General features: G+C 47.2%; 50 protein-coding genes (1 of these 50 running past the window's edge). 12 read left to right on the top strand and 38 right to left on the bottom strand.

Going from position 1 to position 57,671, the window contains the following annotated elements; genetic code table 11:
• The 9 genes from BP95_RS0105925 to BP95_RS0105885 all read right to left on the bottom strand — a co-directional run.
• A protein-coding gene (locus BP95_RS0105925; RefSeq protein ID WP_021254361.1) for a PIG-L deacetylase family protein crosses the window boundary here: on the bottom strand, positions 1 to 328 show its 5' portion. It extends 326 nt beyond the left edge of the window; only the first 328 of its 654 coding nucleotides appear in the window; the start codon lies at positions 326 to 328; the stop codon falls past the left edge of the window.
• Position 329: 1 nt separating this feature from the next.
• Entirely contained in the window at positions 330 to 1,625 is a 1,296-nt protein-coding gene (locus tag BP95_RS29710; RefSeq protein WP_021254362.1) for a glycosyltransferase family 4 protein, read from the bottom strand.
• Positions 1,612 to 2,763 (bottom strand): O-antigen ligase family protein, encoded by a 1,152-nt coding sequence (locus BP95_RS0105915; RefSeq protein ID WP_142545709.1) that lies wholly within the window; start codon positions 2,761 to 2,763, stop codon positions 1,612 to 1,614. Before BP95_RS0105915 ends, BP95_RS29710 begins: the two co-directional genes overlap by 14 nt.
• A gap of 142 nt (positions 2,764 to 2,905) precedes the next feature.
• Positions 2,906 to 4,219: a nucleotide sugar dehydrogenase gene (locus tag BP95_RS0105910; RefSeq protein ID WP_028531639.1), complete on the bottom strand. Its 1,314-nt coding sequence runs from the start codon at positions 4,217 to 4,219 to the stop codon at positions 2,906 to 2,908.
• Between the two features lie 27 nt (positions 4,220 to 4,246).
• Positions 4,247 to 5,386: a DegT/DnrJ/EryC1/StrS family aminotransferase gene (locus BP95_RS0105905; protein ID WP_231515052.1), complete on the bottom strand. Its 1,140-nt coding sequence runs from the start codon at positions 5,384 to 5,386 to the stop codon at positions 4,247 to 4,249.
• A 39-nt stretch (positions 5,387 to 5,425) separates the two neighbouring features.
• Positions 5,426 to 6,451, bottom strand: coding sequence for a Gfo/Idh/MocA family protein (locus BP95_RS0105900; protein WP_021254366.1), 1,026 nt, complete (start codon positions 6,449 to 6,451; stop codon positions 5,426 to 5,428).
• On the bottom strand, positions 6,448 to 8,283 hold the full coding sequence (locus BP95_RS0105895) for a polysaccharide biosynthesis protein (protein ID WP_231515051.1): 1,836 nt from the start codon (positions 8,281 to 8,283) through the stop codon (positions 6,448 to 6,450). The genes BP95_RS0105900 and BP95_RS0105895 overlap by 4 nt, the downstream gene beginning before the upstream one ends.
• A 41-nt stretch (positions 8,284 to 8,324) precedes the next feature.
• Positions 8,325 to 9,005, bottom strand: a complete 681-nt coding sequence (locus BP95_RS29705) for a CpsD/CapB family tyrosine-protein kinase (RefSeq protein ID WP_021254368.1) — start codon at positions 9,003 to 9,005, stop codon at positions 8,325 to 8,327.
• Positions 8,986 to 9,723, bottom strand: coding sequence for a YveK family protein (locus BP95_RS0105885; protein ID WP_081676968.1), 738 nt, complete (start codon positions 9,721 to 9,723; stop codon positions 8,986 to 8,988). The genes BP95_RS29705 and BP95_RS0105885 overlap by 20 nt, the downstream gene beginning before the upstream one ends.
• Positions 9,724 to 9,994: 271 nt before the next feature.
• Between BP95_RS0105885 and BP95_RS0105880 the strand changes: the two genes are divergently transcribed.
• On the top strand, positions 9,995 to 10,384 hold the full coding sequence (locus tag BP95_RS0105880; RefSeq protein ID WP_021254370.1) for a helix-turn-helix domain-containing protein: 390 nt from the start codon (positions 9,995 to 9,997) through the stop codon (positions 10,382 to 10,384).
• Positions 10,385 to 10,785: 401 nt separating this feature from the next.
• Here BP95_RS0105880 and BP95_RS29700 read toward each other — a convergent pair whose 3' ends face one another.
• Positions 10,786 to 12,096: an MFS transporter gene (locus BP95_RS29700; RefSeq protein WP_021254371.1), complete on the bottom strand. Its 1,311-nt coding sequence runs from the start codon at positions 12,094 to 12,096 to the stop codon at positions 10,786 to 10,788.
• Positions 12,097 to 12,208: 112 nt separating this feature from the next.
• Entirely contained in the window at positions 12,209 to 16,810 is a 4,602-nt protein-coding gene (gene gltB / locus BP95_RS0105865; protein ID WP_028531636.1) for a glutamate synthase large subunit, read from the bottom strand.
• Between the two features lie 437 nt (positions 16,811 to 17,247).
• On the opposite strand from gltB, the gene BP95_RS0105860 reads away from it, so the two are divergent.
• Complete coding sequence (locus BP95_RS0105860) at positions 17,248 to 17,559, top strand: ArsR/SmtB family transcription factor (protein ID WP_021254373.1); 312 nt, start codon at positions 17,248 to 17,250, stop codon at positions 17,557 to 17,559.
• Positions 17,560 to 17,764: 205 nt separating this feature from the next.
• Entirely contained in the window at positions 17,765 to 18,949 is a 1,185-nt protein-coding gene (locus tag BP95_RS0105850) for an MFS transporter (RefSeq protein WP_021254374.1), read from the top strand.
• A gap of 151 nt (positions 18,950 to 19,100) precedes the next feature.
• Here the strand turns inward: BP95_RS0105850 and BP95_RS0105845 are convergent, their stop codons facing one another.
• Positions 19,101 to 21,299, bottom strand: coding sequence for an Ig-like domain-containing protein (locus BP95_RS0105845; protein WP_028531635.1), 2,199 nt, complete (start codon positions 21,297 to 21,299; stop codon positions 19,101 to 19,103).
• A 261-nt stretch (positions 21,300 to 21,560) separates the two neighbouring features.
• On the opposite strand from BP95_RS0105845, the gene BP95_RS0105840 reads away from it, so the two are divergent.
• Positions 21,561 to 22,151 (top strand): lipoprotein BA_5634 family protein, encoded by a 591-nt coding sequence (locus tag BP95_RS0105840; RefSeq protein ID WP_021254376.1) that lies wholly within the window; start codon positions 21,561 to 21,563, stop codon positions 22,149 to 22,151.
• A gap of 108 nt (positions 22,152 to 22,259) precedes the next feature.
• On the opposite strand, the gene BP95_RS0105835 is transcribed toward BP95_RS0105840, so the two are convergent.
• A complete protein-coding gene (locus BP95_RS0105835) occupies positions 22,260 to 22,841 on the bottom strand; it encodes a TetR/AcrR family transcriptional regulator (protein WP_028531634.1) in 582 nt (193 codons plus the stop codon).
• Between the two features lie 196 nt (positions 22,842 to 23,037).
• On the opposite strand from BP95_RS0105835, the gene BP95_RS0105830 reads away from it, so the two are divergent.
• Together BP95_RS0105830 and BP95_RS0105825 are read left to right on the top strand one after the other, a co-directional pair.
• Entirely contained in the window at positions 23,038 to 24,147 is a 1,110-nt protein-coding gene (locus tag BP95_RS0105830; protein WP_028531633.1) for a UDP-N-acetylglucosamine--LPS N-acetylglucosamine transferase, read from the top strand.
• A 41-nt stretch (positions 24,148 to 24,188) separates the two neighbouring features.
• Entirely contained in the window at positions 24,189 to 24,563 is a 375-nt protein-coding gene (locus tag BP95_RS0105825) for a hypothetical protein (RefSeq protein ID WP_028531632.1), read from the top strand.
• 166 nt (positions 24,564 to 24,729) lie between these two features.
• Here BP95_RS0105825 and BP95_RS0105820 read toward each other — a convergent pair whose 3' ends face one another.
• The 17 genes from BP95_RS0105820 to BP95_RS0105740 form a co-directional block, all read right to left on the bottom strand.
• Complete coding sequence (locus BP95_RS0105820) at positions 24,730 to 25,563, bottom strand: C40 family peptidase (protein WP_021254380.1); 834 nt, start codon at positions 25,561 to 25,563, stop codon at positions 24,730 to 24,732.
• Between the two features lie 422 nt (positions 25,564 to 25,985).
• On the bottom strand, positions 25,986 to 26,894 hold the full coding sequence (locus BP95_RS0105815; RefSeq protein ID WP_021254381.1) for a cation diffusion facilitator family transporter: 909 nt from the start codon (positions 26,892 to 26,894) through the stop codon (positions 25,986 to 25,988).
• A gap of 363 nt (positions 26,895 to 27,257) precedes the next feature.
• Positions 27,258 to 27,980: an N-acetylmuramoyl-L-alanine amidase gene (locus tag BP95_RS0105810; RefSeq protein WP_028531631.1), complete on the bottom strand. Its 723-nt coding sequence runs from the start codon at positions 27,978 to 27,980 to the stop codon at positions 27,258 to 27,260.
• The gene (locus BP95_RS0105805; RefSeq protein ID WP_028531630.1) at positions 27,964 to 28,383 is read right to left on the bottom strand and encodes a phage holin family protein; all 420 of its coding nucleotides are present in this window, start codon (positions 28,381 to 28,383) and stop codon (positions 27,964 to 27,966) included. The genes BP95_RS0105810 and BP95_RS0105805 overlap by 17 nt, the downstream gene beginning before the upstream one ends.
• 107 nt (positions 28,384 to 28,490) lie before the next feature.
• Positions 28,491 to 29,639 carry a pyocin knob domain-containing protein gene (locus BP95_RS33500; protein ID WP_028531629.1) on the bottom strand — a complete coding sequence of 383 codons (1,149 nt, stop codon included), beginning with the start codon at positions 29,637 to 29,639 and terminating at the stop codon, positions 28,491 to 28,493.
• Between the two features lie 217 nt (positions 29,640 to 29,856).
• Positions 29,857 to 30,498, bottom strand: a complete 642-nt coding sequence (locus BP95_RS0105795) for a hypothetical protein (RefSeq protein WP_028531628.1) — start codon at positions 30,496 to 30,498, stop codon at positions 29,857 to 29,859.
• The gene (locus tag BP95_RS0105790; protein ID WP_028531627.1) at positions 30,491 to 31,675 is read right to left on the bottom strand and encodes a baseplate J/gp47 family protein; all 1,185 of its coding nucleotides are present in this window, start codon (positions 31,673 to 31,675) and stop codon (positions 30,491 to 30,493) included. Before BP95_RS0105790 ends, BP95_RS0105795 begins: the two co-directional genes overlap by 8 nt.
• Complete coding sequence (locus BP95_RS0105785) at positions 31,647 to 32,015, bottom strand: DUF2634 domain-containing protein (protein ID WP_021254387.1); 369 nt, start codon at positions 32,013 to 32,015, stop codon at positions 31,647 to 31,649. The genes BP95_RS0105790 and BP95_RS0105785 overlap by 29 nt, the downstream gene beginning before the upstream one ends.
• Entirely contained in the window at positions 32,012 to 32,284 is a 273-nt protein-coding gene (locus BP95_RS0105780) for a hypothetical protein (RefSeq protein WP_028531626.1), read from the bottom strand. Before BP95_RS0105780 ends, BP95_RS0105785 begins: the two co-directional genes overlap by 4 nt.
• Before the next feature lie 101 nt (positions 32,285 to 32,385).
• Positions 32,386 to 33,183, bottom strand: coding sequence for a phage protein (locus tag BP95_RS0105775; protein WP_021254389.1), 798 nt, complete (start codon positions 33,181 to 33,183; stop codon positions 32,386 to 32,388).
• Positions 33,167 to 33,487 carry a phage baseplate plug family protein gene (locus BP95_RS0105770; RefSeq protein WP_021254390.1) on the bottom strand — a complete coding sequence of 107 codons (321 nt, stop codon included), beginning with the start codon at positions 33,485 to 33,487 and terminating at the stop codon, positions 33,167 to 33,169. The genes BP95_RS0105775 and BP95_RS0105770 overlap by 17 nt, the downstream gene beginning before the upstream one ends.
• A 30-nt stretch (positions 33,488 to 33,517) precedes the next feature.
• Positions 33,518 to 34,153 carry a LysM peptidoglycan-binding domain-containing protein gene (locus BP95_RS29690; RefSeq protein WP_231515050.1) on the bottom strand — a complete coding sequence of 212 codons (636 nt, stop codon included), beginning with the start codon at positions 34,151 to 34,153 and terminating at the stop codon, positions 33,518 to 33,520.
• A gap of 25 nt (positions 34,154 to 34,178) precedes the next feature.
• Positions 34,179 to 36,059: a hypothetical protein gene (locus tag BP95_RS0105760; RefSeq protein WP_028531625.1), complete on the bottom strand. Its 1,881-nt coding sequence runs from the start codon at positions 36,057 to 36,059 to the stop codon at positions 34,179 to 34,181.
• Between the two features lie 164 nt (positions 36,060 to 36,223).
• On the bottom strand, positions 36,224 to 36,508 hold the full coding sequence (locus tag BP95_RS0105755) for a hypothetical protein (RefSeq protein WP_005542653.1): 285 nt from the start codon (positions 36,506 to 36,508) through the stop codon (positions 36,224 to 36,226).
• A gap of 59 nt (positions 36,509 to 36,567) precedes the next feature.
• Positions 36,568 to 36,972 carry a phage structural protein gene (locus tag BP95_RS0105750; RefSeq protein WP_021254393.1) on the bottom strand — a complete coding sequence of 135 codons (405 nt, stop codon included), beginning with the start codon at positions 36,970 to 36,972 and terminating at the stop codon, positions 36,568 to 36,570.
• A 62-nt stretch (positions 36,973 to 37,034) separates the two neighbouring features.
• Complete coding sequence (locus BP95_RS0105745; protein WP_021254394.1) at positions 37,035 to 38,033, bottom strand: DUF3383 family protein; 999 nt, start codon at positions 38,031 to 38,033, stop codon at positions 37,035 to 37,037.
• A 6-nt stretch (positions 38,034 to 38,039) separates the two neighbouring features.
• Positions 38,040 to 38,501, bottom strand: coding sequence for a hypothetical protein (locus BP95_RS0105740; RefSeq protein ID WP_021254395.1), 462 nt, complete (start codon positions 38,499 to 38,501; stop codon positions 38,040 to 38,042).
• A gap of 355 nt (positions 38,502 to 38,856) precedes the next feature.
• On the opposite strand from BP95_RS0105740, the gene BP95_RS0105735 reads away from it, so the two are divergent.
• From BP95_RS0105735 to BP95_RS34195, 3 genes are all read left to right on the top strand, one after another.
• On the top strand, positions 38,857 to 39,321 hold the full coding sequence (locus tag BP95_RS0105735) for an ArpU family phage packaging/lysis transcriptional regulator (protein ID WP_021254396.1): 465 nt from the start codon (positions 38,857 to 38,859) through the stop codon (positions 39,319 to 39,321).
• A 178-nt stretch (positions 39,322 to 39,499) separates the two neighbouring features.
• Positions 39,500 to 40,684: an MFS transporter gene (locus BP95_RS0105730; RefSeq protein ID WP_036666805.1), complete on the top strand. Its 1,185-nt coding sequence runs from the start codon at positions 39,500 to 39,502 to the stop codon at positions 40,682 to 40,684.
• 359 nt (positions 40,685 to 41,043) lie between these two features.
• Entirely contained in the window at positions 41,044 to 46,146 is a 5,103-nt protein-coding gene (locus BP95_RS34195) for a S8 family serine peptidase (protein ID WP_197035278.1), read from the top strand.
• Between the two features lie 107 nt (positions 46,147 to 46,253).
• On the opposite strand, the gene BP95_RS0105720 is transcribed toward BP95_RS34195, so the two are convergent.
• Complete coding sequence (locus BP95_RS0105720; RefSeq protein WP_021254399.1) at positions 46,254 to 47,018, bottom strand: TrmB family transcriptional regulator; 765 nt, start codon at positions 47,016 to 47,018, stop codon at positions 46,254 to 46,256.
• A gap of 351 nt (positions 47,019 to 47,369) precedes the next feature.
• Here BP95_RS0105720 and BP95_RS0105715 point away from each other — a divergent pair, with 351 nt between their 5' ends.
• Both BP95_RS0105715 and BP95_RS0105705 read left to right on the top strand, forming a co-directional pair.
• Positions 47,370 to 49,406 carry a peptidoglycan D,D-transpeptidase FtsI family protein gene (locus BP95_RS0105715; protein WP_028531623.1) on the top strand — a complete coding sequence of 679 codons (2,037 nt, stop codon included), beginning with the start codon at positions 47,370 to 47,372 and terminating at the stop codon, positions 49,404 to 49,406.
• A gap of 259 nt (positions 49,407 to 49,665) precedes the next feature.
• Positions 49,666 to 50,892 (top strand): MFS transporter, encoded by a 1,227-nt coding sequence (locus tag BP95_RS0105705; protein WP_021254401.1) that lies wholly within the window; start codon positions 49,666 to 49,668, stop codon positions 50,890 to 50,892.
• A gap of 110 nt (positions 50,893 to 51,002) precedes the next feature.
• On the opposite strand, the gene BP95_RS0105700 is transcribed toward BP95_RS0105705, so the two are convergent.
• From BP95_RS0105700 to BP95_RS0105690, 3 genes are all read right to left on the bottom strand, one after another.
• The gene (locus tag BP95_RS0105700; protein ID WP_021254402.1) at positions 51,003 to 51,674 is read right to left on the bottom strand and encodes a response regulator transcription factor; all 672 of its coding nucleotides are present in this window, start codon (positions 51,672 to 51,674) and stop codon (positions 51,003 to 51,005) included.
• A 182-nt stretch (positions 51,675 to 51,856) separates the two neighbouring features.
• Positions 51,857 to 53,305, bottom strand: coding sequence for a sensor histidine kinase (locus tag BP95_RS0105695; protein ID WP_021254403.1), 1,449 nt, complete (start codon positions 53,303 to 53,305; stop codon positions 51,857 to 51,859).
• On the bottom strand, positions 53,298 to 53,963 hold the full coding sequence (locus BP95_RS0105690; protein ID WP_028531622.1) for a response regulator transcription factor: 666 nt from the start codon (positions 53,961 to 53,963) through the stop codon (positions 53,298 to 53,300). The genes BP95_RS0105695 and BP95_RS0105690 overlap by 8 nt, the downstream gene beginning before the upstream one ends.
• A gap of 161 nt (positions 53,964 to 54,124) precedes the next feature.
• On the opposite strand from BP95_RS0105690, the gene BP95_RS29680 reads away from it, so the two are divergent.
• On the top strand, positions 54,125 to 55,000 hold the full coding sequence (locus BP95_RS29680; protein ID WP_051614006.1) for a hypothetical protein: 876 nt from the start codon (positions 54,125 to 54,127) through the stop codon (positions 54,998 to 55,000).
• An 89-nt stretch (positions 55,001 to 55,089) separates the two neighbouring features.
• On the opposite strand, the gene BP95_RS0105680 is transcribed toward BP95_RS29680, so the two are convergent.
• The 4 genes from BP95_RS0105680 to BP95_RS0105660 form a co-directional block, all read right to left on the bottom strand.
• On the bottom strand, positions 55,090 to 55,809 hold the full coding sequence (locus BP95_RS0105680) for a hypothetical protein (protein ID WP_021254406.1): 720 nt from the start codon (positions 55,807 to 55,809) through the stop codon (positions 55,090 to 55,092).
• A 530-nt stretch (positions 55,810 to 56,339) separates the two neighbouring features.
• Positions 56,340 to 56,936: a hypothetical protein gene (locus BP95_RS0105675; RefSeq protein ID WP_021256072.1), complete on the bottom strand. Its 597-nt coding sequence runs from the start codon at positions 56,934 to 56,936 to the stop codon at positions 56,340 to 56,342.
• A 6-nt stretch (positions 56,937 to 56,942) separates the two neighbouring features.
• The gene (locus tag BP95_RS32920) at positions 56,943 to 57,107 is read right to left on the bottom strand and encodes a hypothetical protein (protein ID WP_155987199.1); all 165 of its coding nucleotides are present in this window, start codon (positions 57,105 to 57,107) and stop codon (positions 56,943 to 56,945) included.
• Between the two features lie 335 nt (positions 57,108 to 57,442).
• The coding region (locus BP95_RS0105660) for an IS3 family transposase (protein WP_028531620.1) at positions 57,443 to 57,671 on the bottom strand (229 nt) is incomplete at its 5' end.

The raw sequence follows: 57,671 nt of genomic DNA, 5'->3' as shown, positions 1-57,671 counted from the left end.
CCGGTTTCATGTCTCGCTTCATTCCAACGAGAACTTCCAGCAATTCTTGGCGATGGGTGGGAAATTGGCGGACAGGGAATCGATAGATGATGCGATTGTCATGTGGAATTTCCAATACGTCCATGGATGCATGAAATTCATGCGCCAGCGTGTCTTTGGCGAAATCGCCTGGCAATGATTGCTCAGCTACCGAAAACGCCACGACAACAACATTAGCTCCAGACTCGATCTGCTTCGCAATAAACGCGCCGCAGCCTAGTTCCGCATCATCCGTATGAGGAGCCAGCACCAAAATGTTACGAGCGCTAACTTGTGTTGGTAGTACCATGCTACTTTACAACCTTCCTTTCACGTTCCCTATTCATCGTGCCAAAGGCAGTTTGCTGTACTTCTTCCTTCCTGATGCGACCCGTGACGTCGGCATAAACATGCAGCAGCTTTTCTTTTTCTACATTCCAATGATAGAGAGACTGAACTGCTTCTTGCCCGCAGCGCCCCATTTCTTCCGCTTCTTCATGATGCGTAATGAGCCAATCGATTCGTTGCGATATGCCTTCAAGATCGAAGGGGTCGACACAAAATCCGCAGCCTGCTTGCTCAATAATCTGCCTCCACTTCGGGAAGTCAGAGGCGATGACGGGAATGCCTGCCGCCATATATTCGAACAGCTTGATCGGGAGCGCGTCTAAGTAATTGATCGTCGGGTGCAAAATAACGAGCCCTGCTCTCGAACGAGCCATCGTTTCATATACCTGCTTACGGTTCAACTGCCCGAGGTAATCAACTTTGGCCCAGCCGGAACGTCCCATAGCAACATGCTTCTCCTCGGCAGAAGCGAAGGAACCCGCCAGCAAAAGCTTTTTATCCGGTATTCCGAACTCCATGGCGCCAACTATCTGCTGAAGTCCGCGAATATTGCCGATGGAGCCAACATAACAGACGGCGTCCTCCTTACCTGCATGTTGGGAAATGCCAACGAATTCCCCGGATTGTACAGATTGTACGGATTGTGGTGACTCGGCAGTGTGTACGAATTCGTCCAGAATTGGATAATTGCACACTGTCTTGGTGCAACACTTCGGGTGTCTAGCGAACCGTTCTTCAATATGAGTCGTTGCCGTTACAATCGCATCGAAGCGAAGACTAGCCCAGAGCTCTATCCGCTCCACCAATCGAGATACGCCGCCTCTTAGCCACTTCGGAATCCACCCTTTGCTCAATATCTGGCGCGGGACATCTTCATGCACATCGTATATGACTCTGTATCCCTTTTTCTTTAGCCACAACCCTATCGGAATCAATTCTGGATCATGAAAATGGTATACGTCTGCATCTATTTGCCTCGCCGCCTGATAGAGTCGCCATGTTGTCGTCCACATTCTCTCAGACCGAGAACGTGGAATCGGCAGAGGGACAATGCGCACCCCTTCAATAACTTCCTCTCCATGGTGCGGTACAATGAACAGTGTGTTATATCCAGCCTTGGCCAGTGAGACGGCTTCTTTATACGTTATGCGGGAATCGTTGGCATCGTGGGCCGTGCTAAGCATGCAAACCGTGAACAAATGATTACGCTCATGATGATCCTCCATCAATCCGCTGCTGCCATATTTAACGGTGTGCAATAGAATGCTCCTCCTCTCGCGCTGCTAATAATCCTGCTTTAGTAATGACTGGAAGCAGGCCGATTACGGCAAAGAACGCTCGATTGTCAGGAATATCGCCACTGACCGTTACATTGAACAGCATGGCTATAAATATCATGACCAGCACGATCCAGCGCTCGGATTGAGCAGATTTCAAGATCAATATCGCATATCGAATCGTAATGCCAATCAATAAAGCTAAGAGCAGCAAGCCAATGCCACCGAGTTCTACCATCACTTCGATGAACAGATTATGCGGATAATCGCGGAAATCGTCCATCTGAGACAGCACAGGCCATGATCCAATCCCATTGCCCCGCAATGGGGATCTCAGCCAGTAATCTCCCGCTTCGCCTGCATACGACACCCTTGCGGAGGCTGACCCCCCAATTCCATCACTTCCCGGCATCAGCAGAGATAGCCGCAGCAATGTCTGTGGTGGATTCGGAGATGCAGACCATATTACCGCTGTAGAGATCGCCCCCGCAATCATGGCAAGCAACAATAAGCTGTAACGCCTTACGTACATCCGATTGTGCTCCAATCGAATCGAATACAGCATCGGCAAGAGCAAGGACAGAAATGTTGCTAGCAGAGGACCTCTACCCCCGCCAACAAATAAGTGAAACATACAAATACCGAATGAGAACAATGAGAACAATTTATACAGGGCTTCTCTCTGTCCGAACAGAAGCTGCCACATGAATACAATTGCACCTAAGCTCGAAATTTGGCCTGCTCCTAAATACGTGCCACCCATAACGTTGACAAATCCCTTCCCCCCGGATGCTGCGTAGGTGAGGATCCCTTCCCCTGCAATCCATAAGGAGAATATGCCGAGCGCCATTATGAATCGCTGTACCCGCTTCGGTTCCGAAGCAATGATCCATGAGCTGCCGATGATTGACCATAACACGAGTGTAAGCATCTTGGACACTTTATCAGTGGCATAGATCTGGCTTGGGGACCAGATTAGCGACAGCATCGCATAGGCTGCGAGCAGAAGATAAATGGCTGTTACCATGTAGCTGTCCCATAGAACGATGAATTTCCTCTTCATCAGTACAAAAATCGATACCAGTACACCGAGTCCCAACGTCAGCATCGTGATGTCCATCGGTATCCAACTGAATCTTGGATCGGATTTGAATACACCTGCGAACAGAAAGATCACAAATAACATTTCAAAGGAAAAAAGGGTGTGAAGGAGACTCTTCAAAAGGTGATCAATCCGAATTGTGCTGGCACGCCGATGGTGATTAAAGTCGATAATATTTGGCTGAACCATACTCGCCCTTAACCGCATTGCGCGTATCGTATACAACTTGGGATTGTTCACAGATGAACTGATAATCGAAAGCGGAATGATCGGTTGTAATGACCGTAATATCCGCTCCTCCCAGTAGCTCTCCCGTTAATTCTGACGCTTCCATACACTGTCCACGATGGATGCAGTGAACGACATGCGGATCGCTAAATACGACATCTGCCCCCTTCGACTTCAAGGCATCCATAATGGTGAGCACGGGGGATTCCCGCCAGTCGTCTACATCCTTTTTGTAAGCCATGCCGAGCAGGACGATGCGCGAATTTTTTATTGTTTTCCCTTCTTCATTCAGGATCGAACCAATCCGAGTCACTACATATTCCGGCATTGTTCGGTTGATTTCACCGGCCGTTTCAATGAGCCGCATATGGCAATTGTATTCACGAGCCTTCCAGCTTAAATAGAACGGATCGATCGGAATGCAGTGCCCGCCGAGGCCAGGCCCTGGATAGAACGCCATAAATCCATATGGCTTCGTCTTCGCAGCATCAATGACTTCCCAAATGTTAATCCCCATTCGATTGCACAGAAGGGTCAGCTCATTTACAAGGGCGATATTGATGTTGCGGAACGTGTTCTCGAACACCTTCTCCATCTCCGCAACTGCGGGAGAACTTACTTCAACCACATCTCCCTCCAAAACGGACCGATAGAGCTGAGCAGCCACTCGGGTGCATGACGCTGTTATACCGCCAACTACTTTTGGCGTGTTTTTTGTGTTATAGCTTTTGTTGCCTGGATCTACCCGCTCAGGAGAATACGCCAGAAAAAAGTCAACGCCACAGGTAAGGCCCGAAGTTTCTAGAATAGGCTTCACCAACTCATCCGTCGTCCCGGGATACGTCGTACTTTCCAAGATCACTAGCATTCCGGGACGCAAGTGCTTGGCAATTTCCTCTGTTGATTGCTTGACATAGCTCGTATCCGGTTGATGATAGCTGTCTAACGGAGTCGGCACGCAGATCGTTACGACATCCACTTCATTTATGAACGCAAAATCTGTAGTTGCCATTAATTTATTCGTCTCCACCATCATGCTCAATTCTTCGTCGACGACATCGCCGATATAGTTAATTCCTTGATTAATCAGGCTCACCTTCGTGTCCTGTACGTCGAAACCGATGACTTGGAAGCCGGATTTGGCCTTCTCCACCGCCAACGGCAGTCCCACGTATCCCAAGCCTACTACGCCGATCACAGCTGACTTATCAAGCAGCTTTTCCATTAGAACATCGGCTGCACTAATCGCAAAAGAGCTGGCAACTACACTCATCTATTTATCACGTCCTTTAAAAAACTGTGTCACGGTATCTATAATGTATTGCTGATCCTGCTGAGTCAGTTCAGGGAACAACGGCAGCGCCATACAGCGGGCGGAGGCCTGCTCTGCATGCGGCAGGTCGCCTTCGCTATATTCAAGCGGGCGATATACCTCTTGAAGATGCAGCGGAACCGGATAATATACACCGGAATCAATTCCCTGCTCCTTGAGATGCGCCATTAACTGTTCACGCTGATCAGTCTCAATAATGTACAAATGATAAGCATGCTTTCCATAAACCAGCTCTGTTGGAAGCGTAATAGGCAATTGTGACAGCCCTTCTTCGTACTGCTTCACCTTCTGCCGGCGTACGTCTGTCCATTCATTCAATCTGCGCAGTTTGACACGAAGCAAGCTCGCCTGAAGCTCATCCAGCCGGCTGTTATAGCCTACTCTCGCATGATAATATTTCGGATTCGATCCATGAACACGCAGCATGCGTATGGTACGGGCAAGTTCTGCGTCGTGCGTAACGACGATGCCGCCATCTCCGAATCCCCCTAAATTCTTGGTAGGGAAGAACGAAAAGCATCCCGCAGTGCCAAGGCTTCCTGCCTGCTTCCCGTTATAATCTGCGCCCAGCGCCTGACAAGCATCTTCCACAACATGAAGCCCATGCCTCATGGCAATGTCATTCACGGCATCCATATCTGCCATCTGTCCGAAAATATGTACCGGAATAATTGCTTTCGTGCGCGGCGTTATCGCATTCTTGATACAATTTGTATCAATTAAATACGTTTCTGGATTCACATCAACAAACACAGGAGTTGCCCCGACACGCGAGATCACTTCCGCACTGGCAAAGAAGGTAAAGGGAGAGGTAATTACCTCATCTCCAGGGCCGATGCCAAGCGCATCTAAGGTCAGCATGAGCGCATCTGTTCCATTCGCTACTCCAACGGCATACGGAACATTCAAATATTGCGCCAACTCTTCTTCGAACGCTTGAACTTGCGGGCCGTTAATATAATGGCCGCTAGACAGCACTTCTTCTGCAGCCCGCAGCAGCTCTTCTGAAATCGACGCATAGGAAGCTTGCAAATCAATAAGAGGGATGCTGCGTTTTGTTTGCACGAGAATATTAGACAACCGAATCTCCACCTTCACCTATTAGTCCATTCATTCCGATTACAGGGAAATGAGCTGCTCTTCGCTGCTCCGTTGATTCACGCTTGCATCGTAGATGTCCAACACCATCTGCAGCGCTCTCTTGCCATCTTCGCCTGATACATGCGGATCACGATCATCGCGAATCGCTTCGACCATATCCCGAATCATATGGGTATGTCCGGGCTCGCCAAAAGGATTTAAATGCGTATGCTCAACAAATGCCAACGCTTCTTGCTTATCAAGGGATGCAAAGTTCCAATATTTAATCCAGTGCGCGGTTGGACCGCCAATCACCGCTGAACCATGCTCGCCGAACAATGCAATCTCTTCCTCTAAGTTGTTCGGATAGACGGTCGAAGCAACTTCTACCGAGCCAAGTGCGCCATCGGCAAATTGCATAACAGCCAATGCCACGTCCTCCATTTCGATATTTCTCAGCCGCGTTGCCGACATGGCTCGCACTTTAACTGCCGGCCCCATCAGCCAAGCTAGCAAATCCATCGAATGGATGCCTTGATTCATCAGGACACCGCCATCCATTGCTCTCGTTCCCCGCCAAGGAGATTGATTGTAATAGTCCTGGTTCCGATTCCAGCGAAGCTTGACGCTCGCATGGCTCAGCTTGCCGAATCTCCCCTCATCCAGCATTTTCTTCAATTGCACAATTGCCGGACGATAGCGGTTCGGATGTACGACTGCCAGCTTCACCTTATGCTTGCTGCATGCTGCTATCACCCGCTCTGCATCAAGAAGCGTCAAGGCGAGCGGCTTCTCCACGACAACATGCTTGCCAGCCTGAGCCGCTTGAACGGCCATATCCGCATGCAGCCCGCTCGGCGTGCAAATAATGACCACATCTACACATGGATCCTGCAGCATGTCTCTATACTGCAAATACGCCGCAATCCCGTCCTCTGCCCATGGTTTCATCCGCTCCGCGTCCGAGTCGCACAACGCTTGCAGTACTGCTCCTTGTACGTTCTGAATAGCTTCCACATGCTTTGCTGCAATATGGCCGCATCCTACAATCCCGAATCGTATCATCGTGCCATCTTCACTCCTTCATCCGAACTCGAAATAGTTTCCATTAAAAAACGCTTCAAATGTAGGGGATTATCAAGAAGAAGCTCATTGAGCTGCTTATTCCAGTGCTCGAATGCGCGCTCCTCCATCAGAAGCGGATTGCCGACAAAAATGCGCTGATGTTCCGTTCTCCGCAATCCCTCCTCCTCCGTTGACAATTCCTCATGCAGCTTTTCCCCAGGTCGTATTCCCGTTACTTCAATTTCAATATCTTTGTAAGGCTCAAAGCCGGACAAACGGATTAAATCTGTTGCTAAATCCAAAATTTTAACAGGCTTGCCCATATCCAAGATGAATACCTCTCCGCCAACGGCATAGGCTCCAGCTTGAATTACTAAGGCAACAGCTTCTGGAATCGTCATGAAAAAGCGCGTCATATCGGGGTGTGTGATCGTGATGGGCCCGCCCTGCTGGATCTGCTCCTTGAAGCGCGGAATGACGCTGCCGCGGCTGCCAAGCACATTGCCGAACCGAACCGAAGTAAAGTTCGTACTGCTGCGCTCGTTCAGATGCTGAATGACCATCTCAGCCATTCGCTTCGTTGCCCCCATGACACTCGAAGGATGCACAGCCTTATCTGAAGAAATAAGGACGAAACGCTCACTGCCAAATCGATGGGCGCATTCCGCTACATTCCTCGTTCCGTGCACATTATTTCGAATAGCCTCGGAAGGGTTCAGCTCCATGAGCGGGACATGCTTATGCGCTGCCGCATGAAACACGACATTCGGAGCATATTCGTGGAACAGTTGTTCAAGTCTTGGCTTATTTTGAATATCCGCAATGATTGGCATAATTTCCAGCCCAGGATGAAGCCGGCGAAGCTCCGACTCAATGGCATAAATACTGTTCTCTCCATGACCAAGCAGGAGCAACAATTGCGGACAAAGGGCAGCGATCTGACGACATAACTCGGAGCCAATAGAACCCCCAGCCCCTGTAACAAGAACCGTTCTACCCCGAATATAATTGCAGTTGTCTTGCAAATGTAGACGAACAGGCTCTCTCCCAAGCAAATCCTCGACGTCTACATGACGAATATCGTTCACCGTGAGCTTGCCCTGCATCAGGTCATCCAGACTAGGCATCGTATAAATATTGCAGCCCGTTGTCTTGCAGCAATCGATAAATTCGGCAATTTGCTTGCGCGGCAAAGAAGGCAGGGCGATAATAATGTCCTGAATCTGATATTGCTGTACAGCTTGCATAATTGAATCACGGCCACCAACGACCGGAATGCCCACGATTTTTTTGTTCCACTTATTTGAATCATCGTCGATGAACGCTGCAGGCAGGGAGTCTGAATGCTCATTGTCCAATATCTTTTTGGCCACTAGCGACCCGCAATCACCCGCTCCGATAATGAGAATGTGACGCTTCACCCGCTGATGGCTCACCGTACGTCTCTGCCTGTACCTTTGCAGAATTCGGATTCCTCCGACGGACAGAAGAACCGTCTCATAGGTCATGATCATAAACCCCCATGGCACCTCATTTCCCCATAGGAGAATAGATATCATCGAAGACATACCACAGCCAGCCGTAACGGCAGACGCAATTAACAACACATGTCTACTATCTGCATAACGCCATACTTGTTCATATAAATTGAACACCTGGAAGCCGATCAGACAGCAGACGATGGTAAGCACGCTGAACCCGAGCACGAACGAATTTCCAATCTGTCCTTCGTTAGCAGGGATCGTAAGCAAATAGGACAGCCCGACACTTACAGCAATACATCCTGCATCCAGAACTGCAAAACTTCCTTTCTTGAGCCACCACAATTTCAACTCCATCACTCCATTAGTTCAGTTGTCTCTATCCCGAGCAGCTATTTCATCGCAATTACCTGTGAATTCAACGAATTGCGCCGTTCGACTTGATTGAGTACAGTGCCGATAATCGTACCGCTCACGCACTCTATGGCCTCTTTCACTTTCATGAGCGTAGCAGCTTTTACTTTTCCAGATTTGACAACGATCAGTACCGCATCGCACAAACCTGACAATATTAGTCCATCCGTGACTTTCGTTATGGGGGGCGAATCGATAAGAATCAGATCGAATTGTTCTGCAAGATGACTTAAGAGGTATTCCATTTGAGAGCTGCCCAACAGCTCGGAAGGATCACTGTTCGTCGGATTCCCAGGGAGTATGAATAAATTAGGTATGGAGCTTTCTTGTATCATTTCTTCCGACCATTGCGCAGATTCCAAATAATCGCCTAATCCGCTGCGCTTCGAGAGGGAGAATACATGGTGAAGTGTTGGCAGGCGCAGATTCGCATCGATGATTACGACTTTCTTTCCTTCCAGCGCGAAGGCAATTCCCAAATTGCTAGCTACCGTCGTCTTGCCTTCCCCATGTACGGATGAGGTCACCAAAAGCGTTCGATCATTTCGCTTGGCTAGCATATAATTCAACTTCGTTCGCAATGCGCGGTACGTTTGGGAAATGTTAGACGTCTTCTTCATATGCACTAATAGCTGAATTTTACGTCGATATCGGAACATTCTTTTTATCACCCGCCAATTTGGTATTCGCTGTCTTTTGCGTCAACATATCTCCTCTTTTGCAAGGTTCGATGGACACGAGAGGTGAAAGTTCCAGTTCCCTCAGTCGTGCTTCATTTCGCACAACATCTCCCGTCATATCTTTCATGCTGACAAACAGCATGAGTAAAATAAAGCAAGCAGCCCCAACGATCACTGTGTTGCGCAATACATGGGATTCGACTTCTGGAATCATGCGTTGTTGATGATTCGGGTCATCGAGAATGAGAATGTTGTCCATTTTGTAGATGAATGCTACTTGTCTTTTTAGCGTGCTTGTTACATCATTCATAATGTCAATCACTCTCGATTCTGAGATGTCTCGAACGGTTATAGACATTACTGGGGTTTGCTCCACCGTGCTTACCGATATGCGATCCGCGAGTTCACTGATTGACAGGCCCCAGCTTGGATTATCACGTATAACCGCCCCAAGAATAGTAGGTGTCTTAATTAATTCCTTAAAGGTGTTCATCAAGGATATATTCAAATTCATTCTTTCCATCGTCATTTCTGCATCTGAACCGCTATTGCTCATAATCATCTTTACTGTAGAGCGATAGGTCGGTTTTTGAGTTACTTGCATGAACAATGCCGCAAGCAATGTTACAATAAGGGTAGTGATGATTAGAAACCATTTTCTACGGTTGATAACTTCAAGCAAGGTTAGAAGTTCGATGGTCGTTCACTCCTTTTTGATGGATTATAATGCTTCTCTACTTGAGGAAACGTAATCGATTTATCTTCAATTGACCATCATATGGGGGGGACACTATAATAGAAAAAGAGGTTCTAAAGTCATAGTTTTGATACATTTTGTAACCTTGAACTACTTTTAGATTAAGATACATTTTGTATCGTGTCAATTCATTTCTGTATAATTTATAATTTTTTTGCGACATATTGTTTCAAAAAGGGTGTATCGTCTTAGCAAGGGAGGAATTGTTGGCATGAGTACCGGAAATCGCATATCATATCTTCGAGATCAGAAGGGATGGACACAAGAGGGACTCGCTGAGCTGCTGGGTATTACCCGAGCCGCGCTTTCTCACTATGAAAAAAATCGCCGCAAGCCTGATTTTGAAACGTTGACCAAATTAGCGGATTTATTTGGAGTATCTATAGATTATTTGGTGGGACGCATCTCCAATCCAACAACAACCTTGACACATGAGGTTCGTGAGTTTGCAGACGCTTTGGAGTTGTCTGACGAAGACTTGATGAAGAGGTTCCGTCTTACGGTAGATGGACGTGAGCTGTCTGAGGACGAATCGCGGCGCTTCATCGCATTTGTGCGTGCCGAGCGTTCCATGCAGCCAACTTCCAGAATTAAGAAATAACCATCAGAAAACAATACATCCTCCATTGATCAAATGGAGGATGCTCATCTACATACTATTCAATTGCAGGTATAGCCTCCGGTCGACGGTATACATCAGGCCATCGTTCAAGATCAATTTGCAATTGAGTCAAAATGTCAAAAATATCTAGTTTAGTCTGTTTATTGTCTAGACTTGTTTCATTTTGACTTTTCAGATTATGATTCTCCCCTATTCCTCCCATAACCCGTACCTCACTTATCTTGTAATGACCACTGCTATAGCTCTTTATTTAGTTCCAAATTGCCATATTTCAATCTTTATTATAACCCATAAGATGCAGGTACACTGTCGTATCATGGGGAGAGGAGCGTACCTATTCAGTTCTACTTTTGTCGAATTTTATACGTATTCTTCAAAAATTACGAAGATGAAGGAAAAGAGCGCGGACGAACCGGGACTTTGGCTTGACGTTGAAGCCATGCATGAATGATAAAACTAATAATCGATAATACCGCAATCGCGATTGAGATGACTGCTACGCCAGCAAGCCCGCTATGATCGTAAGTAACGCCCAACAAATATGGCCCTATCATCCTTCCAATAGAGCTGATTCCTCCTGCAACCCCCATATAGAATGGGGCCTCACGACCAGCCCGAGCGGATAGGAATGCTGGGACAGCCGGGGATACAAGCATTTCTCCTAATGTTGCCAATGCCATTCCAAGCACGAAACCTGCATAGTTCGGCACGATCCAAATGACGAGATATGCCGCTCCATAAAAGATGCCGCTCCATGTCAGCTGATCGGTTACCCGCTTCGCCACGGTTCGCTTCATCCATGTTGTAATCGGCTGAGCTGCAAAGATAAGTACGCCGTTCAATGTCCACAGCAGACTGTACATCGAGAAGCCCATGCCCTGATCATCAATATGCGGGGCGATCCCGCTTCCCCACAAGGAATTCGCCAGCCATATAAACATCGCCCCTAAAGACATGAACAAATATATGCGATAAGCGGCAAGCTTATTCCATAGTGTCTGTTCCGGCAGCACTCCGGCAGAAGGCTGTTGTCTATCGCCATAATTTACTGCCGCTCCAGTACCTTGACTCTCAAGGGCTTGTCCGTTATTTGTCTCATTATTCTCTTGCACGGATCCCTCTTCCTGCATGCCTTGCAGGAAGCGATAGAAGAAGAAGGCAAACCCGGCTGAGGTGACTCCGGTCAGCAGGAAAGTTAAATTAAACGAAATGTCTGCGAGCACACCGCTTATTGCTGTTCCCAGCGCGACCCCGATGTTGTTCGCGACATAGATCACATTGAATAACTCATCCCGCCGATCAGACCACCGAAAGCCAATAAAAGATTGAATCGCCGGCATCGATACGGAATTGGCTAGTCCAATCGCCCCCATCGTAATGACATAGCCCCACCAGCTGGTATATGCCGTGAACACGAGCGAGCATTGCAGCACGGAAGTAATCGCCAGTGCCCATACAAGCAGGCGCCGCACCCCTATCCGATAATACAGCCCTCCGCCCAGGAACTGCCCAAACACGCCGCCGAGCATCTGTATCAGAATGACAAATCCGGCATCAGCCAAAGAGCGATTCAATTGCGTGTAAACAAACAAGGTCGTGAGCGGCCACATAAGAGCTCCGCCTGTCGAGTTAATGATGCTTGCCCAGATAAATACGTTCATCTCCCGCGTATAATTGCGGAACGCCCCCATCGGCGAAAACTTCATGGTATCACCAACGATTTCTAGTAGAAGTAGGTTGAAAAAAGCGATGGCCTGCGCCCGGATAGTTCCGAACTGCAGGCCATAGCTATCATACCATAATTTAGTTTCCGCTAGCACGTGATAAATCGCGCATATTCGCTTCAAATGCGGCAAGCAGCGCCGCTTCTCCGGTCATTCCCTGCGCCTCTACCTTCGCAATTTGCTCCATCATGCGCTTATAATCCTTCGGAATGACACGGACGAATTGCTCGCTTGCTCCATTGTCCCATTGCTGCAAGATTCGTTCCCCAATGGTGCTGCCCGTTACTTGCACATGACGCTCAATCATACCTCGCACCTGCTGCTCTTCTTCCGCTCCTTCAAGCGGCTCCAACAGCACCATTTCTAGATTGCAGCGGTTCACGAATGTACGATCCTCATCCCATACATATGCGATACCCCCAGACATACCTGCTGCGAAGTTGCGCCCCGTCTTACCGAGCACGACAACACAGCCGCCAGTCATATATTCACAGCCATGATCGCCTACGCCTTCGACGACCACATGTACTCCTGAATTGCGAACCGCGAAGCGTTCGCCAGCAATTCCGCGAATGTAGGCTTCACCGCTTGTAGCCCCATAGAATGCCGTATTGCCGATAATGACATTGTCCTCTGCTGCAAAAGTAGCCTGCGGAGACGGCTTCACGATAATTTTACCGCCTGATAACCCCTTGCCGACATAGTCGTTGCTGTCTCCTTCAACCGTCAACGTCATGCCGCGTGGAACAAATGCGCCGAAGCTCTGTCCAGCAGACCCGATAAACGAGTAACGGATCATATCCTCAGGCAGTCCTGCCGCGCCGTATCTTCTCGTTACCTCGCTGCCCAATATTGTGCCCGTCGCACGATTCACATTGCATATCGGGAATGTCCCTTCGACAGGTATTCCTGATTCCAGCGCAGACTGCGCTTCGGGAACGAGCCTTGTCATATCGAGTGTCTCTTCCAAGCCATGGTTCTGAGCGCGAACTTGAATGCGCGAGGAACCTTCTGGCATCTCAGGCTGGTACAGCACCGAGGACAGATCGAGATGCTTCGCCTTCCAATGATCCAGCGCATCCTTCATGCCCAAGCATTCTGTACGCCCAATCATCTCATCCAACGTACGGAATCCAAGCTCAGCCATCCATTCGCGAAGCTCCTCCGCAATGAAGAGCATAAAGTTCACGACATGCTGCGGATCGCCTGTAAAGTTCTTGCGCAGCTCTGGATTTTGTGTCGCCACTCCGACAGGGCATGTGTCCAGCTGGCATACTCGCATCATAATACAGCCGACCGCAACAAGCGGTGCCGTGGAGAAGCCATATTCCTCAGCTCCCAGCAGGGCAGCGATAGCAAGGTCGCGTCCCGTCATCATCTTCCCGTCCGTTTCCAATACAATACGATCGCGCAAGTTGTTCAGGATCAAGGTCTGATGTGTTTCTGCCAATCCAAGCTCCCACGGCAAGCCTGTGTGGCGGATCGAGCCCTGCGGTGAGGCGCCAGTGCCACCGTCATAGCCACTAACGAGAATTACATCTGCACGCCCCTTGGCTACTCCGGCAGCAATCGTTCCAACACCGACTTCCGAGACGAGCTTCACATTGATGCGCGCCTGCGGATTGGCATTCTTTAAATCATAGATCAGCTCAGCCAAATCCTCGATCGAGTAAATGTCATGGTGCGGCGGTGGAGAAATCAAGCCTACTCCTGGTGTCGAGCCGCGCACTTCCGCAACCCATGGATATACCTTGCGGCCTGGCAGCTGACCGCCTTCTCCCGGCTTGGCTCCCTGTGCCATCTTAATCTGGATCTCATCTGCGTTAACAAGATAATGAGATGTCACACCGAAGCGTCCAGATGCCACCTGCTTGATCGCGCTTCTTCGGGAATCGCCATTCGCATCCTTCACATAGCGGGCTGGATTCTCTCCGCCTTCACCGGAGTTCGACTTGCCTCCGATTCGGTTCATGGCGATAGCCAAGCTCTCGTGCGCTTCCTTCGAGATCGAGCCGAACGACATTGCTCCCGTCTTGAACCGCTTCACGATCGATTCGACGGATTCCACTTCATCCAATGGAATCGCTGGACCAATTGGCTTCAAGGTGAACAACGAACGAAGGGTTCGGCTGCTGTTGTACTCTCCTTGCACCAGCTTCGAATACTTCTTGAACAGACGGTAATCGTTCGTACGTACAGCTTGCTGCAAGGTATGAATGGTTTGCGGGTTGAACAGATGCTCCTCCCCGTCCTTGCGCCACTGATACTCGCCCCCGGAATCCAATTCCGTATCTCTTCCCGGCTGTGAGGCGAAAGCACGATAGTGATGAGACAATGCCTCCTGCGCTACTTCCTCCAAGCCAATGCCGCCGATTCGGGATGGCGTCCAAGTAAAGTATTGATCGACAAAGTCCTGCTTCAATCCAATTGCTTCAAATATTTGTGCGCCGCGATAAGACTGTACCGTCGAGATTCCCATCTTGGACAAGATCTTCACGACGCCCTTCGTCGCGGCCTTCATATAATTCTTAACTGCCTTCTCATGCGTAATGCCGTGCAGGATGCCTTGGCGAATCATATCATCCAGCGTCTCGAACACCAAGTATGGGTTCACCACACTGACGCCATAGCCAAGCAGCAGTGCATAGTGGTGTACCTCGCGCGGCTCGCCCGATTCCAGCAATAGGCTTACCTTCGTACGCGTCCCTTGGCGAATGAGATGGTGATGAAGGCTGGATACTGCAAGAAGCGCCGGAATAGCCGCTTGATCCTCCTCAACGCCACGATCAGACAGGATGATTAAATTATGTCCCTTGCCGATAACCCGATCAGCTGCCTCGCACATCGTCTTCAAAGCCGCTTCAAGCCCCGCCGCTCCTTCTGATGCTGTGAACAAGATCGGAATGGTGATCGACTTGAAGCCCGGTCTGCGAATATGGCGAAGCTTCGCAAATTCTTCATTGGAGAGCACGGGAGAATCGAGCTTAATCTGGCGGCAGCTCTCCGGCTCTGGAAGCAACAGATTCCGCTCAGGCCCGATCGTCGTGCCCGTCGCAGTGACAATCTCCTCGCGAATGGCATCGATAGGCGGGTTCGTCACCTGTGCAAATAATTGCTTAAAGTAATTGTACAGCCGCTGCGGACGTTCAGATAATATCGCGAGCGGTGCATCATATCCCATCGATCCAAGCGGCTCTACACCAGTAGCCGCCATCGGCTCGATAATCTTGCGCAGTTCCTCATAGGTGTAACCGAATGCCTGCTGGCGCTGCTGCACATTCTCATGCTTCGGCTCAGGCACTTCCGGCGCGTCCGGCAAATCCTCAAGACCGACCAGATGCTCCTCCAGCCAAGCTTGGTACGGGTTCTCCGCCGCAATCTGCGCCTTCACCTCTTCATCGGAAATGATGCAGCCTTGCTCGGTATCTACAACGAGCATCCGCCCAGGACGAAGTCGATCCTTGTAGGCAATCTGCTCTGGCGCAATATCCAGCACGCCCGCTTCGGAGCTAAGCACAATCATATCGTCCTTCGTCACACAGTAACGAGATGGGCGCAATCCATTGCGATCCAAGGTGGCTACAATTTGCACACCGTCAGTAAACGCCATTGCCGCAGGGCCATCCCAAGGCTCCATCAGACAGCTGTGATACTCGTAAAAGGCCTTCTTCGCCGGATCCATGCTGTCATGATTGTTCCACGGCTCAGGCACCATCATCATCGCAACATGCGATAGCGGACGTCCCGCCAAATACAGAAATTCAAACGTATTGTCGAACATCCCCGTATCTGAACCATCATCATTAATGACTGGCTTCACCTTCTCCAGATCAGCTCCGAAGACGCCTGATGCGAACAATGTCTGACGCGCATGCATCCAGTTCACATTGCCGCGAAGCGTGTTGATTTCACCATTATGAATCATATAGCGATACGGATGGGCACGCTCCCAACTCGGGAACGTGTTCGTGCTGAAGCGTGAATGAATAAGTGCAATCGCAGATTCGAGCAAATCATGCTGCAGATCGAGATAGAACTGCCCAACTTGCTCGGTGGTCAGCATTCCTTTATATACAATTTTCCGGCAAGACATGCTCGAAATATAGAACGTGCTCGCTTCCTCTTCACCGGTATAGCGAATTTCCCGCTCCATCCGCTTGCGAATCATGTACAGCTTGCGTTCAAAGGCCAGCTCACTGTCGCTATCCGCATTCCGTGCGATAAACACTTGGCGCACATAAGGCTGAACTGCCCGTGCGGATTGGCCAAGACCTTCCCCATTCGTCGGTACGGTGCGGAATCCGATTAATTGATGCCCCTCCTCCTCAACGATACGACGAAGACGCGCTTCATGCTCTCCCCTCGCTGGCTCATTCTGCGTCAGGAACAGCATACCCACGCCGTATTGACCCGCTTCCGGAAGTGTAATTCCTTGCTGCTCCAACTCGCGAGCAAAGAAGCGATGCGGAATTTGCAGCATAATTCCTGCTCCATCGCCTGTATTCGGTTCGCTTCCTTGACCGCCGCGATGCTCCATATTCACCAGCATCTGCAGCGCTTGACGTACGATATCATGAGACTTCTGCCCTTTAATATGAGCGACGAAGCCCATTCCGCACGCATCTTTTTCAAATCGTGGATCATATAAGCCTTGCTTGGGAGGTAATCCGTTCAGTTTCATACGAAGCAACCTTTCTATTTAAAAGTGATCGACATACATTGCATAGGATCGACAGCAATCAACACGTTCTCTTTATGAATTTATAATTATTCATTTGTATTGTTTCATTATTTTATCACCACGTTAATATGATGGCAATTTAATATTTTTATGTCCTTGATAAGTTATTATAGTTGATAATACCTTTATATAGAGCCAAATAGATAAATCCCCCTCTATGCATCGATCACCCTTTTTGTTTATAAATTCTCGTTCTTTTTTTGTATTTTTCGACATATATGATCCATTATATTCTTTTACGAGGACAAATAACATCATTTTTTATGCATATATATTCAGACGTGTGTATATTAAATTTCACTGTTATCGGAGCATCTACAGACTTTTCAGCCAATTATTGTATTTACAAATCTATAATTATAGATATAATAAGACGTATGGAACCTTTACTCATTTGCAAAGCTTTGTCTAATGACACACGCGCCCAAATTCTTCAATGGTTGAAGAACCCTGAAGAACATTTCAATGAAGAGAAGTACATTCAGTATGGAATATCATTTGCAACAGGCATATGCGTAGGCGATATTCAGAAAAAGACAGGGCTTGCGCAATCGGTTATCTCCAGCTACTTGCTCACAATGCAGCAAGCTGGACTATTAGAGTCTGAACGAATTGGCAAATGGACGTACTATCGCCGCAATGAACGCACGATACGAGAATATGCCGATTACGTCACCCATCACTTGTAGAGGAGGAGGAACATCTCTTTTTTTTGTTAGAATACATCTATATTTTTAGATATGTATTTATGTATATTAATTGGAATGGCATAAATGGGTTGAAGTGTATTGAAGTGAAGCTCATTGAAGTGAAATTATTTGAATGAAGTACATCGTAGTACTCATGACCATTAAAATGTAAATTCTGATGAATAGAAATGGAGTTATCGTTGAAATGAGAAAAACAAACCCCTTACTGCTTCTTCTGCTGTCCCTTGGCGTATTCGGCATTATTACGACAGAAATGGGTATTGTGGGCGTGCTGCCTCAAATATCGCAGAAATACAACATTACAGCCTCCCAAGCAGGCTGGCTGGTCGGTATATTTGCACTCATCGTGGCCGTTAGCGGTCCGTTTCTTACCCTGATCGCATCCCGCTTTAACCGTAAAAGCGTTCTATTGACGGCCATTTCCATGTTTGTTCTGTCCAATCTCGTCTATGCGTTCACCTCGCATTTTGAGGTAATGCTTATATTCCGGATCTTGCCTGCGATGTTCCATCCGATTTTCTTCTCCATCGCACTCGTAGCTGCCGCCAGTCTGGTACCTCCCGAGCAGAGCAGTCAGGCTGTCGTTCGTGTATTTGCAGGTATTACAGTAGGCTTCGCATTTGGTGTCCCGATTACGTCTTACCTTGCTGAACGTATTTCGTTATCCACCTCCTTCTTATTTGGAGCCATCGTGAATGCAATCGCCTTGATAGGTTTGCTTATTTGGCTGCCTTCCATGCCTGTGAAGGAGAAGATGTCTTACGGCAAACAGCTGAGTATTTTACGTAAGCCCGGACTTTGGCTCAACATAGCGGCTGTCATCTTTATTTTTGCAGCGATGTTCTCTGTGTACGGTTACTTTGCCGAATACACAAGCCAAATCACTCGAATGAATGGCTCACTCATCAGTCTCATGCTCATGGTATTTGGGCTTGTTATGATTGCTGGCAACTTTCTGTTCGGAACTTTTCTCCAGAAAAATACTACAAAAACAATACTGCTTTTCCCGCTTCTCTACGCGTTCATCTATGTACTTGTCTATTATGCAGGGTCGTATCTTTCTCTCATGATTGGGATGATATTCATTTGGGGAACTGTGCACTCAGGAGGACTGATTGTGAGTCAAACTTGGCTGACTGCTGAAACGAAGGAAGCGCCTGAATTTGGCAACAGTCTGTTCGTTTCTTTCTCCAACTTAGGAATTACGATAGGTACTGCTGTTGCGGGATTTATCATCGCTAACCTCGGCATGCATCAGCTTATCTGGTGTGGAGTAGGATTTTCCTTGCTTGCGTTTGCCGCAATAACAATCAAAATGAAGCTCTTCAGTGATAACATGCAAGGGAAAGATCAGGCACTCGGGGCATAGCCCATCACGGATATATATAGCAATTTCGACTGTTTACTAGCTCTGTTCGCACCAACTCTTGCTTGCAGCATACAATCGTAAAATCAAAACAGGGACTGCACTTGCAGTCCCTGTTCTGTGTTCTCTGACTAATCCCATTTTGAATTAATCCTTATTTCACCGTTACGCGCAGTGATGTGCTCTTGCCGTCCAATGTCAGCTTCAAACTTCCACTACCCTTGGATACACCTTGCACCGAACCACGCGACGCCTTAATCTTCACATTGGAAGGAACGAATGTCACGGAGGACGTCACATCCACAACTTCACCTGTATCATAAATCGCCTGAACCTTCCATGATGCAGACTGACCGATACCCAGCTTCACAGTTGTCGGATTTGCTTCCAGCTTCAGCAAGCGAGGCTTCACATGCACTGTAACCTCCAGCTTTCTTCCTTGATACTCACCGACCAGCTTCGTGCTGCCAATAGCCACACCCTTGACAGTAGCTCCGCGAACCGTCGCTACCTTTTCATTTTCAATAGTCCACTTAATACGCGAAGCAAGCGCAATCGTCTTTCCATTCTTGTAGGTTCCTGTTACCTTAACCGATTGGGACTTGTTCACGTTCGTACGAATTTCAGAAGGAACGATATCATACTTCACAATCTCTTCTTCGATCGTTGCTTTCACAGTCACTTTCACATTGGCAAATGTACCTGTCAACGTCGCACGACCTGCAATGAGACCCTTCATGTTCCCCTCGCGAACGAGCAAGTTCGGAGAACTGGATTCCCATTTCACTTGAGTCGTTACATTTTCCTCTGTACCATCAGCATAAATAACATTTACTTCTGGCAATGGCTGCTCACGACCCGTTACGATACTGATATCCGCATTGTTCGCCTGCAATACGAGTGCCTTGCGCTGAACATTTACTTCCAAAGGAAGCGTTTGATTGCGAATGCTCGCAGTCAGGAAAGTCGTTCCCGGTGCTGCTGCCTTCATCTTGCCATCTTTAACGGAGACAACACTTTCATTAGAAGATGTCCACTGCACCAGTTCCGATACATCAAGCGTATTGCCGCTCAAGGACACCCCACTGATCTTAGGCAAAGGCTTCACATCTTCCAAGATCAGCTCCTGCTTGCGAACGTCTCCAGGTTTTGCATTCTTATCTTCTTCCGTCCATTTCAACTTCTCGATCGTCGGGTATACCGTAATCTCAACCGACTTCGTCAGCCCTTTGTAAGAAGCTGTTACCGTTGCAGTTCCTTCGCTCTTCGCGTAAACCTTGCCGTGTTCTACCGTTACAGCCATCAGGTTGCTTGATGTCCACTCTGCAAGATCACTAACATCCTGCTGATTATCAGCCGAATTGAGCACGAAGGTCTGCACTTGCAGCGGCCCGTCTCCCAGCATCATGTGCTGTTTCTGATCCGGTGTGATGCGCATCGCTTGGTAAGAAGCACGTACGACCACTGTAATGGATTGCGAAGCCCCAAGGTAGTTCGCCGTTACCGTTGCCGAACCTACGTTGATAGGCTTGACTTCTCCGTTCTTCACTTCGACGATATTCGCATCGCTTGTTGTCCAATCTGCCTTACCTGTTACATCTTCGAGCTTGCCGTCAGCAGTCTTCGCCTTGGCGGTTACGGTCTTGGAAGCTGCACCGTATTCGAATTCAACCAGCTTTTCTGGCGACAGCTCCAATTTGTCGTAAGGCTGTTCAACCTTCAGCTCGATCTTCGTGCTTAATCCTTTATGCTTAATGGTAATGTCCGTTTTACCCTTGGACTTCAGCGTAATGACCCCTTTATTCACATCCGCTACATCTGTATTGGAGGAAGTCCAGGAGGCTTCAGCCGTAACATCATTGTTCGTATTTGTCGATTTGTCCAAGGCGAATGCCTTCCAGGCAAGCTTGTCTCCAAGATTCGCCTTCACTTCATTGGCAACCTCTTGATCCGTATCCCCTGTGCGAATAACGATCTTGTCATACAAGTATTCGGATACAACCGTTTTCTTCAATGTATATCCTTGATATTTCACTGTAATTTCCGAAGTACCTTTTCCTGCGCCGCTTACCCAACCAGCGTCTACTTTGACAGCACTCGGATTCGAGGACGTCCACGTAGCCAAGCTCGTAACATCTTTCTTATCCGTCTTTCCGCTGATTGTACCAAGCACCTTCAATTGTACAGAGGAACCTTCAACTGTGACGTGTACTGGAGACACATCTGATTCAAAAGCAATACCTGTAAACGAATCTTCTGCATGAACGATACCTTGGATTGGCAGCATACCGAATAGCAACGTGCATACGAGCGCTATGCTAAGCCATGTCGATTTTTTCCTTGATGGGTACACCTTATCTTCTCCCTTCCCGTTTTGCTCCTGTGAGTAGTTCCAATGGAACAAAAAAGTACATATCTACTATAACGGTAAAAAGGAGGGGAATTATTATCTTATGCAGGCAACTTCTTGCGAGCAGCGGCTATTTTGATACTATAGTCCTACTTTCTTACGAGATTGAAAGAGTGCTGTCATCTAAACCAATGGCAACAAGATGATCCCTCCTGTATCGTTAACGGTATAAGAATCAATACTGGTAATTGAGGTGGATAACAAATGAAAAAGAAACTTGGAATAGTAGCTACCATGATACTTGTACTTGTAATGGCGACAGGATGCAGCCTATTCGGCCCTAAGGCAAATGGACTGATTATGTATGGTACGGATGCTCAAATTAAAGATGCTTTGGAGAGCACGAAGAATGATGTGTCGAAGACAGATGATTTCGCATTGAAATATGATGCAAAGCAAGCGGATGACCGTGTCATTGCGATCAGCAAATCAACCGCTCAAGGCTTGTTCAATAATGGGTTGCTTCAACAAGTGAAGGACAAAGACACAACAGAAGTGATTGCGAAGCTGCCTGAAGTAACAGGCGACAATGCGGTGATCTTCGCGAAGACAGATACAACGGTGACAGAACTGAAAGGTGTGAAGCTCGCTGGTCAGTACGGTGGCGATATTGTAATCGGGGAGTCACGCGGATTTGCCCAAACGATTGTTCTGCTCGATGATGGAGCTTGGGAGAAGCTGAACGCAGACAAGCTTGGCTTAACGGTTGCTCATTTCAAGAAGGATCCGAAGAATGCACTAGTTGACTTGTCTAAGAAATTAGAGAAAGCTCAGATGGTCGTCATTAAAAAGTAAATAACTATATTATAGTCTCCACACAAAAGCACCCTTCTGCAGGTTCGACCACGCGTTCCTATTTGAAGGGTGCTTCTCTTTTGTATATCAACATCCGTCCTGACTTCCTTATGGCTGGCGAATCATTAACCCTTCCATAAAATGAAGGCGGAAATAATCCTTAATCGCTTCCTTATCGAGCGGAGCATTCAGCTTGTTCCATTCGGTCGTAAGCGCTTTGTACAATTGAAGCATGACGAAGCTGACGACCTTCGGGTCACCTTGCTTCACTTCTCCACGCTCCATAGCCACACGCACTTCGCGCTCTATGTACTCAAGCAGTTCCTGTTCCATCTTAGCCAGCGCTTCCTTCGCCATCGGCGTCCCGAAGTCGCGCAGCTCCTGGGACAGCTTCAATGCCAGCTCATGGCGGCTTCTATATTCCAGCACACGATCCAACACACGATACAGCTTATCAATAAACGGTCTATCCTCGGTGATTTCCCGATCTGCGATCTCTTTCATCTCGTGGATGAGCTGCTGCAAAATCTCATCGAACAGCTCCTCTTTGTTCGTAAAGAACGTATATATCGTTCCTTTGCCTACCTTGGCAATCTTCGCTACTTGATCCATCGTCGTCGCTTTGTACCCGAACAGAGCAAAGGATTGCGCTGCCGCTTCCACGATTTGTTTTCGGCGGTCTACGGTCACATCCCCCGCCTCCTTTCTCCTGGCGCACATTTGACTGAATGACCAATTAGAAATTATGGTCATATGCCGTTACCTGAACCTTATCATACCTGCCTGTGAATTTCAACTAAACCAAGGAAAATGAACGCTCAGTTTCGACGTAATTGGCTGATGCTTCCTTTCAACTTTCAGGTTATAATGGAATGTGGGTGAGAACATGCGAAAAAAGAGAATCATCCTTCTATCTGAAGGATTCGGTACAGGCCATACGCAAGCAGCCTATGCCCTATCAGTCGGACTGCGCCAGCTGGAGCCCGATGTCCAAACACGCGTCATCGAGCTGGGCAAGTTCTTGAATCCGACGGTCGGGCCGCTAATCTTCGCTGCTTATCGGAAGACGGTAAGCTCACAGCCGAAGCTGGTTGGACTCTTGTATCGAAAAAAATATAAAAAATCGCTGAACCGCGTCACACAGCTCGCATTGCATCGCATTTTCTACACACAAGCTTCTCATGTGCTCGATCAATTGCGTCCTGATGCGATTGTGTGCACTCATCCATTTCCGAATATCATCGTATCGCGCCTGAAGCGCTCTGGTCTTCATCTTCCATTATATACATTGATTACGGACTACGATGCGCATGGTACGTGGATGAACCCAGAAGTTACAAAATACCTCGTCTCCGCGCCAGAAGTACGGAACAAGCTCCTGGAACGCGGGATTGATGATAGCCGCATTGTTGTTACTGGTATTCCTGTTCATCCGAAGTTCTGGGAGCGCTGTCCTCAATCGGAAGCGCAGCTGGAGCTTGGATTGCGTCCGCTTCCGACCGTCATGATTATGGGCGGCGGCTGGGGATTGTCGCTGAATGAAGATTTGCTCCAGTACATGACGACATGGCGCGAACATGTCCAGCTTCTGTTCTGCATGGGCAGCAATCAGAAGGCAATCGCTCGGATGGAACAGGATCCATTGTTCCAGCATCCGAACATACATATATTCGGCTACACGCAAGAGGTGTCGCGTCTGATGGATGCTTCCGATTTACTGGTAACGAAGCCTGGGGGAATGACTTGTACAGAAGGAATGATGAAGGGCATCCCTATGCTCTTCTATGATCCAATCCCTGGACAAGAGGAAGAGAACTGTGAATATTTCATGGAGCATGGTATGGGTGAGAAGATTGAATCCTCGGATACCATTGCACGTTGGTTCAACGAATTACAGCACCACTATGACCGGCTGCGCGAGAAGCGGCAGCTAGGCGCTCTTGCTATGACGGATCCTGAGGCCTGTGCCCGAACCGTGTTGCAATTGCTGCAATAATCATCTACGATTAGGATCTTAGCCAAGGAGTTGATTGCAACATGCTGTTTACTGGAGTAGGCTTCGTCGGATACGCCCTTATCACGCTTGCTCTTCTCATGAGAGCACTCGGCTGGATTACAGGAGCGTTCCTATTCGCTGCCATCATTATTGCCGGTTTCTTCTGTTTCGGTATCGTTGAGAACCGCTTAGGCCTCAGACATCGGATGGTGCGGTATGTCGATTACGCCCCACTCATGGTGCTTGTCATTGCCTATGTCCTCTATCAGGACAATATTGTACGCTACACAACTACTGCTCTACTGCTTCCAATAAGCTTGCTTAGCTCATGGGCTGCAGTTGCCATGGCGAAGACGAAGAAATATCGCACAAGACCGAAGATCGATGAACAACAAGGGCCTCCAAAATATCAATAACTAGGAACCGCCGTGTTCCATTTTAATGGATGTGGGACGGAACATGCATCAGCACGCTTGAATTCCTCTTCCTACGGACAAGTAAGGGCTATCTACCAACAGCTTTCCCTGTTGAATAGATAGCCCTTTTTGATGCGTGCATATGCAGTATGCTCGATGAACGCTTCTATTTTACTACGCTTCCTCCATACAGGAAACGATGTTCCCAGCTAGTGTTGCTCACCGTGTCGATCCGTACGCCGCCTGAAGCTTTGGAATATGTATGAATGATTTTGCCATTGCCCAAGTAAATGCCGACATGTGTAATTCGCTCTTTTGATTTATTCACATTTTTATAACTGGATGCACTGGATCCCTTATAGGACATGAAGAACATCAAGTCTCCTCGCTGCAGTTGGCTGATGCTCTTCTTCACGCCGCCTTTATCCTTAATATAAGTGCCTTGCTTCCGGGAGTCTGTCGGCAGTACGATTCCTAATGCTTCCTTATAGACTTGGCGTACAAAGTCGGAGCAATCAAATGTTTTGGTTGTATTCCGATTCGATCCAAATTCATAAGGCGTGCCCATGTATTTCTTCGCTACTTTCTCCACTTTGTCCATCTTCGCAGCCTTACTTGATGGAACAGAAGTCGTAGGTTTATTATTTGAACTTCCTGAAGAGTTAGAGCCTGATGTATTCCCTACTCGTATGTATTTGCTCTGAGAGCTTACATAGCCCGTGTTGCCTTTGGTATCCTTCACTTTGTACCAACTGCTGTTGGGCTTGTCCAAAATTGTAACGGATTCGCCTGTCTTCACCAATCGAATGATTGAGGATGAAGTACTCGGCTTCGTTCTCAAATTGACGGACTGAACAATCTCTCCGCGATTCTGGTTGGAGCTCGTTACAGATGCAGCTTGTACATTGCTAGTTGCTGCAGGTGCCGCATGCAATGACGGCAATATCATCTGCCCTGCCATTGTGAACATCATTATGCCTAACAGTAATTTCTTCTTCATAGAAATCCTCCTCTAAGTTGTTGTTACATTACTGTAATCGTGAACCGAATGTGAGTTGATGTTCATATGAACAAGATGTCAATTGTTTCTATAATTAAGTGGTTATTCTATTTCTGTAATGACATCCCATTTCCCCTACGCCTAATTATATAGAGTCTTCTTCGTCGGTTTCTATCGGCCTATCCTCTTAAAAAAGACAAAATTGTAACCTTCTCTGTGGGTCTTTGTGCCTATTAATTGGTTGATTCATGGGGTGAATACCAGATTTAAACAATCGAGCCCATTCCCAGTACTACTCTTTCGATGCTTATTTATGTGATCTGCTCCGTCTGTCCGTTTTACTAGAAACACAAAAAAACGTGCCCTGAGGACGGATGTTACCGTCGCTCGCGGGCACGCTGGTCGCGTTCTATGATCATACATTACACCAATTGCTGATGAATTGTTTTGCTTGTATCTGTATCCATTGGCTCGACATGCACATGTACATGAGTAATATTATGCTTGCGCTTCATACGCTGCTCAATATCGTCACAAATATGATGTCCTTCAATGAGGCTTAGCTTCGGATCAACCTGTACAACCACATCAACGAGAACCAGACTTCCATGCAGGCGCGCCTTCACTTCCTTAATCTTGCGCACGCCTTCTGTACTCTCTACCGTCTTACGCAGGCGATCCAGCTGCGCTTCATCGAATCCGTCCGTCAATGTATGAGTTGCTTCTCGGAAAATATCCCATGCTGTCTTGCATATAATGAAGCCTACTGTTAAAGCGGCAAGCGGATCGAGCCAGCTAATGCCAAGCTGAGCACCGAAAATACCAACTGCTGCGCCAATACTTACAAATGCATCTGACCGGTTATCTTGTGCTGCCGCCATAAGCGCCTGATTACGAATGCGCTCTGCCAGCCGCTTATTATATGAGTACACCGCGTACATCACAATCGCACAGCCAAGCGCTACCCAACCCGTAAGCGGGTTCGGGGTTGTCGACTCGCCATGGAACAATGCTTGTACCGTGGATATGATCACTTGAATCCCGACTGTCGCCATAATAAAGGAAGCAATTAGAGCAGCGATTGTCTCCGCCCGCAAATGACCGTATGGATGGTCGTGATCTGGCGGCTTCTGCGAAATTCGCAGTCCGATAAGTACAGCAAGCGATGCGACGATATCCGTCAAGTTATTCCATCCGTCTGCTTGGAGCGCCTTCGATTGGTAGAATAAGCCGATAGCTAGCTTGAATGCGGATAGGGCAATATAGGCAGCAATGCTGATCCATGCTCCTTTTTCCCCTTGCTTCATATCTGCATATATGTCCGCGCTCACGCTGACCCCTCCCTGACTCCTTATTACCAGGCATATTATGGAATATGCCGTTCCAACCCGGAATCCTATCTTACCTCACCGATCCCGTGTGGGTCTACAGAAACAGTGTTGCCCCTCCTTACAACAATTGAACCGGCAACAACCTGTTGGAACCGGCAAGAAAAGTTGAGTCCATTAAGGAAAGTTGTTCGGCGGCAACAATGTCACATTATGTTAGATTGTGCAGTCAGGAGGGAAAGTATTCTTGGTTGTGAGAAGGAGCATGGACAGGGATATACAGCAATCGCAATCGTGCCAGTACTTTATCTTTGATGATAGTAATTGATTCTCCATCTCCGTTGAATGTGGCCTCATTCGTTTAATTTACTCGCTGCCTCCACGGACGACAACCTGCCTCTTCTCCGCTTCCCAATGCACACGCATTCCACTACGTTCTACAGCCTCGCGCACTGGGATATAAACCTTATTGTCGATCAAGTACCCTTGCGAACTTTCTTTGGGTGCACCTTCCCAGATGACCTTCACTCGCTCGGCACGCAGCTGCTGTTCGATAGTCGGATTGGGCGATGGCGGCTTCGTACCACTAGTGTCGCCTGACATCGCTTCCTTAGCCTGCACCACCATGTCCATAAATTGCTGCCAATGCGGCAGCAGTCGAGACGGACAAGCCTTCCCGCTCCAATGTTTGTGCGGCATGATGCGTTCCAGTGCAATGCCATGCTTGCACGACAAGATGGCGAGCAGTTCAGCAGCATTGCACCATGCGGCCTGCTCGTCGATCCCTGCGTACATACATACTTCAACGCCAATAGACAACGCATTGCCAGGGCCTATCCCATCCCCGGCATGCCACCCCTGCTCAGTATCTCGCAAATGCTGATACACACTCTTATCGTCCACCGTATAGTGCCAGCTCTTCTTCGCCCCGCCACTGCCGTTCAACAAATACCTCGAATGCGCTTCTGCAGTCGCCCCCGCATCTGTATTGTCCGTGTTGTGCACAGTAAGATACATCGGCTTCATGGCAAGGTTCGGCTTGTTCGCCCTTCCATCTGGAATCAGGCGCTGCTTAATGTCGATGCTCATCATGAATTCCCCCTTTTCCCTTCAACACTTCCACCGCCTGTTTAATAACCGGAGGCAGCGGCACGCCTAGACGTCCGCCATTTTCAATAATCGACAACAATTCGTTCGCCATATAAAAAAAGACCGTCGCATCTCTGAGTAGATGCTGCCCTCCTAGCACCACATCCACCTGATGCGCGATCGATACGATTACGAAAATAAACACCTTGCGTGCAATACCAATGAGCCCTACGCTACTGCGCAACTTGCCTTCGGAGCCTGCTGCCATAATGCCGGTGATGTAATCTGCTACGGTCATGATAAGCAGTACTTGCAGCAGCATCGGCCAGCCGCCAAATAGTAATGCTACAGTTCCACCCGCCGCGCCCACCCCAAGTTTCAAGAGCCAATCAATTCGTTCCATCTCATTTCCTCCTTTCGAGTGGAAATAAAGAGCCCTCAGCTAAGGCCGAGAGCATAAAAATCTATCTTGAATCATTCATTAATTCATACGTTCATTCATACAATTTCTTATGAAATTGCCTCCCATCTTGTTACTTGTACAGCGCCTCGATAAAATTCTCCAATAGAGTGTACTTTATGATTAACAACAAAACCATTATTTAGGAATTCTACTCCAACACTCAGCTTTATTCCCATGTCTTCATATTGTGCAGATCCCCATCCTAATACCATAGCCATATTTTGCGTACGACCAGCTATACCAGAACCATCCGAGTACTCAACAACTACTAAATTTAACAATAATATTACTTCACTTGGTTTAAATGAAAGTGAATTAACTTCAAATGTCCCATCATAAGTAAGTGATCTATAGAAACTTGAAGAGGCGTACTTTCTCCCTGTTTCGATTGTCTGTATTTTTGAAGCTAATTGTTCAAAAGTATCTGATGCGGATGCCGGTACCCCTTTAGCGCTGATGGCACCCGCGATGCGATTTTTCGCGTCAACGCCAGATTGAAAAAGGTCCTGTGTCCAAGCTGTCCAACCATTATCTTGGAGTCTGCGCATATAGAATCTATCCGCGTGCAAATCATATACTTTTTGCAAAACCCAAGAACCTGGTGCATGTGTGATAACTTCAACATACCCCCATCCGTGAACAAGAGCGGGAGCATTCCCCATATTCGTTCCTTTATAGAAACCAGTGTGTACAATACTGTTTAAATCTCTATTAGAAATGTCAATCGCTGTTCCATCGTCTGAGGCTACCTTATGTTTTTGCCACGCTTTAGAATCAATATAATTTTTAGCATTTGTTTCAGCTTGATTTGCCTTTGCCTGTGCACCACCCGGCGTTTCCTTTGCATTCCAAGCGTTTCGCTCATCTGCTGTAATATGCTTTGTTTTATCAGCAGCGTGAATATCGAAGTCTATTTTTTTCGTTGCCCCGATTGAATCTGGAGTGATTTTTGTTAAATCAATCCCTGCTACTTTTTGATCCGTATATTTCTTTGTATCCTCAATTGCCGAAGCAACCTCCGACTTCTCCGCTGCCTTCTCCTGTACTTCCTTCAAGGCTTCGTACGTCTTATTCATTTGCCAGTTCAGCCAAGCTGCGGGAGGCTTGTCTTGGACTTTCCAGCCTTCGTCCAGTTTGCTTTGCGGGGGCTTGACCCCTTTTCCCTTCCATTCTGGAAGCTCTTTTTCGAATGCCATGTATCGTCACCTCATTTTTCATTCGTAATGGTTCCTAGTAAATTAAGAACAAAAACATGCAAAACCTAGTTGTTGAATAGTTAATAGATAGTTCTTTAACCGAAAGAGTCTTCCATAAAAACTTGTTCATTTTCATATGAAAGCCTTTGGATAAGTGATTGATATTTTATAAGCGCCATCATCCGTTCACTCTATCGAGCCATTACCGAACATCATCCTATACCGGTAGTACGTAGTCATTGCCCGGGACATAAAGATCGCCCAGAGTACCGCCTACGGTCATCGCCTCGTCAGCGAGGCCGAGCTCGGATTGTTCGAGCACATCGTAGGCATATGCCAGCTCGAACGAGCCCGTTAGACCGACCTGCGTCACGCGGACGCCAGCCGCGACGAGGCTCTCAACAAGAGAAACGAATTGCGAAGGGCTTAGCCCAACGCCATTCAATTTCTCGTATGGTACCTCGGTGACCTGAATCGCCGCAGGTTCAGGCTGGATCGGGTCATCGTACTGCTCCGCGATGCGAAACTCATCCGGTGCTGCTCGAAGAGCTAGAGCGAGCACCTCGATGACGGAATCCAAGCTACCGCTTGAATTCATGCGGGCCAGCTTGGAACGGAGAAGCAACCGATACACCTCGTCGGTCGCTTGACCGCGTGCTTGCCCCAAGTTGCCGCCAATTTCATCCAGCGCGGCACCTTCTGCCTGTTCGATGCTTTTCCATTCCGATATTCGCTGAATCGTAATGCTTAGCTCATTCATCTGCTTCAGCCATACATTTACGAGCTGAGCGAAGCGGCTGCTGCCTTCCTTTGCGATGACATCCGGCAGCAACTCCATTACCTCTGGCAGCTTAAACATAGGTCACCGCCACCTTTATCCGCTCAGGTGCCACACGAGCCACTTCATAAAGCGGAATGCTTACGTTGCCACTGACGAATTCGCCATCACCAAGCTTCACCTTCAACTCGAGCACTTCTTCGACGCCAGCCACATTCTGAATGGCTGCCAGCAAACGGCTGTACACGATACGTGATCCCTGCGGAAGTCCTGTGTAGTCTTGCTGATCCGCGCCGACGCCGCCGATATACTGCGCAATCGCGGTGACGATGTCCTCCTTCCCACGAGAAGAAAATGACGAAGTTGCCTTTACTTCTGCCTCAATATGGGCATCAAGCAGCTTCATGCGGCTAAAGCGCACATCATGCTCGCCTCCGCTGACATCGCGAACCTTTACGGTTTTTGTTCCGTCTGTTCCAATTCCCGCTGCCTTTTTCTCAAAAATCGTCTGTGCGATGCGTTCATCCTGACCGCCGTATACGTACGTACGAATCGACTTCGCTGGAATACCTTCTTCATTCGTCTGCATCGTATCGTTCACACGTACAGCTGCTGATTTTACATCCGGAATTTGCAGCAGGGCAGATACAATTGCGTCCACGGTTGCCGCATGACTGCCATCTCGCGCGGAACGCAAACGGTCGCGGAACTCGACATCATTTTCCCGTTCACGACCCTCTGCCATACTAGCTGGGTTCGTAATGCTCGTAATTTCCTTCACGGAAGTAAGCATTTCTGTAATGGAATCAGCAGGTACGTTACCGATAATGCCTGGTACAGTCGCCACCACAGCAACTTCTCCCTTGCCCGAATCGTCCAATACGCAATCATCTACCGTCATGAACCACACGCCTGATTTCGTACCCACTTGTAGTCCTGCTGGAACGATAAACTTCGGAACGCCTGTCAGCTTGATATTCCCATAAGCCGCCTGCTCCAGCTTGCGACGCAGCCCATAAAATACGGCCAATGCATCAAGCTGCACTCCGGTTGCATATTGAATATACGACTCGTGGTATACCTGCTCGACATCTTCCCACAGCACAGACAAGTGCCATGCAAAGAGCTGCATCATCATCCCAAGTGGCGATGTCTCCGAGGTATTGATGTCCTGTCCGAGCTGCTTGCCTAAATCCTCAACCATTTCTTCATAAATTTCATGATAGGTTTTACGCTTCAATCCCGCTGCCGTCAGCATAGATAAGCTCAACCTCCTCTCCTTCAGAGCTTGTCATGACTAGGCGTACTTGAGCTGTACGCGAGTGCTTGTCTCTTGTCACTTCTACATCCTCAACCGATTGAATGCGCGGTTCATCCATGAGGCAGCGCATAATCGCCTCGCGAATGGTATCCTCATCTACCTGCTTGCCAACCATTCGCTCATGATCCAAGCCCATATCCGGCGCAAAAAAATACTCGCCCAAGCGAGTACCCAACCGAATGCGAACCGCTTGCGTTAATTCCTCACGCCCATCGATCCAAGCAATTTGTCCATCTGATAATTGAAGATCTCCGTCTTGAAGCGCCCACGTCCTCATCCTCCAGCCACCTTTCCGACAATGACGCCGCCACCTTTGCCGGCCTCTGTAAATACAACCAGTACACGGCTCCCACTTTCGATCACGATGTCTTGTGCCTGCTCTAAAATCGGAAGCTGATATCGAATAAGTCCAGCCTCGCCTTCCAGCTCCACATCAGCCGTGCCCGCTCCCATGCTCACAATCGTACCCAGTTGCGCTCCTGCTGTTCCCGAGATTCTATGATCCATCCAGGCTTCCAGTGCACTGACCGCTCGATTCGCGCCCATAGCGTCACCTCCTTGTTACTTAATCGCATTATCATCGTCTAGCATTTCTGGGCATGCTCACACTTATCGCCGTTACCCCTTATGCAAATACAACGAATTGGTTAAATCTTAACCAAATCCACTTCTGTCACAAATTGATCCATCGATATGGTATGCTTGCCCCGCTTCACCCGGTACACACCGTCAAAATCCTCACTGACCAATCGAAGCTGTGCATCTGCATGCAGCCGATAATTCAAGAGGGACGTCACGCGCACACCCTTAACCTTGTCCTCCTCATACGATTGCGGGCTGTCAATTAACCCGCTGTCAGCGGATAAGCGAACGATGCCTGTTACCTCTAATCCGGCTCCAGCAAGAGGCTTGAAATATAGCTTACCTTGCCGAGTAAATACTTCCGTATTGCATTCACGAGCTGCCCGGCGTATCGACGCAACTGGATCGCCTTTCGCAACGAATCCCTTCATATAAGCATGATTAGAACCGAGCTGCACGGCTCCATGCGGAATTTGCGCCCGACTTAACAGATCATGAATAATTTCGCTAGCCTTCGTGCCCGGCCGATACGTATGTGCCATTTCATATAAGGAAACTGTCAAATCGTCCTTCACTTGAATCGTCGTCACCCGATCCATCTGCTCCCGCTTCGTTCGTACCTCTACAATATTGCCCTGAAGCACAGTGCCGAGATCCTTGCCGTAACCCGCATTGACAATGACTCGCATCCCCGTGCGAATGTTCGCCAGCGTATGCTTGGACAAATTGTACAGCTCTACGGTGGATTCATTCGGTTCATTGTTATCATCAAAATCTACGTGAACATTCATTGTCAGATCACCGTAGTTGAATCGATAACCACCAATCAAAATCTCGCACCCGCGATTAAATAAGTATTCCATCGTCATCCCCCAAATGCAGGTGAACAGACTGCCCAAGTGTATCCCACGTAATCTGTTCTTCCGGATTATCCCCATACGGGACGATGAGCTCAAGCGGGAACTCCCGCGTCTCCATGCTGACGAACAGCGGCATTCCCCATACCAGCTTGACGCCAAGAGCTAACGGAGTATCCCCTTCCGATAGGTCCACGGTAAAATAATCATGGGTAAAGTTGTAGCGTATTTCGAACGTATAGGTTCGATCGCCCAAATCCATATCAAATGAGTAAGGAATAAGATCTTTGTCGATCCCGATGATCGCCATCCTTCTCCTCCTTTCTGAAGCTTCCTTGCCTTACCGATCCTGCATGTATTGTTTTCCGCCCCCGCCCCCACCTGAAGGCATGGTTTTTTTCTTTTTCTTTTTGGAAAGGCCAAGCAGAAGTTTCGCTCCCTCTACAAATGGCTTGGCGGTACGCTCAATGACATTATTAGCTATCCGAATCATGCTTTCAGGAATCCCGAAGTACCTAGCGATATCCATTAGCGACTGGCCAGGGCGCGCTGTATGCGTCTCCGGCACCGGACGATAGGAAGTATTTCGCTTCCCGGAACGGCTCTTCGGCTTCACGGCCGCCTTCTTCTTCGGCGGCAGCTTACTGTAAGCTGGCTGGACAATGTTGACCTGCTTCAATGACATGGTGAAAGTCATGCCATTAGCAATCGAGTTGTTATGAGCGGTTCGCAAGCTAGTGATGACACAATTCAGCATCATATTGCTCCCAGTGTATTGGAGCAGCTTCCCCTCGCTCATTGCCTTTACCAAACGCTGCTTATAATTGGAGGCCTGGGGGCCTATTAGCAATCCTTGCAGAACTAAGCTTGTTGTTTCCTTCCGGATGTGATCCGTAATGGTACCGCCCTTTTCCACATTGTGACTGCTCACCTGCACTGAATACTCAGGTTCCTCTGAAATGACGAACAGTTCCACGCCGCCTAATTTGCTTTTTCGCGTATTAATGGGACATCATTCCTCCTTCCGCCACCTGAGGCCTTGGGATAGGCTTAGGCTTCGGCAGTTTGTCCGCAATGCCCCGCTCTAATGCTCGGAATGAGGCGTCGTACTGCTCGCGGGCGATCCGCTTAATCTCTTCAATCATGCGGTTGTCAATATAGCCGTTCACGTTCAGGTTCATCGTGACATTGCTGTTCGTGCTGACTTCCATGCTGCCACTAGCAGTAGGCCCAGGCATATTGGGTGTCTGATGTTGAGGCATAGATGCAGTTGAGGGTATCGCTCCAGTCGGTGAACCCTCAACTATCGATTGCATGCCCTCACCATTAGGGGAATACGATTGTATATTTGATTGTCCCGTCGAGGCTGCAAGCGCATGGTTTTTAGCCATATAGGATCTCACAATCATCTTTGCAGCTGATTTTGACTTGTCATCCTCTTCTGATTCCTTGTCTGGGTTCTCCTCGTCATTCGGGAGTAGGAACTTCTCCGCTGCCCATAAGCCTGCATCTACGGCTAATCCGCCTAGAAATCCAACGGGATTAAAGCGCAGAAACCTTGTTGCCTTGCTGACTGTACGAGCTCCCTTCAACAACTTGCCCAACCAGCCGACCTTCTTCGTTGCAGAGGCAGCCTTACTCACATCTGACGCGGTCGAAGCCGCTTTAGCAGCATCCGCCATCGGCCCAACTGTTGATTGAACAGATTGAACCGTTTCAGCTGTTGCCTGAACGACGTTCGAGGAATCATCCGCAGTGGACTCAGACTTTTCCCCACCTCCATCTTCATCCTTCTTGCCGCCAAAAAGACCCATAGCAAGACCAGCTCCCCCAGCTAAGAAACCTCCCCATTTGCCGAGTCTTTTCGCCCTCCCTAATATACCTGCCCCTCGCCTATTTTTTGGCGCTGGGCTTGGTTTAGTATTATCAACCTTTGTATCCTTTGGCGAAGGAGCTTGACCTTCCCCATTCGATCCGGCAGCTGCATTCGCTAAATCCCGCCGGACATTTGAGGTAGGTTTCGGTGAGGATTTCTGGTCTGCATCCGTACCCGTATTCGTTGGAGGACTCTTGCTATCATTGGGCTTGGCATTATTAGGGGGAGAATTTTTATCCTTATTCGAGCCACTTGCCGCAGACTTCAAAGAATCAGCTGTATTCTCTTTTTCTTTGCCCTTATTGGATGGATTGCCCTTGTCTTTGGCTTCCCCTTCATTTTTAGTACCGTTAGCAGCTTTTCCAAGATCTTTCTGCGGATCATCTTTTCCTCCGCTAGAACTTTCAGACTCCCCATCAGATTTGGAGCCGCCCCGTTTCTTCTTAATTTTCTCGTACATTTCTTTGCCAAACTTTATATTGTCTGAAAGATCTCTAAGATTTGTAAAATCACTATTTACATCCTTAAATAATTTGTAAGCATCGCCTATATAATCAAGCCAAGTCTTGGGTTTTTCCTCCTTCTTGTCAGAACTGCAATTACACAGAGCAAAAGCAAGAGCAACAGCTGGCTTTTGCGAGAGCGAAGTCGGTAACTGCTGGGCAATAGACGAAGCAAGCTCATTCGTATTCTCAATCACAACCCTGTTTGAAGATGATGAGTTTGTTGCTATCGTTATCAATGGTGAAACACCGAGTGAAGCTACCTGCCTCTGTAAGGAAACGAACATCGTGTTCAATTTGGAAAACGTAATGCTATCAGACGTAGCAGTAGGAAAGGTAAGTCCTCCTATCTTCGGCGTCTTCCTTCTTGCATTTCGCTTCATCTCCGCTGTCTGTTCCTTAATGCTGTCCGTCAATATGCGGGAGACGACGCCCATCTCATCGAGCTTCCCGTTCATGGTGCGCAGTTCGCGGTGAATATTTTTGGAGATCCGATCATCCATTGGGTTAACCCCCTCCTTTCCCGTACATCCATTCCACAGCGGCGGCGGCTTCACACAATTCCTCAATGCTCATACCGCTCGCTTCTGCATACGTAATGCCGCCCCGGCTGTTCAGGACGACACGCCAGAACAATTGCCGGAGCGGATTGCGGGAGATGGATTGCTTATACGTCGGATGATTCGGATTCCAAGGGTGTATCGACCATGCCCAAGAAGCGCGCACACTCCAGCCAGAGCGGCGTCATCAGATCGGTCTTTTCTTCAAGACCCTCCCAGCTTAGGCGTGGAGACACGATGACATGTTGGAGGAAAAAGTCCATCGACGCTTCCAGCTTCCATCCCCCATCTGCCTTCAATGCTGCATCATACAATCGCATGAGCGCCCGCGCGCCCGGATGCTGCAGCACATATTCCTCAGTTTCAATCGTTACAGTCTTTTGCTTGCTCACAAGTAGCCACCCTTTCCGAATCCGTTTTATTGAAATTTAGCTCCTAAATTTTTACTTCACTATTCTGTTTGATGCATATAATCGAGAACTTGGATTTCAAATTCACGATCCTCAAGCTCTGAGCCGTACGAAGCAGCCGGCAGCTTCTTGATGATAGCCTGATTACCGCTAATTGTTTCTCCCGGTTTGTTATTGGACTTCACCATAATTTTGAATAATTTCTTCTCGTTCCCTAATCGATATAAGAGCGGCAATTGCGGCGACGTTGACATCACCGTCAGCTTAATCGTGCCGAGCGGATTGTTCTTATAGGCAATCGCTACCTCGCCGCGCGCGCCAACATGCGTTACCGTCTGCTCCTCATCCTTTTCACAGGTGACGAAAGTATTCTCGCCAAATCCCGTAATGTGTTCTTCGTTAATGATTACAGATACTTGCTTTGCATCATAAATACCGATACTCATAGATAAGCACCATCCTTTAATAGAAAATGTTGTGTATGATGTTCGTGATCAATTGTGATTCACTAGAAGCGGATAACACCGTTCACCTTCACTTGATGTACCGCACCTGCGATCTCGAACCAGAACGAGCCGCCGCGATATTCGCGGTTCGCGCGATCGCTTGGATTTACCTCATTGCGAGACAGGAAGGACGTACCGAACAGCGGCTCGCCACTGTCGGCTGTCGCGATGATACCCATACGTGCAGATTCCAACAGCACGTTAATCACCGCACTCTCGATTTGGACAATCCCTGCATCGGTGTACGGAATTTTGCTCGATTGATTGAGCAAATTCTGAATTTGCATTTCCATGCGGGCACGCACATAATCACGCGCCATAATGACATCGATATATTCACCAGACAGCGTCTTGCCTTCCGAAGTTCGTGCCTCGCCCTGCTTGTTCACGTACGTAATTGCGCCGCTGTCGTGAATTTCCATCAATTCGCCAGCTGTTACCTTCATCGCGTCGATGCCTGTGCACTTCTTGAACTTCCACGTCACAGAGCCCACTTCCGCAGAACCAACCGAACCTACGAGCGCGGCTTCTGGATATACCGCGGCATCCGTGTGATAGAACACGACCGTACGCGTATAAGCCTTGGACTTCAGCGCCTGAAGCTTCGTCTTATCAGCAGCGCGTGTAAAGAACAGACGGTAATCCTCCTTCTCAATCTCTGCAGCCAACGCTTCAACTACAGCATCGCTATTATCAGAGGAGAGCAGATAGTACCAGCCGTTATCGACTACAGAGCGAAGGCGAGCTGCTGGTTCCTCCTTCTCATCACAAGCTGTAATCGCAATGCGAGCCGGTGAGCGATCGCCTTGTCCAAAGAGCGCCTCCGCCATTTTGTATTCCGCTGTCGTATCCGCGAAATCATCCTTGACCGCCTTGAGATCCCCGTATTCTTTATAGGCAGAGCCTCCGGCTTTTTTCCCGATAATAAGCGGCATTCCGAAGGACAACCGACCTGTAGGCTTTTGTAAATCAATCGTTACTTGTACGTCTTGAATTGACATGAACAATCACTCCTTCTTTTCGTTTCGTTGTAATTCCACTTTTTCGATGAATGTAAAGTTTCGCTCGAAGCGATCCTTCATGCGAAGCCTAATACGGAGACCTAGTCCGGCAGTCGGCTCCGTCTTCCACTGCGCTGGCCCCATATGCACCTGCACGGCTGGGATTGTCGTCAAGCACTCCAATCCTTCCGTCCACTGCCAGCCGAGCAAATCCCGGCAGCGTTCCACCATATCCATGCGATCCTTGGAGCGAATGAGAAGAAGCCATTCCATCTCAACAACCTTCTCAATCATCCCTTGTGACTCCGCATGATGGGGCGAGCAATCGATGTAAGGCTCAGCCACGTCGTACGCGATAAGCGGCTCGGTCTGATCCGCCTTCAGGCCGTCCAAGGGAACAACCGGCATGTTCAATGCCTTCCCCATGGGCACGAGCCATCGTTCTACAATGTCGCGATATACAATCAATCCACATCACCTCCCTTCATCTACTGGGAAAATTGCTAATCTTGCATCCTGCTCATTTACTAATCGGCCATCCTAATAGAGCCTCATGCTGCTTGCTTGAAAATAGCGAAGGCAGCTTCCTTTCTGCTCACGATGTCCACGTTAACAGTATAAAATGGCGAACACATGTTTGGTTTAAACTCGTTTTATAGTTTCTTTTTGATTTGTTTTTAATTATTTATAGGAACAAATGTTCTTGTTTTTGTGGTATAATGGGAATACCTGCCCACGGTGTTCCATTTCGATGCTGGACCCAATAGATAGATAGGAAGTACACAACCTCGAGTATGAATGGAAACAAAGGAGGCCTTGCCTAATGGTAATGGGGTTCATGGACATGCCAGAGCATGAAGCGATGGATGCGAAGCAAGCAAAAGCACGAATTGATGAGGTATTTGCCAAATACAGAATGTGTAAAGTGATGAAGTTCGCCGTTCGCGAAGCGCGGATTACAACGAATTATGAAGCGAGAGAAAATGGCGCGACGAACCGGGTCGGCGACCCGACTGCAGCAGTAGCGGTCTATAATACAGATAGAGCGAGCGAATGTCTGGCGTTTTGCGAGCTGATTGAGTCCATCGTGCACGAATTGGAGCCGGACGAGCAGCTGCTCATCCGCGAGCGATATATGAAGGAAGCTCGCATGACGGATACGAAGGTGTACAATTTCCGATTCGATCCCCCGATCAGCGCCGTAACCTACGGACATATCCGCAAGCGCGCATTCGCCAAGCTGCTGAATGCCTTCCAGTACGCCTTTCATTCCACAAAGACATCATAATGCATGGAGATATGCTGAACGTAAACAAGCCGACCAGGATGCCATCATCTTAGGTCGGCTTGTTCGTATCTTGCTAGAGTGAATGGATACGACATCTGACAAGCAGGAATACTTTTCTGTTGCACATTCGTATTTAGGTTACTATAATAGTAGTAACTTTTTATTCAATCAGAAAGGAATGTCTCTCTTGAACTTTCGTGTATATATTTTGGCAGTAGCCGCATTCGTTGTCGGCACAGTAGAGCTGATTATCGGGGGAATTCTCGATCAGATAGCTGCGGATTTGAACATTTCCGTCAGTGCAGCCGGGCAGCTGATTACAATCTTCTCGATTGCCTTTGCGATTTCGGCACCAATTTTAATGAATCTCACAGCCAAATTTGAACGCAAAAAACTGTATATTGTCTTTTTGTTCATCTTCCTAATCTCGAATCTTATCGTGGCGTTCAGTTCAAATTATGCTACATTGCTCGCAGCCAGAGCCTTGTCGGCATCCAGCGGCTCGCTGCTTATCGTGTTGTCCATCACGATTGCCTCGAAGCTCGTCCAACCGGAATATAAAGGGCGCGCCATTGGCGTCATCTACATGGGCATCAGCGGATCACTCGTCTTAGGCGTTCCTATTGGGATGGTTATCGGAAATGCATACGGATGGCGGGCGCCGTTCCTGCTAGTTGTGGGACTGACTGCAATTGCAATGCTAGGGATTTATGCCTTCTTATCGAAGGTTCCCCCTTCCGAGGTTACGACCCTGCGTACACAGTTCGTTTCATTGAAGAATGCGAAGCTCGTCAGCGGTCATCTTATTTCGTACTTGATGCTGACAGGGCATTTGACCCTCTATGCATATCTGACACCTTATTTACAGGAGACGTTCCAGCTTAGTCCAGGCATGACCAGCATTGTGTACTTCTTGTTCGGCTTGGCAGCCGTATCTGGCGGAGGGCTTGGCGGCTTGATGGCGGATAAATGGGGAACAAAACGCTCCATTTTGTTGATTGTATCAAGCTTCGCGGTGATCATGTTTGTCCTGCCGCTGACGGCACAAGTATCGTTCTACGTCTTCTTGATTGCGATGGTGATTTGGAGTGCGCTTAGCTGGGCATTGTCCCCGGCGCAGCAAAGCTATCTCATGCAGACTGCTCCCGATACAGCTGACATCCAGCTCAGCCTGAACTCATCGGTGCTTCATCTTGGTATTGCGAGTGGTTCAGTCGTTGGCGGACTTGTCATTGAACAGAGCTCTGTAGCCAATAATGCATGGGTCGGCTGCCTGTTCGTCCTGCTGGCGCTGGGAAGTGCCATGTTCTCCCTGACTCGTTCTTCCCGAGTTAAGACCAATACAGCCACTGCAGCTGAATAAATGAAGTAAGTCGAAGGCAGTTGATATGATACAAATTCCACGCTCTGGAATTGTAAATCCACGGGGTTCAAATTTGGTTAATCACTTGGTTAATTGGATGCGAATTTATATTCATTGCGGGCGGATATTAAGCCCAAAAAACGACACTCTACTCCGAAAATTGGTGTAGAGTGTCGTTTTTTATTTTTGATTTTAGGAAATTTGATTTCAGTTACATTTCATTAACATGAAAGCGTTGACACGATACAATTTGTATCATATATTCTAAGTGAACCGCCATCATTTTCAGAATATGTAAGGAGGTGTAAATAACCCGAGAAATGCTATCTATCATTTTGAGAAAAGGAGTGCACAGCCGATTGAAAAATTTACGTTTATTTGTAAGTCGTTTGCTAGTAGTCGTATTGACGCTATTTTCCCTACTCTTTCCGATTTCCGCATACGCATTTGATTCACAAGCACAATTGACAGGCAAGGCACTGAGTCCTGAAGTGCGTGCAAAAATGCAGCAGATTGTTGATCAGAATAAATTTACAGAAGGTCAAGAACCTGTACTCCATCCCGATTTGCAAAACCTTACTGACGACAAGGAAATTTCAGTTATCGTCCAATTATCCGAAGCCCCAGTAGCTCTAGCGAAGGGTATGAGTATGCTTGAGGGCAAATCATTTACTGCAGCCTCAGAACAGAACACGAAACAAAAAATCAATAAACAGCAACAAAGCTTTGTCAGCCAATTAAGTAGCAAGAGTATCAACGCTAACGTGGGCTTTACATACAATTATGCATTTAATGGGGTCTCCCTTAAAGTAAAAGCAAGTCAAGTGGAACAGTTACTTAAGATGAAAGGTGTACAAATGGTAGAGCCTGACGTGGAAGTTCACGCTCTGGGGGTAGAATCCTCAAAGCTGCCGGATAGTGAAGTCCATCCGAACATGAACACGAGTAATCCATTCCTTGAAGTTCCATCAGTATGGGCCTTAGGCTATACAGGCCAAGGAGTTAAAGTAGGCGTTATCGACACCGGAATTGATTATACTCATCCTGATTTAAAAGACGTTTATAAAGGCGGACATAACTTTATTACGCAAGTAGTAGACGGTTCCGATACGGGATACGCTCGTACTAGAGGAGACGATCCGTATGAAACTACGCTGTTGGATCACCCTGATAACAGACCGTGGATTCACCCTACTACTGGAAATCCTTTTAATACCTCACATGGCACCCATGTTGCCGGGACGATTGCAGCTCAAGGCACAAATCCTTTTGGTATAAAGGGACTTGCCCCTTCCGTTGAATTGTATGCTTATCGCGTGCTGGGCGCGTACGGAAGCGGCTCGAATTCAGGGGTTATCGCAGGTATTGATAAAGCCGTCGAAGAGAAAATGGACATTATCAATCTATCTTTGGGCGGATCTACCAATAGCCAAGTTGCTTCTGACGCGATCGCCATCAACAATGCAGTTCTAGCAGGTACGACAGCAGTCCTTTCTACGGGGAATTCAGGTCCAAATAGAGGGACGATCGGCAGTCCGGGCACGGCAGCCTTCGCGATATCGGTGGGCAACTCTACTGTTCCGGAAAAAACGATGGCCGGAAAGGCTACTGTAACTCTAGACAAAGCGGGAACGGTCACACCATATATCATGAATTTGATGGCATGGAAATTCGGCACAGACCCGAAAAGTATTTTGACCGGAACGTATGATGTCGCCGCAATCCCTGGCCTTGGTAAAGTGACGGATTACGCGGGTCTGAATGTGGCAGGTAAAGTCGCTCTCGTTGCCCGCGGTGATATTGCCTTCGTGGATAAAATAGCGGCAGCAAAAAGTGCAGGTGCCGTAGCGGTTATTGTTCACAACTCTGCGAGCGGAACGAATACTCCAGGACCGTCAGGCGCCTTTGTGGGAGATTCCTTCGCGTCCATCCCAACGTTTGATATGTCCTACACGGACGGCAGCGCACTGCGAACGGCTCTTGCGGGCGACTCAGGTACCGTCACCTTCGGAGAATTCACCACTGGTACGACTTTAAGTGACGATATCAATAATTCAAGTTCGCGCGGACCTGCCAATCCGGTCTTTGATATTAAACCGGACGTGGTGGCTCCAGGAACTAACATCATGTCATCGGTTCCTGCCTATGGCAAAGATTATCTCGATAATCAAGGACAGCCTCTGCCTAACTACCCTGACTATTCCGAATCCTACGACCGTTATACAGGAACGAGTATGGCGGCTCCGCACGTAGCGGGGGTTGCGGCTTTGCTTAAATCGCAGCATCCGGATTGGACTCCGTTCGATATTAAAGTCGCGATTTCGAATACGGCCAAGCAACTGGACGTAACGAAATACGACGTCTTCTCTCAAGGTCCGGGACGTATTCAGCCGCTTAAAGCAGCGACAACTGAAGCGCTCGCGTATGAATTGGATCAAACCACTTTCTCCAATAAGACTTATGACTACACCAAGGGAACAATCACCTTCGGAAATGTATCTCCGAATACGAACAATCCAACAACGGTATCACGGTCTATTCTTGTTAAAAATGTAACGGGAAGCCCAAGCGACTATACGGTATCCGTCCAAACGACGAAAGCGGCGACAGGTACGCTTGCGAGCTCAATCGTGACAGTCGACAAGTCCAGCTTTACGTTAAACGATGAACAAAATTTGACCGTGACGCTAAATGTTCCGAAAGGGACTGGAGCAAACGGTAACGAAATGCTGGGTTACGTAAAGATTACAAACGGTACGACAAATCTAATTCTTCCCTTCGCGGCGAATTTCGCCCCACCGACGGGATTGAAGACCTTTACGATCGACAGCAACCACATCTCTCCGAACGGGGATGGCAAGCTGGACAGCACAACTGTGAGATATGAATTCCACGATAGGCAAGGAACTTCATACATTCAACTTTATGATCTGAACAATATGAGCGGCGGATATTACGGAGACGGTACTATCGGATGGATTATGAACGGCAGCGTGACAACGGGAGCAAAGGCGTTAACCTTTAACGGTAAGTATCATCAATGGGGTCAGCCGGGAACGACGCTGAACACAGCTGTTCCGGAAGGCGCCTATGCCATGGAGATTGTAGGGCAATCCTCTTCAACAGGAGCAGTGACAGGGGATTGGATTCCGGTGTATGTCAAGACGAGCACGCCAAAATTCGTTTCTCCCGACAGTTTACATGTTACGGGTTCGAATGTGCAGTTCTCCGGCTCGATAGACGATTCGTACGTGAAATTCGGACCAGTCGTTGAGGAAACTTTGGGCTTGGCCTACAACGTTAACGACAACTTGCATGTGAAATACGAACTATTAGACAGCGACGACAACTTGATTTCCTCGCAACCTGCAAAGCTCGATCAAAATGGCAAGTTCGATATCACGTTAAGCGGTTTAACGACCGGAGCGAATAAGCTGAAATTGCTCGTAGACGACGCGGCAGGTAACCATGCGGAGAAAGTTGTTACGATTACTAGCGCAGATCCCGTGTTAAGTGGAATTAAAGTACAGCCGGAGGCTCTAACCTTAGGTGTCGGTTCCACTGCAAATCTTACGGTAACGGCTCAATATGTTGACGCAGACGGCAAGCCATTCCCAGTAAGTGTTAGTGACGTCACGTATGGGGCCATCTATGCCGATTACGATCTCAGTGTCATAGACGTTGTCTATGGTAAAGTAACGGGGGTAGGAGAAGGCAGCACGACGATAACGGTAGCTTATGAAGGGAAATCGGCTTCAGTACCCGTCACTGTCACTACGACCCCAGTCGATCCTGAATTAACGTCGATTTCGGTATCGCCGGACAGCGCAGCTCTAAAAGTTGGGAAGGATGCTCAACTTGCGGTCACCGCGGTGTATAGCGACGGAAGCAAGAAAGACGTTACAAGCGACGCAGATTATCGTACAGCTAACCCAAGCATTGCTGCGGTAAGCGATACCGGCAAGGTGACAGCCGTTGGAAAAGGTGAAACGACAGTAACCGTAGCTTACGAAGGTAAAACCTACGCGGTACCTGTTACCGTTACAGAAGAAACGACAACCCCAGTCGAATTAACGTCGATTTCGGTATCGCCGGACAGCGTAGATCTTAAAGTTGGGAAGGATGCTCAGCTTACGGTCACCGCGGCGTATAGCGATGGAAGCAAGAAAGACGTTACAAAGGGTGCAAAGTATAGCGTTCCTGGTACGAACATGGTTACAGTAAGCAATACCGGCAAGGTGACAGCCGTTGGAGCAGGGAAAACGACGATCACTGTATCTTACGAAGGCAAATCTCATGAGGTATCAGTCACCGTAACCAAGGATTCTGGCACAACGACACCGACTTCTCCAAGATCGCCATCGACTTACACACCAAGCCCACCATCGACTCCAGCACCAATAGGCAAGAAAGTAAAAGCAGGCACGCTCACTACGACGAAAAACGTTAAGGGTGCGACTATCGCAACGATAAGCGTATCGAGTGAGGCCTTGATTGCCCAGTTGAAAGATTCGAAAGCGACTGACGCCACGCTGGATCTTACCGATATTGGCTTCAACGACTACAGCAGTGCGAATGTAATCTTTAATAAAGCAACGGCTGACAAACTACTGGCATCCAGCAAAGGATTGATCCTTACCGGCAATGGATTTACCATCCGAATTCCTGCGGATGCATTGGCTGATTTTATTGGTACAAATGGATTTAAAGCAAGCTTATCGGCAAAAGATTCTGACAATGGTGAAGTTAACATCCATTCGGCAAATCAAACAACCGTCGTATCGCAGATCGTCACGATCGGCAACGATACAGGAAAATTGAGTCATCCGATTAAGATCGAGCTTAAGCCGGCTAACAAAGTAATTGATTTGCAAAAAGTTGGCGTCTACCAGCAAGATGAAAACGGTAAATGGGTATATGTGGGTTACAATGCCGTGCATCAGCCGGGGAATATTCAACTTACAACCTCTACGCTCGGCACCTTCGAGCTGATGGAGATTCACATTTCATTCGACGATATTCAGACCCATTGGGCAAAACATGAAATCGAAGTTATTGCGGCTCAACACGTAACCAAAGGGAAAAGTGAATCCAAATTCGTTCCGAACGATACGATAACGCGCGCAGAATTCGTGGCGCATTTGGATCGTATTCTTGGCCAAGAGAAAGAATGGAGTCATTACGTTGCGATGGCAGGGGCAAATGATATCCTAGGCCGCGAAGAAATGGTCGTATTGATGATCAATGCCATGAAAGTCGATCTGAAGGGTGAGAAAGTGCAATTAAACTTCAAAGATAAAGATCGGATTTCGGCGAGCGCCCAAGCCGCGGTAGCTTATGCTGTGGATAAAGGGTTGATCAATGGCATGTCTAACAACACGTTCGCTCCTGATCAAAGCTCTACTCGCGCACAAGTGGCTTCTATTCTCTATCGTTTGATGAAACTATCGGGCAAAATTTAATTTCAATAAGTAATCAGTTCCATAGGATGAAAAAAAGCAGACCTCTTCGGAGGCCTGCTTTTTACTTCCTTTCACTTGAGGCTCTTCATGCAACAGTTTAATCCTCTTTAATAACGAAGCCGCATCAGCAGTGACTTCATTTCCTCGTCCGCCATGAGCTCTGCATTATATTTTTGTGAAATTCTCGCCAAGGCAACATCATGGTAAAAGAACTCAATAAAGAATTTTACGAATGGCTGCGCCCCGGTGCGCATTGCCTGCCATTCCCCTTGCTCCATCCCCGCGAACATAATTTGGGATGAGTCGGCTGCAACCAGCATGAATCTCTCCAGCGTATGATGCTCTTCCGTCGGCGATAACGTATTCAGCTTCGACACTCGGGCTTTCGGCACATCTGTCCCCGTTACAAATGCCTCCACTCGTACGCCTTCCCGCTCCTTCTTCTCCAGCAGCGGCACATATTTCCGAAATTCATCGCTCCACATCGAGACGATAATCGTGCCCTGCGCCTCTTCAATCAGATGCTGGCAATACGCCATGATCGAAGCTTCCGATTTCAAGCTCCACACATGATTGTCCGCTGCGATTTTGCGCTCATTCATTTGCTTCAACTGTTCAATGCTCTGTTCGAATTCCTTGGACAGCTTCTCGATAACAACCTGAAGCGGCAGCGCCAAATAGGTCTTTTTCTTTTCGGATATGGAGTCCGATATTAATCCCTTATCAATAAGACGCGACAGCACTTCATATATTTTCGCCTTCGGCACGCCTGAGTGCTTGACCACACTCGTTGCATCCATAGGGCCGTCTCCTGCCACCAACGTCTCGTATACTTTGCTCTCATATTGTGAAAAACCGAATTTCTGAAGCATAGCTCCTCCTTCTCTTTCCTGCAGCCGTATCGGAACTTGTCCGCATTATGATGATGTTAGGATTATCTTACTCCAGCCGATTCAAAATGAAAAGTCGAGCACGAAGCGAAGCCGAAGCACACTTGCATTATTTTGTAATATTGTTCAAGAAACCATCGTAACCGTTGCTGCATCTAATAGGTGTACAAGTCTGCCTTTTCTCATATGGAGTCTGGAATTTGATGATAAAAAGAGCTTGCCACTATATGAATATATGATCAATTTTAATATAATTCAGGTGTACTTGTACCAAAGGAATGACGAACCTGGTAAACGGAATATGATACGCAGATGCAGAAAGGAAATAGTGCTTTGAATCTATCTAAGGAAACTCACGCAAACAAACACAAATCAGACAATGAACGCAAATTTTCTGTCCGTTTGACTGGATTTTTCTTTATTATATTCGCCTTATTCGCCATACTTATTATACGCTTGGCGTTGCTGCAATTCGTAGATGGCCCTGCCCTCAAGCAAAAAGAAACTTCATTGGGCTACCGGACTACAGCTATCGCACCGATTCGCGGGATCATCTTTGATGCCAGCAATCACAAGATCGCTTATTCCACATCGACACAATCACTTTACTTTAATGTGAACAAAAACTACAAGAATAAAGAAAACATGGCGGAAGCCAAGAAGCTCGCTGAAAAGCTCGCCGAGAGATTCAAAAGCAATACCAAGACGGGAGAGGAACAATCAGTCGAGGACATAGTGAAGCGTATGGATTTGAATGCCAATGTTAATCCCGTATATGTCCCCCGCTTGATCAAAACGGATTTATCCTCGAAGGATATTGCTTATTTTTTGGAGCATAAGTCCGAATATAAAGATCTTGAGATTATAGAAGACAGCGTCAGAAACTATGATCAGGATACAGTCGCGGTGCAAACAATCGGCTATCTGAAGAAGTTCAAAGGTGTCAGAGAGTCCTACGATTATTATAAGGAGATATACGAAAATAGAAATTCCCGGCACGAGGAGCTCAGATACCTCGATTATGAGGATGTCGGTGTTGACGGGCTGGAGTTCATGTACCAGGAAGAGCTCCGCGGCAAAAACGGACTCAAGAAATTCCCGGTTAACGTAGCGGGACGAATTATGGGCCCCATGGAATTGACCAAGCCTGAGCGGGGCAACAATCTTCACCTAACCATTCATAAAAGCATTCAGATGAAGACCGAAGACGCGATTATGAATACGCTGCAGAAAATACGCAACTCCTCGAATTCCGTGGAGCGAGCCCCTAACGCACGTACGGGCTATGCTGTCGCCATGGAAGTAAAGACGGGCAATATCGTCGCTATGGCCAGCATGCCGGATTATGACAGCAATGTCTGGAAGAACGGCTCCATCAGCGTTGAGGATTACGAAAAAAATAAATCCTTTATGAACAACGGCACGATAAAAGCAGCCTACGGCCCATACGACGAAAAAGAAATGAACAAGCACCCGAACTCCATCGTGTATCTTGGCTCTACAATCAAGCCGTTGTCCGTCCTTATCGGTTTGAAGGAAAAGCTGTTCAGCGTGTACGATGATTATCCTGACATCGGCTATGCCGAAATCGGACTCGAAAAAAGGAAAATCCGGAATGCGAACAACAAGTCGCATGGTCGCATCGATGCCGCAAAAGCGCTGGAATTCTCCTCCAATGCCTTTATGATCGATTTGATCGGCAAACGTTTATATTCCCGAACGGATGTGAACGGACTGAAGACATGGGACAAATATATGGAAATGTTCGGACTTGGTGTAAAGACCGGCAGCGGACTGCCTGGAGAGATAGCCGGCCTAAAGGACTATATGAGCGAAGCCGTGCGCGCCAGCGCGCAATCCGCTCTTGCATACGCCTCGTTCGGCCAGCAGGGCAAGTATACAACGCTTCAGCTCGCCCAGTATGCGGCTACGCTGGCTTCGCATGGCAAGCGAATGAAGCCGCAGTTCGTCAGCAAAATTACGGATCCGGACGGAAAGGTAGTAAAAGAGTTTAAGCCGGAGATGCTGAACGAAGCAAAGTTCGATAAAGCCTATTGGGACTTGATTGAGCTTGGCATGAGCCGAGTGAAGGTACAGGGATTTGAAGGGTTCAATTATGACTATTATCGGAAAACGGGAACATCCGAACAGGAAGTCGCAAAAGGCATCAGAGTAGAAAATGGAGTGTTCATTGCGTACGCTCCCGCGCAAAATCCGACCTTAGCTGTCGCAGTCGTTGTTCCGGAGGGCAATTACGGGGCTTATAGCGCAGCGCCAATCGCGCGAGCGATATTCGATGCGTACGACGAGGCTGTTGGGCTTACGGGCACGCCGCGCAACACTTCTACAGATCAGCAATTTAAAAATTAAATGACAAGCGATGGCCTTCGATTAAATGGGGTCATCGCTTTTTTGATTAGGCTAAGACTCACTAGCTGAATAACCTTACCTATTTTTCGTGAAATTTTATAACCAAAATTAGCTTTATTTGTTATGATAAAGTCCATACTGATGAATGGTATCACATCAGAGAGCAAGTTGCGCCTTATTAAAGCTTGTTCTAAAGCTCGCATGTGACCTTCTGAACAAACTATATCCAAACACATATCAAGTGGAGGCAGAGACTGAAATGAATACGGCGAAAACGTTGGATAAGCCGAAGCAGCGCAAGCTGCTATGGAGTGCCGGAATGAGCTGGATGTTCGACGCGATGGATATCGGCATCATCTCCTTTATCGCGGCGGCACTCGCAGCCGAATGGAGCTTAACCCCGCAGCAGACGGGACTCTTTACAAGCATTAATTCGATTGGCATGGCAGTAGGCGCGCTGCTCGCAGGAGCATTAGCGGACAAATACGGCCGTAAGTCGGTTCTGCTCTGGACACTGGTCATCTTCTCGATTGCTAGCGGATTGTCCGCAGCAGCAACAAGCTTCACGATGCTGTGCATTTTGCGCTTCATCGCCGGAGCGGGTCTAGGTGGCGAACTGCCCGTCGCGTCAACCCTTGTCTCTGAATCCGTTCCTGCCAAGGAACGTGGACGTGCCGTTGTCCTGCTGGAAAGCTTCTGGGCAGCGGGCTGGATTGCTTCTGCACTGATTGCTTACTTCGTGATTCCTACATACGGATGGCAAGCGGCATTTCTAATCTGTGCCGTTCCAGCACTGTACGCACTTTACTTGAGAAAGGCAATTCAAGATCCGCCGCGCTTTACTCAGCAGACGAAGCAATCGGAACAGCAGAAGCTGTCGTTCCGCGAACGCTTTGTCGCAGTATGGTCTGGGCCGCACCGCCGCTCTACGATTATGCTGTGGGTATTGTGGTTTACCGTGGTCTTCTCCTATTATGGCATGTTCCTCTGGCTGCCTTCTGTCATGATGCTGAAGGGCTTCAGCTTGGTCAAAAGCTTCGAATACGTGCTCATCATGACACTCGCACAGCTGCCCGGATACTTCACCGCCGCTTACCTCATCGAGAAGTTCGGGCGCAAGTTCGTCCTCGTCTTGTACTTGCTGCTTACCGCAGGTAGTGCAGCCTGGTTCGGCAGTGCGACAACGGAAGGCATGCTGATTGCAGCCGGAATATGCTTGTCGTTCTTCAACCTTGGAGCATGGGGAGGCATGTACGCGTATACACCAGAGCTGTACCCGACCAAGGTTCGTTCTACCGGCGTTGGTCTTGCCGCATCCTTCGGCAGAGTTGGCGGTATTATCGCTCCGTACCTTGTCGGTATGCTCGTCGCTCGACAGGTTGCGATTAGCGCGATCTTCTGGCTGTTCTTCGTCACCATTGTAATCGGTGCGGTTGCCGTCCTCTGGCTTGGTACGGAAACGAAGGGCAAGGAGCTGGAAGAGTAAGATTGCAAACTTATTACACGCAATAAAATAGCGACAGCACCAGTCCTCTCCTGATCGTAGAGAGACGCTGGTGCTGTTTTTTTCATAGCAGCTTCTTAACCCAATACCCGTCATTTATCAACCTCGAATTTATATCCAACCCGCACGACCGTTGTAATATGCTTAGCTTTATCCCCCAGCTTGTATCGGAGGTTGCGAATATGTGTGTTCAGCGCCTTGTCGCCTCCGCCTTGCTCATATCCCCATATCGTTGTAATGAGCGTGTCTCGAGTAATTACTTGATCCTTATGTTCCATAAGACTCAACAAGATCGTATATTCCGTATGAGTTAAATTGATTGGCTTCCCTTCAATTGACACCTTGTGGGCAGACTTATTCATATGAATGCCGCACAAGATAATATCGTCTTGCTGCTCGTCCTGACTGGCAGACTTCAGCAATCTCCTAGCTCGTGCCATGAGAACCGCAGGCTTGAAGGGTTTCGTTACATAGTCGTCAGCACCTAAGTCAAAGCCAAGGAGTGTATCCTCCTCATCACTACTTGCCGTAACTAAAATAATGGGAACCTTGGACACATCACGGATACGGCGACATACATCCCAACTATCCAGTTCCGGAAGCATGACATCCAGTATGACAAGGTCGATATCCTGCTCTGCAAATAGCTCCAACCCTTGTTGTCCATCCTTGGCCGTATAAGCAGCATATCCATCATCCTTGAAATAATGAGCCATTGATTCCCGCAGGAGCTCTTCACCTTCGATAATTAATACCTTTTTCATAGCGTGATTCCCGTCCTATTACCCATCTTATCCGCTCTAATCCCTGCATCCATCATTCCCCCGGCAATTCCCGCATATACGCCAATGGCCGCCAATACGTCTATTCTGACCCTGTTTGCGTTACTCGCTCTCTTCTCATCATACCCTGCACGGCCATTTTATTGCCCGCCCCTTGTAAAAACTCACTGTCGTGATTTCGGAATGGCAGCTGCAAATTGTACGCCCTGCTCGATGTTGTACATAGAGTACGAGATGCCCAGAGCATCAAAAATTTGCTTAACAATATATAGTCCCAGTCCACTGCCCCCTGTGTTGCGATTTCTCGACTTTTCAACTCGATAGAAAGGTTCGAAAATCTGCTGCATGTCCTCTTCCTTAATGTTCACGCCCGTATTGATGACTTGAAATTGAATGCTGCCCTCCTGCACATCCCGGGTTAGCTGAATGCATACTTTTTCTCCTTGCGGAGAATACATAATCGCATTATGGATGATATTTTTGCACGCTTTCTCCAGCATCAGACGATCAGTGTGAACCATTATATTTGAGGTAATATGCTTCATAAGCTGAATCTCCCGCTGAGCCGCAAAATATTCAAGATCCGCAGTTATTTTATCCATGAGCTGCGAGAGATTCACTTCTTCCAACTGCAGCTTGAATGTATCGCGCTCCAACTTCGACATGCTTAAAATCTCACGAACCAACTGCTCCATTCCCTCGACAATCTGATGATTTTTCTGCAAATATTGATCGCGATCTCGATACGGACCGATATGATAGATCATTCCTTCCAGATACCCTTTCATCACGGTAAGAGGAGTTTTTAATTCATGTGCTGCAATCGCAAAAAATTCCCTGCGTTTTGTTTCTACTGCTCTTTCTTTTTCAATATCGCTCTTTAACTGCCGATTCGCATTGTGCAATTCTTGCATCGTTTGTTGCAAATTCACGGACAGTTCATTTAGGCTGGTGGATAACTCCCCCAACTCATCCGTAGAACGTACCTCGATTGGTTCGGAGAAATCCAAGTTCGCCATCTTCTGCGCACCTTGGTTAATGTAAAGAAGCGGCTTCGTGATAAACCTCGAATACAAATAAGCACTGCCTATGCCAATCACAATAACGATAACGCTTAAATAAGGGAGAAAAAGTGCCAATACTTGCGAGGCCTCATCTATCGGTTGAAAGGTAGCGGACACGACAAGCGTTAACTTCGCATCCAAAAACTGAATGGGCACGGCGACATCGAAGGAGTTTGAATTCACGATTGGTTTTGCTCTTTCGACTCTCACTTCCGCCGATAGTGAATAACCTTTGCGAACCGAAGAAAAAAAGGGAGAGTAAATGATGACTCCCTCTTTATTTTGAAGATAGACGACTGCATTATTTTTTTTGGAGAAGTCATCAAGAAGAAGCACGCCATATTGCAAATCAAGATCCTTCGATTTCGTTATGATTTCCTCGATCCCGGTCTGAAGCTGGTTCGTCTTATACTGCTCATAAAAGGTAGGGAGAAAGAAGTACAACGATACATAGATCAGGACGGCAAAGGATAACAAAATAAGAGACGTAGTCACGAAAAGCTTATAGGTAATACGCTTCATCTTCAGCATGTCCAACCAGTTACTCATCAATTTTATAGCCGATCCCCTTTACCGTTTTAATGTAAGGTATATCTAACTTCTTTCTAATATTTTTGATATGTGTATCGATGACTCTCGTCTCTCCATAATAATCGTATCCCCATACTTTCTCGACGATGCTTCCTCTGGTGAGCACTTTTTTCTCATTTTGAACAAGCAGCTGTACGATTTCAAATTCCTTTGTCGTTAATGGGATTTCAATCTCGTTGACGTATACTTTATAGGCATCGCAATCTACTTGAATTTCCTTGAACACCAGACCATTATTCGTTCCTTGATCCTTGCTTCTTCTTAATACGGCTTCGACTCTCCGTATCAATACATGAAAGGAAAAAGGCTTCGTAATATAATCGTCGATTCCGAGATCGAAACCTTTTAATTGATCCTGTTCTTCCTCTAAAGCAGTTAGCAAAATGATGGGAACATTGGACTCACTCCTAATCATCTTGGCAACCTCGAATCCGTTAAGGTTAGGCATCATGACATCCAATAGAATTAAATCGAAGGATTGCTTATTGAATTGTTTCATGCCCTCTATTCCATCGGATGCAACTTCAACGCTATAGTGTTGGGTCATCAAAAACTGTTTGATTAACTCCCGAATCTCTTGATCATCTTCTATCACAAGAATCTGATAGTTCATCAATATATCACCTCTTTAATTAGTATAGCCGTGCTATCTGGAGTTTATATGGAGAGACCGAAAAATCCCCACCAAAACTCTACATGATCTTCATAGTAACTCCAGATAAGGGTCATACAATGAGGTCGTAAACAAAAATACATTCACGAAGGAGATTGACAATTATGAAAAAGACACTCGCTACAACTGCTTTAGGAGCTGTACTCACACTCACCTCTCTGGGATCCGCATTCGCTGCCGAGGTACCTGCGCAATCTATCGGGAATGGACAACTGACAGCGGCTGTTAAGGTAACGGCAGCAAGTAATCTCGATGAAGCAACTCAAAACAAGGTGAAAGCCATTTTCGATCAAGTGAAGACAGGGACGCTTACGAAAGAGCAAGCCAAACCTCAGCTGCAAGAACTTGGCGTCGATGTGGATTTTGATTTCAACGCGGCTCATGACGGCATCTTATTCAAGGGCAAAGTGACTTCCGTTAGCTTCGATGACGCTACCAAAGAAAAAGTAAAAACCATTCTTGACCAAGCTCAAGCTGGTTCGCTTACCAAAGAGCAGGTGAAAGCTCAACTGCAAGAGCTTGGCATTGACATGGATGTGAATTTCAGCAAAACAGCTCATGGCGTTATGGTAAAGATGGACGCAGCGAAATTAGATAACCTTGACGAAGCTGCCAAAGAAAAGGCGAAAGCTATTCTTGAGCAAATGAGAACAGGAGCGCTTTCGAAAGAACAAGCCAAATCTCAGCTGCAAGAGCTTGGCATCGAATTGAATGTAGATTTCAGCAAGGGTCATCACTTCCAAGTAAAGATGGATAAATCGAAAATGGATAACCTTGATGAAGCAACTAAGGAAAAAGTGAAATCCATTCTTGACCAAATGAAAGCGGGAACCCTTACCGAAGAACAAGTGAAAGCTAAGTTGCAAGAACTGGGCATCAATATGGAAGTGAAGTTCGGCACGGCTCGCAGCATGACGAAAGACACGAATAAAGTGATGAAGGCAGTCAAGATTGAGAATGCTGCCCAGCAAAAGATGTAAGCCCTCTTTGATCAATCAAGATCAGACTCGATTACGAAAGAGCAAGAGAACGCACAAAAAAACTGAAAAAAACCGTGAGTTTGCTATAATTAGCAAGCCTCACGGTTTTCACATTTCACTTTAAACGTCATTTTCTCTCCTGATGGGCAAAGTCCCCAACACAAATGCATCATAGATGTTCTTAAACCAAATACGATAATTCCTTTCGATATTCCTTGCGGCTTGCGATGCAGTTGTGGATTATGATCGCAAACAAATCCTTTCCCTTTTCTAGAGCCAATAGCACCAGCTAATACATCAATCCCTTCACTGGTATGCTCCACGACAAAGAAGTAGTTTTGAGTCGCTATATCTGTGTCATCCTTGAATCTTTCATATATGAGCTTCGCGATTTCATTTTTCTGCTGTGGTGTTAAATGCGGATCTTCCCATGCATTATATTGTTTTATATCAATTATTTGATGGTCAAATAAGACTGGATCAATATCTTGAACTCGAAAACGATTAGGCAAATCCCATCTGTCTATTGAACTGTAGAAATCCAGCGCCTTCGATAATTTACGATTTGCTACTCGGACATCTTGCGGGATCTTGCTCGCCGCCATCTCCATCCCTTTGTTGAGAGTCAGCAAGAATCGTACTAATGATTCTTTGGTCTCCGGGTTTCTCCAGCCTCTCTCATCGGCAAATACTTTGCCAAGCAGTGTCGTAACAGCATTAATAAGCCATTCCTCTGGTTTCCTTTTCCCCTCCTCTTCTGGTAGCTCTTCCTTCAATTCTTCCATTACTACAAGTTCTTGTTTTGCCATTCGTTTCGTCCTTAGATTTTGGTCATGCAAAAAAGCTCATTCCCCCTTATTGTTCGAGTTGGAATAAGCCTTTAAAAGTTTATTAAGTGTTTGTTTAAGTTAGTTAGTGATTTCGTTTGTTGGGCGTATTGTATGATCTACCATCAACAACACTATAGTTATCACCACCCCATGAATGTTCATATGGTAATCCAGGATAATGAGTAACCATTATTGCATGTGCAAACGATGCAAGTATACAACCGTTCCATAAATTGTTTTTGTTTAATTGACTATTTAATATTACAGGCTTCATTTTTTTCTTCTTATCGGTTTCTTGCTTGGTTTAGCAAGATGCGATTGAAACTTCATTTGAATTGTCCCGATTTTCTTTACGAGATAATACTTGAATCATTATCTTTATCCCTAAAAAAATGATCGATTAGCCATTCATTCGGATCGGGTGTAACACCTTTATTAGTTTTTGAAGTTTAGTTAGAATTTGACCAGTATCGTCAGACTTAGAAGTAAAACCCTTCCTCTATTTTCACTTAAAATGTCATTAGCAAACCACACTTGACTAAGTTTGCTTCCTCATATATTCGTATAAGTTCATCGTATGCTTCAATTAATTCATCAATTGAAGTTTCATAGATGACATCATTTGACGGGGGCAGGCCGTTAATAATAAAATTTCGTTTTAAATGAATGAGTTCATTACATATAAAGGGGATATCTTCAGCATAAACAAAACCCATCCCCATTCCACCAGGATCGAGTCTAAAAGCTCCTGATTCTAAAGCCCGCCCAAGTATATAGTATTCTGGATGAAAACGCGTAGACGTCACCTGCAATGTTTCAATTAAGGAGTCCCATGCATAGTAGAGTCCCAAGTCCTCCTCCTGTGAATAATAAATCGTCATAGCAAAATCAGAAAGCTCCTGCACTCCTCCGTTTTCTAGTTCTTCTTCCCATCCAGCGTTCAGTAATTCTCCTGTATATATGGAGCGAACCTTCCCCATATTTTCTGTGATGAACGATTTCAATGATCCAGTATCATTTGTAATGCCGGCAGCAATAATAATTTCCCTTAAATCTTTATTAAAGCCAACAGTATCGAATATAAACGTTTTATGTTCCATACTCATAATTGATTAAGCTTCCTTTTCTTTTTGGTGAAGAAATGATAATGTATGTGTCAATTCTTTTGCAATATCACCCTTTGCTTTTCCATTCATAATGGGCTCTAGCATCTCATAGGCATATTTAGGAGGAAGATCTTTTGCAAAAATAGCAACAATCTCTTTTGCGTCCGACATTGATATTAATTGAAAATTCTACTCCATCCGTACTTTTTTGTGTTAAGCATATACTCTTTGACAGGTATAAAATTAGTACTATCTAACTCGATAGATACATTCGATCTGGTTACTACAGACAAGTCACATCTTCCATAGGGCCATCCTAGAGTCCCCTCTACCTCATAAATATTTCTTTCATCTTCCTGATATACTTCCCCCCATGTTTTATTTATTTTCATCAAGCTATTATCAGGCCAACTTAGTTTAGAGTAAGGAGGTTCCTTACTATATAATTCCACTTCGATGTTTCCACCAGTAACATCATGAAATGTGAGTGGATTGTCAACACTAAATCAGACAGCTTTTTTAAGGGATAATCTTCTGTAATCTACTGGACTCATATAGCCTAAGGTTCCATGGATGCGATGTTTGTTGAACCAATTTACGTAGTCATATAGCTCCAATTCTAGGTGATGTAAACTGTGGAAGTTCATCTGATTAATGAATTCCGTCTTCATAATTTTAAACGTAGCTTCTGCAACTGCGTTATCATAAGGACACCCTTTCATGCTTAAGGAACGA

The sequence above is a fragment of the Paenibacillus sp. UNC217MF genome (assembly GCF_000686865.1).
Lineage (GTDB): Bacteria > Bacillota > Bacilli > Paenibacillales > Paenibacillaceae > Paenibacillus_B > Paenibacillus_B suaedae.
The sequence above is the reverse complement of the archived record's forward strand: the minus strand, read 5'-3'. Positions and strand labels throughout refer to the sequence as shown.

Excerpts from the sequence above, each read along its gene's own strand:
- BP95_RS0105915 (WP_142545709.1), bottom strand. The coding sequence starts at position 2,763 with ATGGACATCACGATGCTGACGTTGGGACTCGGTGTACTGGTATCGATT.
- BP95_RS0105900 (WP_021254366.1), bottom strand. The coding sequence starts at position 6,451 with ATGATACGATTCGGGATTGTAGGATGCGGCCATATTGCAGCAAAGCAT.
- BP95_RS29705 (WP_021254368.1), bottom strand. The coding sequence starts at position 9,005 with ATGTTCCGATATCGACGTAAAATTCAGCTATTAGTGCATATGAAGAAG.
- BP95_RS0105880 (WP_021254370.1), top strand. The coding sequence starts at position 9,995 with ATGAGTACCGGAAATCGCATATCATATCTTCGAGATCAGAAGGGATGG.
- BP95_RS29700 (WP_021254371.1), bottom strand. The coding sequence starts at position 12,096 with ATGGGGGCGTTCCGCAATTATACGCGGGAGATGAACGTATTTATCTGG.
- gltB (WP_028531636.1), bottom strand. The coding sequence starts at position 16,810 with ATGAAACTGAACGGATTACCTCCCAAGCAAGGCTTATATGATCCACGA.
- BP95_RS0105860 (WP_021254373.1), top strand. The coding sequence starts at position 17,248 with ATGGAACCTTTACTCATTTGCAAAGCTTTGTCTAATGACACACGCGCC.
- BP95_RS0105850 (WP_021254374.1), top strand. The coding sequence starts at position 17,765 with ATGAGAAAAACAAACCCCTTACTGCTTCTTCTGCTGTCCCTTGGCGTA.
- BP95_RS0105840 (WP_021254376.1), top strand. The coding sequence starts at position 21,561 with ATGAAAAAGAAACTTGGAATAGTAGCTACCATGATACTTGTACTTGTA.
- BP95_RS0105830 (WP_028531633.1), top strand. The coding sequence starts at position 23,038 with ATGCGAAAAAAGAGAATCATCCTTCTATCTGAAGGATTCGGTACAGGC.
- BP95_RS0105825 (WP_028531632.1), top strand. The coding sequence starts at position 24,189 with ATGCTGTTTACTGGAGTAGGCTTCGTCGGATACGCCCTTATCACGCTT.
- BP95_RS0105820 (WP_021254380.1), bottom strand. The coding sequence starts at position 25,563 with ATGAAGAAGAAATTACTGTTAGGCATAATGATGTTCACAATGGCAGGG.
- BP95_RS0105810 (WP_028531631.1), bottom strand. The coding sequence starts at position 27,980 with ATGAGCATCGACATTAAGCAGCGCCTGATTCCAGATGGAAGGGCGAAC.
- BP95_RS0105805 (WP_028531630.1), bottom strand. The coding sequence starts at position 28,383 with ATGGAACGAATTGATTGGCTCTTGAAACTTGGGGTGGGCGCGGCGGGT.
- BP95_RS33500 (WP_028531629.1), bottom strand. The coding sequence starts at position 29,639 with ATGGCATTCGAAAAAGAGCTTCCAGAATGGAAGGGAAAAGGGGTCAAG.
- BP95_RS0105795 (WP_028531628.1), bottom strand. The coding sequence starts at position 30,498 with ATGTTTAAGCTGCCAGAGGTAATGGAGTTGCTGCCGGATGTCATCGCA.
- BP95_RS0105790 (WP_028531627.1), bottom strand. The coding sequence starts at position 31,675 with ATGCTGACGGCAGCGGGATTGAAGCGTAAAACCTATCATGAAATTTAT.
- BP95_RS0105785 (WP_021254387.1), bottom strand. The coding sequence starts at position 32,015 with ATGAGGACGTGGGCGCTTCAAGACGGAGATCTTCAATTATCAGATGGA.
- BP95_RS0105780 (WP_028531626.1), bottom strand. The coding sequence starts at position 32,284 with ATGGGCGCGAATCGAGCGGTCAGTGCACTGGAAGCCTGGATGGATCAT.
- BP95_RS0105775 (WP_021254389.1), bottom strand. The coding sequence starts at position 33,183 with ATGGAATACTTATTTAATCGCGGGTGCGAGATTTTGATTGGTGGTTAT.
- BP95_RS0105770 (WP_021254390.1), bottom strand. The coding sequence starts at position 33,487 with ATGGCGATCATCGGGATCGACAAAGATCTTATTCCTTACTCATTTGAT.
- BP95_RS0105760 (WP_028531625.1), bottom strand. The coding sequence starts at position 36,059 with ATGGATGATCGGATCTCCAAAAATATTCACCGCGAACTGCGCACCATG.
- BP95_RS0105750 (WP_021254393.1), bottom strand. The coding sequence starts at position 36,972 with ATGAGTATCGGTATTTATGATGCAAAGCAAGTATCTGTAATCATTAAC.
- BP95_RS0105745 (WP_021254394.1), bottom strand. The coding sequence starts at position 38,033 with ATGTCAATTCAAGACGTACAAGTAACGATTGATTTACAAAAGCCTACA.
- BP95_RS0105735 (WP_021254396.1), top strand. The coding sequence starts at position 38,857 with ATGGTAATGGGGTTCATGGACATGCCAGAGCATGAAGCGATGGATGCG.
- BP95_RS0105730 (WP_036666805.1), top strand. The coding sequence starts at position 39,500 with ATGTCTCTCTTGAACTTTCGTGTATATATTTTGGCAGTAGCCGCATTC.
- BP95_RS0105720 (WP_021254399.1), bottom strand. The coding sequence starts at position 47,018 with ATGCTTCAGAAATTCGGTTTTTCACAATATGAGAGCAAAGTATACGAG.
- BP95_RS0105705 (WP_021254401.1), top strand. The coding sequence starts at position 49,666 with ATGAATACGGCGAAAACGTTGGATAAGCCGAAGCAGCGCAAGCTGCTA.
- BP95_RS0105700 (WP_021254402.1), bottom strand. The coding sequence starts at position 51,674 with ATGAAAAAGGTATTAATTATCGAAGGTGAAGAGCTCCTGCGGGAATCA.
- BP95_RS0105695 (WP_021254403.1), bottom strand. The coding sequence starts at position 53,305 with ATGAGTAACTGGTTGGACATGCTGAAGATGAAGCGTATTACCTATAAG.
- BP95_RS29680 (WP_051614006.1), top strand. The coding sequence starts at position 54,125 with ATGAAAAAGACACTCGCTACAACTGCTTTAGGAGCTGTACTCACACTC.
- BP95_RS0105680 (WP_021254406.1), bottom strand. The coding sequence starts at position 55,809 with ATGGCAAAACAAGAACTTGTAGTAATGGAAGAATTGAAGGAAGAGCTA.
- BP95_RS0105675 (WP_021256072.1), bottom strand. The coding sequence starts at position 56,936 with ATGAGTATGGAACATAAAACGTTTATATTCGATACTGTTGGCTTTAAT.
- BP95_RS32920 (WP_155987199.1), bottom strand. The coding sequence starts at position 57,107 with ATGTCGGACGCAAAAGAGATTGTTGCTATTTTTGCAAAAGATCTTCCT.